Raw genomic sequence first — 57,671 nt, forward strand, 5'->3', positions numbered from 1 at the left:
ATTTCTGTAAATAGCTTCGAACTAGAGTTAAATCATCTGTATTTATACGCATAACAAAATATAAGATTTTGTCAACGAATTAGTTAACCTTTACAATTTCGAGCGATAGCGAGAAATCTGCTTAATTCTAGTTACGAATACCCTTTAAAATTCCTAAATCTCACCTATAAGAGTCACTTCTATTATTAAGCCCCCTTTACAAACAACAATAGATTATTTATATTTGAAACTCCTGTTTTTACAGGAATACAGTAACACCTATTAAAGTAGGTTGACTAAAATTTTAAAGCTGTCTTGCGATTGAAAAAGAGCATAATTTGTATCGAGAATTTAGGACTTTGACGCTGGAGTAGTTCTCGATAGCTCCGATGAAACTTGAGATTTCTCAGTCGTAACCTCCTTCGAAATGACGTATGTTTTGTCATTTCGACCAGAGGGAGAAACCGCAAGGTTCAGTGGGGCTAAATCTCACCAATAGGAGTAACTTCGATTATTAAGCCCCCTTTACAAACAGCAATAGATTATTTATATTTGAAACTCCTGTTTTTACAGGAATACAGTAACACCTATTAAAGTAGGTTGACTAAAATTTTAAAGCTGTCAATTCGAGTGAATTTTGCGATTGAAAAGAGCATAATTTGTATCGAGAATTTAGGACTTAGACGCTGGAATAGTTCTCGATAAAATTTTTATCTCGTTAGCACTTGATAAAAACCACTCGAACTGACATTGGAAGTTAATTCCGTTAATACATTCACAAACACTATGAACAAAGAACAACTTTTAAAAGAACTCAACTTTAAAGCCGTACGAAGCTCTGGTGCGGGCGGACAGCATGTAAACAAGGTATCCTCTAAAGTAGAATTAAGTTTTACGATTGAAGACTCGTTAGGACTCTCGGACAAAGAAAAAGCACTACTCCATAAAAACTTAGCCAACAGACTCTCTAAAGAAAACACACTCATACTAAGCTCTCAAGAAAGCCGCTCACAACACCGCAACAAAGAATTGGTTACCGAACGCTTTTTTAACCTCTTAGCACAAGCATTGGTAGTACCTAAAGTACGCAAAGCTACCAAACCTAAAAAAGCAGCGATTGCCAAACGTTTGGACGCTAAAAAACAACAGGCTGAAAAAAAAGAAAACCGAAAAAAGTTTCGGTTTTAGTTATATAAAATAATTTATTGTAGAATAAAGGAAGTTTAATGCTTACCAATAGTTCGTTTATGATTAATGATGTAGTTTAATACTTAGCTCATTAATTAAGCTCCAAACTGAAAATCCCAGAGAATTTTCGTAAGTAGTCTAGAAAAGGCAATGAATTATATACTGTGTTGTATGCCGTTTTTTATATTAATCCATCACTTTCACTTTTTACCCAATCTCTAATAATGAATTCTTCAAACTCTTTCTCTTTAGCGTGTTCTAATACTATAATTTGAGGTTTAACTTTTGTGTTTTTATATATCAACTGAATTTCCTCATTTAAAACAGTAAAGATGTTGATTACTTGTTTGATGTTATCATCATAATTTTCAACATCTTCAGAATCCTTTAATTCACTTTTTTTAGCTGTTCTTGGAAAATACACCTGACTTGGTTGGTCTATCATTAAAAATGACGGAATTATAGATTTAGAATTGCTACAAGATAAATGCAAGAAAGATAAAAATAAAGAAAGATGACAGGCTAACCAATTTGCTCCACTTCCCATTTCATATAATCTTATTTTATCTGATTTGTGTCTATGATAAAAACTAAAGTCATCAATATTAAAGTAAAAATCAATAGGTTTAAGTTCCTCTTCAAAATCTAGTTTACTTGCAATTCTATCCATTTGTTCTTTTATAAATAATTCCGTTTCTGCTTTGAATTGCTTGATACCCTTATATTTTAAAATTCTTTTATTGTACTCTTTTAATTGTTCTTTTAAAGCATTTAAATCACTGTTAAACTTAGATAAATCGTTAGATTCTAAAAGATGTTTGATTGTCGTTTCTAATACACCTTTTTGATGTATTATTGATTCTCTGTTTCCTTTTATTTTTTCTATATCAACATTTTCTTTTGTAAGTATTTCAATGTTCTTCGAAATTGATTTTATTTTAGCTTTTATAACTCTTAGATCTTTTCTGAACTTCTCGATTATCTGCGTACTATCTTTTGAAAATGTATTTACTTTAGTTAGTTCTTCAATTAGTTTGCTTTTTGATTCATTTAATTTATTAATATTTTCACTTATATCTGAAACTGAATTGTCACACAGTGGGCAAGCTAGTTCTTCAATTGAAGTATTGTAATTTTGTTTGGCTTTCGTTTGTCTTAGATGTTTTGCATAATCTAAACTATCTTCCGAATTTGATAGAAGACTGGAAATAGCACTTTCAATTTCATTTTTCTCAACATAGAGTACTTCTCTTTCATTTTCTAATTGAGCTATTTTAGAAAATGATTTTGTTTGGTCGGTAAGTATTTTTGGTGGAACAGGAAGATTAAGTCCTATTTTTTTTAATTCACGTAATGAAAGTCCTTCTTCAAGAGTAAGGTCTAACATTGTGTAATAAATTTGTATTTGGTCTCTAATATTATCAATTTGATTTGATTTTTTTCCTTGAATTCGAGCTAAAACTTTTTCTTCAGCTGTTATTTTCCTTTCAGTTTCTTTAATTAGTTTTACTAATTGATAATATTCGCTATCCACTATACCTAATAATACAGGTAAAGCTTGAATAACTCTTTTACGTTTCGCTATTTCATCAAACCTATAGAATAGTGAGTGTTTATTTGCAATTAAGTTTTGATGCTGAAAAAGGAAAGAAACAGTGTCTCTAATAGATAATTTACCGAAACTCTCGTAATCTGATTCCAAATTTTTTAATGACAGACCCAGTAACTCTTCAAATTCAGTTTGGACATCATTTTTAATGGGCTTTAAAGATATGTTATTAAAATAATCATATTTAATATCTTCAATTTTATTATAATCAGTTTCTATTTTTAAATATGCACTTCTCATTTTTCCTGTTTTTGGTGCTGGACGACCAATAACAATGAAATAATCATTTACTTTGTAAATGACTACAAATAATTTTGCAAAATCGGTTATTTTGCCCACAGGAACACTTGACCTTGATGAAAATAAACAATAATCAATTATTTCGATAAGTGCACTTTTGCCAGTTTTAGAATCGCCAGTTATGATGTTTAAACCATCTTTAAATGGAATGTGACGCTTATTCCCAGTATCATTAAAAATGGCTATTTGTTTTATAGTTGTACTCATATTTCTGTAATTCTTAGTTTTTTAAATACTGATAGATATTGCTCCTTTCCTAAAATAACACCTAAATTATAAGCCGCTTTATATATCGGTTTTAAGTAATTATCCTTTTCTTCTTTATAATGAATTTCAGTATTTGGAATCAAAAATTCATTTATATCTAAATCGATTTCATTAGCAAGAATAATAATAGCGGTGTTTGTAGTTTTTCGATAGTCATTTATTCTTTGATTTAGAGAGCTAATGAAAATATCAAAATCTGTATTGACAATAAAAGCATTGAATTTAGAATTTGTATTTAAATTTTTTAGTTTACTTTGAATTGGATTATTGTAAATAAAGGGTAATAAAAGATATACTAATTCTGTTTTTATGCATTTTGAGTTAACAGATTTAGCACCACTTAAAAAATAATGTAAAATCTTACTAGTATGAAATGGTGAAAATATTAACCTTTCTATATCACTTGCTTTCATCTCCTGATTTTAGATTAATGTTAATCGTTTTAATTTCCACGTTATGTAATAAACGTCCTTTAGGGTAATAAGGTCTTATGTTTCTAATTCCTTCTATTGTTGTTTTTGAAGAAATTTCACTAATGCTATCATCAAAAAAGCGTCTTGATTTTTCATTAGTGTCGCACTTATCAGTTAGTTGATCTAAGTGACTATCTTTAAGCTCTAGAACAACATCTTTGATATCTTCATCATAGTTGTCAAGATTTTCAGATAAGCTATATCTTGCTTCTATCATTTTTCTTTGACTCTCAGAAGCTTTTAAATAATTATCCATTGCTTTTCCAATTTTCTTTTGATATTGGATATTATTTAACTCGTTTACAAAATGAAAATTAATTTTTGTTGAATCGTCAGATGTAGCCTTTGAAATTGGAAAATTCAAATCATCAATTTTGTATCTATTAGCAAACGCTCTTGAATTTTCTCGGAAAGAGTCTATTACAATTTCCCAAATGTAATCTGTTGAATTAATTAGCTGAAGAGAAATATAACCAAATAGAAAACATATATATTCCTCTCTGTTTTTTGATTCTATATGACTTGTAACTGCTGGATGTTCTAATAAAATATCTTTATAATATTCTTTTGCTGATTCTTGATTTGCTTTTATTTCAAATTTGTTAAGAATATTTTCTAACTTTTTTTTATCAAACGCGTTTACATTGTCGTAATATGATTTTATTGTGTCATTTGATTTTATTGCTATAATTTTTTCGAGTTTTTCAGATTTGTTTAAATCATTCCATCCTTCAAATATTGAATCTTTTTTTACTTCTGCCGTAGTATGTATAATGAATCTATCATAAAAACGAAATGTATCATACTCTGTTATTATATTAGAAAGAGTTTTCCAGAAGTCAATATGTGTATCAATTAATTTTTTGTCACCTTTAATAGAGTGTTTAACTTCTGTAGATGTCTTTCCGTCTGAAACATCCCCCAAACACTCTAAATAAATTTTTGTTCCATCTTTTGCTTCAAAGCATTCTTTTAAAGCAACCATTTCTTGATATTTAAATCCTAATATTTTAGTAGAAGCATCAGTTTTTGAACTCATAGTTCGTTTTTTTAAATGACATACAACCCTTTTTTATATCAAACTTTAATTCTTTATCTCGAAAAAAACATGGAATATCATAAGGTTTAGCAATTTTTCACGCCATCAAATATATCAAAACCAATACTTTATCAAAAGTAAAGTTATCAACGAGTTATTGTTATTTGTTAATTAATTATAAAAAGCTAATTGCTCTTACAATTCTTGCGAACCTAATACAAAGCCTCTATCTATTCTTACGGAATCCCATAAACTCAGTTATTTAGGTTATAAAAGTTGTTTTTTAGAGTAGCAATGGTTCTTTATATCATTGTTTGGGTCGCTGATATCACGGCATCCTCCGTTAACACCACGGCATGGGTCGCTGATATCACGGCACGCTCCGTTGACACCACGGCACGGGTCGCTGATATTACGGCACGCTCCGTTGACACCACGGCACGGGTCGCTGATATCACGGCATGCTCCGTTAACATCACGGCATGGGTCGCTGATATCACGGCACGCTCCGTTAACACCACGGCATGGGTCGCTGATATCACGGCACGCTCCGTTAACACCACGGCATGGGTCGCTGATATCACGGCATGCTCCGTTAACACCGCGGCATGGGTCGCTGATACTACGGCTATCCTCCCACTCTCAAATCTGTATGAATTCAATCCAACGCTCTCGGTCTATGTAGTAACGGATTGTCACTTCGAGTAAAATTATTTGAAATGAAAATAATTTTGTATCGAGAAGTAATAGCCTAGTTCTCGATACAATTTTTAACTCATTATCATTCTTAAAAATCACTCGAACTGACAATACACAAAAAAAGTATTCGCAACTAGTATAAAAGATATACTTCTGATAGTCTGCCTGTTAAAAAAAAGCAAAAATTGACCATCGCATTTGTTTTTTATACCCCAACACTATAATTTAGAGCTGGTTAAGAAAAAGAAACTAACAAAATGCTATGATTGTATTGCTAAAACCATCTAATATTTTATGGTTTTTAACTAGTGGCAAGGGGCTCTCCTGCTATTATAATCTTGTTGTTTCTAAGAATTACCTAAGGGTAGCGTGTTTTACGCATCCCTAAAAACACACATGTAACTTAAATTAAATATTAATATGGAAACAAGAAGAAAATTCAAAGGTTCAGATGCTTTTTTAGCAGAAAGCGCACGTACAATTTACAACCTATTTACGCAAGATTTGGAGCGTTTTACCGCTTTCAATGCCCGATTTACGAGCGAGTATGCGGCGGCTTTTTTACATCAGATTGATGCGGCAGATACGGTAGTTACCGATGTAAGTACCTTGGCAAAACAAGGAGTGGAAACGCAAAAGGTGTTGATAGAGATGCAAGCAAGAATCAGCCTAAAATGTTGGTGTTTTTAGAAACCTTAGAAAAGGTGGTAACAAATTATTTAGATGATTTGACCGATGTAACGAAAGGCGGAATGCCTGCATCTATTGTGGAAGAGTTGGCAACAATTAAAGACGAATTAAAGAGCGCGAACACTCAGCAAGAGGTGTATAAAAAACAGCGTTTGGTAATTACCCAAGATCGTATTTCGGCATTGAACGATTGTTATACAACGCTTGTTCAAATTATAAACACGGCTCAGTTAGTATTTGCCAATGAGCCTGCAAAAAGAGCGCAGTATAGCTATCGTCCAACTACAGGAAGCAGCTCTATTACTGATTTTGTGGGACAGGTAGCGCCTAATGAAACCAAGGTGATTACTCAGGTATCGTATGACAAAGAGAGCTTTATTGGTTTTGAAAACAGAGGCGAAACCACACTACAGTTCGACATTAGTACCGACGAGGTTACTTTAAATGGCAATATGGTTGAATTGGAAAGTGGCGCTATTAACAATCAGCCAATGGAATGGTTACTAGCGGATGTTACCAACGGTACCAAGGTGAATGTTTTGGCGTACAATCCATCTACTACCTCAACGGGAAGTTATTGGGTGAGTACGGATGTGTAGTACATAGTTTATAAATGTTAAAAGCAATTCTCTGGTTGAGAATTGCTTTTTTATGTGTTTATCTATATTCACTTTAGTTCACGCACTTTTTATTTATTTTTAATAGGAGTTCATGAATCTCCGATTTCTTTGCTTGTCCAAAGAAAATGAACCAAAAGAAAGGACACTTTTACGAGGATTTTTTAATTAGAATTATTGGTATTGTTTATCCCCTCCAAGATGGTTTGCTATTACTAAAATTGTCCGCCAACAATCAGGAAGTGATGTATTGTTCCCTCTTACACATTTTACAAAACCAGAAGGTTGTGGAAGTCCAAATTCGGTTTCTTTATATTGCTGAACTTCTGAAGTAAGTATAATATCTTGTCCCTCTACCCAAGCCTTTACTCTAACATCATCAGAAAGAGCCCGTGTAGTATTAGTTACTAGGTAAGTACCATTGTTTTCAATAATAGTATACCCCATTTGATTAAGTCCATTAGGTAAAGACCCAAATGCAAATGCAGCATTTAATACTTTAATTTTAGTTGAATTTGAATTCGGTTGATTTGTCCAAATAAGCGTTTGATCAGTCTCTGTTTTAATAGTTGATACATCAGATGTTTGACTTGAAGTATCCTTAGCTACTGTCTTTTTATAACTTGTGCATGAAATACTTATTAATCCGAGAATTATTGTAAAAATATAAAGAGTTCTCATAATTGTTTTTTGGTAGTTTAATCAGCTTAAAATTAATCAATTGCCGATTTCTTTTTAAACAAGTTCAATATAGTAAATACTAGCTGAATAGAAAATCCTAGCGGATTTTCGTAAGTAGCTTGTACTAGCAATTAATTTTATATGGTGTTGGCAGTAGTTTTTTAAAATTTAAAAAGAGAATATCCTAATGCAAACCCTATCCAAGGCTCTTTATTATAATTCCATTTTTCAGCATCATCTCCAACACTGTAATCCCAACCAATAAATCCTCCAAGATTTATCTTGTTGTAACTAAAAGATAAACCTAATCCGATTGTTCCCAATCCTTTGACTATTTCTGTGTCTGAATCTAATGGTATATTTGCACTTGAAGTATTACTTGCATTTAAAGTAACAGTAGATGCGCCTATGAGTAAACCTCCAGTCCATTTATAAGTATTCGATATATTTCCAACGTCTTTTCGATGAAAAAAAGATGTTTTGCCATAAAAAGTTCTTCCAACAAATAAATTTGCATTAAAATCTGTTGTAAATTCCTCACTTATTCCTGCATCTTTATCTTTAAATCTGTATTTAAATGGTATTGTAAGGGCAGAAACTGTCCATTCTCTAAAATTTAATTTTATGGTTTGTCTATTTTTTAGTTCATAAAAATAGACATCTCGTTTTCCAAAATCTCCATTTTTATCTTTTGTCAAATAAGGGTTAACAATTAATTTATTTTTTTCAAATTTCACAAACCCTTTAATTCCATTTCTTGTAATGTTCTCTTTTTTTTCAATTACTTGTCTTGAGTAAAATTTTTCATCTATTGTTATAGTGTCAAAGACCTTTATTTTTTTTCCAAAAATATTTTTTTCTATCTCATAATTTAATTTTGAACCTAACGGATAAATTGCTCTGATATTATCTTGTTCTTCATCTGTTAAGTCTTTAAATTCTATTTTTGACACCTTCTTTAAAGTTATATTTGGTCCATTGCAATAGGTTATAGTGTTTGGTATTTCATATACTTTTTTAAAAGATTCTTGTCCAAATCCTAAAGCGCATATTGATATTAAAACTAATGTAGCTATATAATTTTTCATTGTTTTTTCTTGTTAATACTCTTAAAAATAAAAATTTAGTTCCTAATCTATTTAATAATAGATACTTTTTAAATTATTACCAGCTCGTTTTATCTCAAACTTTAGTTCTTTTATCCTAATAAAAGCATGGGATACTATAAAGTTTGGTAATTTTTATATCCTCATATTAGTTAAAACCTACTATGTTAGACTTTCATAAAATTATAAACGTTTATTTTTTACGTTTTGATGGTTTTAATGATGGCGTGTTTCCTGGTGTATCTTTATTATCTCTTTGTCTTTGATCTGGTTTTCCAGTTGATTTTGCTATCCTTTTTGGTCCTGGTTTAAGTGCCATAATTTTTTACTTTATTTAATGTTAGTTGATTTTACAATCTCCCATAAACCTAAAACATTAACACCACACATTCTTACGGAAATCCTCAAAACCAGATATTTAAATCATAGAAGTTAGTTTTTTTATCATTAATGTAGTGTTAAACTGAGTATAGAGTAGATTTATACTTAATAGTATTGCTCAATAAACTACTGTCTTCATTTTCTTTGCTTGTCCAAAGAAAACGAACCAAAAGAAAGGACACTTTTATGAGGAATTTTTAAACCTTGTTTAAAAACGTCTGAAAAACGATGCGAGGCAAAGCCTCTGAATCTCATCGCTTTTTTAGACTATTCTGCGTAAAAGAGTTTAGAGAAACTCCTTTTTAAAATTTAATTTTTATTAGCTAACGTCATTACGAAGAAGGTACGACTAAAGTAATCTGTTTATTTCGAACTATAAACTTAAAGATTACTTTTTTGTTTGGAATGATGTTTTATTTAAGTGGTTAATTTTCTAAGATGTGTAGTAGCTCAGTTTTTCTCTGGCAAAGTAGTTGTAAAATCTAAACTATATTTTTCTCCTATCTTATAGTTAAGAACTCCATCCTTTTGAAAGGGATCTAATCTCTTTAATTTTTGTTTTTCTAGAGGACAATCTTCTTTTCACATTTCGGACATTTCAACCGACTATTATCAAAATCTTTTCCAAATTTATTTCCCATTACAGCAAACAGACCAGCACCAACCAAAGCAGCAGGAATTGCAATTGGCGCCCCTAAAACAGCTCCAGCAATTCCTAAACCAGAAGCTAATGTATATCCTACTCCTCCTCCAATAGCAGTCCCAATAATCCTTCCTTTTTTATCCTTTTTAAACAAAATCTCTGTTTTACAATGTGGACAATATTTTTGTTTTTTCATCTATCTCTTCTTTATTACTTTATTATTTTCAGTTATTTAAATTTGAGTCGTCATTTAATTCCAAAATGCTTCTTATCTCTATATAACTCTCTGTTTTGTCTAGTTACTTTAATATTTTTATAAACGTAAAAGAACATCTTCACATATTTATACGGAATCCCATAAACTCAGTTATTTTATTAAAGTTTTATAAAAACAAAAAAGACGCTTCTAAAAAGAAGCGCCTCCAAAAAAATATTAATCTTTATTTGTTACAACGGTATATTTCCGTGTTTTCTATTTGGTCGTTCTACCTTTTTACCTTCTAACATGGCAAAAGCTTTGATTAGTTTTCTACGGGTGTCTTGTGGTAAAATTACCTCATCTACAAATCCGCGTTCTGCTGCTCGGTAAGGGTTGGCAAATTTATCAGCATACTCGGCTTCTTTCTCTGCTAGTTTCGCTTCGTGGTCGTCTGCTTCAGCAATTTCCTTTTTAAAGATAATTTCACTCGCTCCTTTGGCTCCCATTACCGCAATTTCTGCACTAGGCCATGCAAAATTCATATCTGCACCAATATGTTTTGAGTTCATTACGTCATACGCTCCACCATAGGCTTTACGGGTAATTACACTAACTCTTGGCACAGTAGCCTCACTCAACGCATACAATAATTTTGCTCCGTTGGTAATAATCGCATTCCACTCTTGGTCGGTTCCTGGTAAGAATCCTGGTACATCTACCAACACCAATAACGGAATATTAAAACAATCGCAAAAACGGGTGAATCGTGCTGCTTTTTTAGAACTGTTTACATCCAAACATCCTGCTAAACTCATCGGTTGATTGGCAACAATTCCAACACTTCTTCCTCCTAAACGCGCAAATCCAACCACAATATTATCGGCATACTCTTTATGAATTTCAAAGAACGAATCTGCATCAGCAATACCGTCAATTACAGCACGCATATCGTACGGCTTGTTGGCATTATCTGGAACGATGTTGGCTAATTCTTCTCTAATTTCATCTCCTAATTCAAACGGTAGCTTTGCTGTAGTTTCTTGATTGTTCTGTGGCATATAACTCAACAATGTTTTAATATCCTCTAAACATTGTACATCGTTCGCTGCCGTTAAATGCGTAACTCCCGATTTGGTTGCATGCGTACTTGCGCCTCCTAACTCTTCTGAAGTTACTTCTTCATTGGTTACTGTTTTTACTACGTTAGGTCCTGTAACAAACATATAACTTGAGTTTTCTACCATAACAGTAAAATCGGTCATGGCTGGTGAATATACTGCTCCACCCGCACAAGGTCCCATAATCGCTGAGATTTGCGGAATTACTCCCGAAGCTTGTACATTTCTGTAAAAAATATCGGCATAACCACCTAACGAACGTACTCCTTCTTGAATACGTGCTCCACCAGAATCATTCAACCCGATTAATGGCGCTCCTACTTTTACGGCTAAATCCATAATCTTACAGATTTTTTCGGCATGTGTTTCTGATAACGAACCTCCAAATACCGTAAAGTCTTGTGCAAACACATATACCAAGCGTCCGTTTACCGTTCCGTATCCTGTTACCACTCCATCACCATAAAACTTCTGATTTTCCATTCCAAAATCAGTCGTTCTATGGGTTACCAAAATGCCTACTTCTTCAAAAGAACCTTCATCTAAGAAATAATCGATACGCTCACGAGCGGTTAATTTTCCTTTTTGATGATGACGGTCGATGCGTTGTTGTCCACCTCCTAACTTTGCTTCGGTAACTTTATGTTGTAATTCTTCTATTTTAGATTTCATCTATATTCTTTTTTTGGGCGTTCCCCAAGGGTCGGGCTTTACGCTATATCTTTTGTTGGTTCTCGATACTTGCTTCGCAAACTCGAACTGACAACAAAAGGATGCTGCTGCAAATACTTTGCATTCAACGAAACACGTAAAATACAAATTATTGAGTTAATCCCTAACGCACATTATGTATTAACAAGTTTTTAAAATACGTTGCTCTTTTAAATACTGCTGTAAGGCTACTTGTGCAGCAATCTTCGCTTCCTTTTCATATTCTGCTTCTAACAACTCAGGCGTATAATATTTCTTTACAAAATGAGTATCGAAATTCCCTGAGGTGAAAGCTTCGTGTTCGCATACGAACTTTCCGAACGACAACGTAGTTTCTATTCCTTTTACCTTATAATTACTAATTGCTTGCTTCATTAGCTCGATAGCTTCTTCACGCGTATTTCCGTACGTAATCAATTTAGAAATCATCGGGTCGTAATAAATAGGAATTTCCATTCCTTCTTCAAAACCATCATCTACCCTGATATTTTCTCCTTCTGGATGTTGGTAGGTTTCTAACACTCCAATACTTGGTGCAAAATTATTTAACGGGTCTTCGGCATATACACGTAACTCTAGCGCATGTCCTTTAATTTGTAAATCGTCTTGGGTGAATGATAACTCCTCTCCTCTTGCTATTTTTATTTGCTGTTCTACTAAGTCTACTCCTGTGATAAGTTCCGTAACTGGGTGCTCTACTTGTAAACGTGTATTCATTTCTAGAAAGTAGAAGTTTTTGTTTTCATCTAATAAAAACTCCACAGTTCCTGCTCCTAAATAATCACAGGCTTTCGCAACTCTTACCGCTGCGGCTCCCATGGCTTCTCTAATTTCTGGAGTTAATACACTTGATGGTGCTTCTTCTACTACTTTTTGGTGACGACGTTGTACCGAACATTCACGTTCAAATAAATGTACTACGTTTCCGTGAGCGTCTGCCAATACTTGGATTTCAATATGACGTGGTGAGCCTACATATTTTTCTATAAATACAGAACCGTCTCCAAAAGCTGATTCTGCTTCTGAAATTGCACGCTGCATTTGTTCTTTTATATCTGCTTCTTTTTCCACCACACGCATTCCTTTTCCACCACCACCTGCTGAGGCTTTGATTAAGATTGGATAGCCAATTTCATTCGCTACTTTCGATGCATATTCTACATCGGTTACCGCTTCGTCAATACCTGGAACCATCGGAATATCATAGGCTTTCACTGCATCTTTTGCAGCCAATTTGCTTCCCATCACTTCAATAGCATGTGTTTTCGGCCCTATAAATACAATTCCTGATTTTGCTACGGCTTCCCCAAAGGCTGCATTTTCACTTAAAAATCCGTATCCTGGATGAATTCCATCTACATCTAACTCCTTCGCTACTTCAATAATTTTATCTCCTAATAAATACGATTGATTCGATGGTGCAGGACCAATACATACTGCTTCGTCTGCAAAAGTTACATGTGGTGAATTTCTGTCTGCTTCAGAAAAAACAGCTACGGTTTTAATCCCCATCTTTTTTGCAGTACGCATTACACGCAACGCAATTTCTCCTCTATTTGCTACTAATATCTTTTTCATATTACTCCATTTCTATTAAAACCGTATTCTTTTCTACTTTATCTCCTACTTGTATAGCAACCGATTTTACGACTCCGTCTCTTGGTGCTTGTAAGGTGTTCTCCATTTTCATGGCTTCTAACACTAAAATCCCATCTCCTTCTTTCACTTCTTGACCAATTTCTACTTCTACAGAAACAATTAACCCAGGCATTGGTGCCTTAATATCGTTTTCTTTTTTCTCTGCTGCAACTTCTAACCCTAACTCATCAATTAACATATCTAATTCATTAGAAATACTTACCTCATAAGTATTTCCATTGATTTGAATGGTGTATGTTTTTTGATTGAAATTTGTTTGAAATATGGTTGCTTGATACGATTGATTCCCCTCAAGTACGTGGTAGTTGTTTTTTGACTTTTCTACTATATCTAGCGCCTCAATTTGCGCTTCAGTAAAGTCAAAATCATGCGTTTTATTAACGCTCGTTTTAAAAGATTTACTCATAAATATCTGGTATTTTCACCACTAAAATATTAAAATTACGATGGAATACATGAGTTAAGTCTATAAATTGGCTAGAATGTTTTTTTACTTACTTGAGAACTTCCTGTTCATTTACTAACAACCCCAGAAAAACCTGCTATTTATCACTCTTAAGTCATATTTCATATTTACCTTTGCACCGTTCTCATAAAGGGGTGCCTTATTTGAATTACGAATTGTGGAATTACGAATTTTGATTATTAAAATAATTTGTAATTAATCATTTATAATTCATAATTAAATTCAGGCTGAGATCATACCCAACGAACCTGGAACAGGTAATGCTGTTTAGGGAAGCAAGCGTTAATAATAAGGTCTGGTAGACCTTTTTAGCGAGTGCAAAAAGTAAAGCTATGCTTTACGTTCACAATTATTCAATGTTTAACTAAAGAATAATTACCTCTTTTTATTCGATTTTGTTTTTTATAAAATGAGACCGATGTCTTTTATCAAGAAAGTGAAAATAGTAGCTTTTTTAACCGTATTATTTACAACGTTAACTGCCAGTGCACAAATGGTTACTTTATCAGGTAACGTGATTAATGGTAATCAAGAACCTTTAGTAGGTGCCACCGTAGCAGTTAGAGCTCAAAACAAAGGGACTTCTACCGACTTTGAAGGTAAATTCAAGTTAAACCTACCAAAAGGAACGCATATTATTGAGGTTTCTTATGTTGGTTTTAAAAGTATCTCACAAGAGGTTGAAATTACCAATAACCAACAGCTTACATTTCAATTAATTTCTAATGAAACTGTGTTAGATGAAGTGTTGGTGTCTGCTGTTCGTGTAAAAGCAGATGCGCCCGTAACACACTCTAACCTTGGAAAACAAGAAATTGAAAAACGTAATTTAGGACAGGATATTCCTGTGTTACTAAACTATTTACCTTCGGTAACATCCTCCTCTGATGCTGGTGCTGGTGTTGGTTATACCTATATTCGTGTACGTGGTTCGGATGCTTCTCGTGTTAACGTTACGATTAACGGAATTCCGTATAACGATGCCGAGAGTCAGGGTACTTTTTGGGTTAATATGGGAGATTTTGCTTCTTCTACCCAAAGTTTACAATTACAGCGTGGTGTAGGAACGTCTACCAATGGTTCTGGGGCTTTTGGTGCTAGTTTAAATATTTTAACCGATGCTATTTCGGAAGAAGCTAGTGGAGAAATTTCAAATGCTTTTGGTTCGTACGGAACAAGGAAACATACTGTTAAGTTTACGACAGGAAAATTAAACAACGGTTTTGAGTTTGCGGGTCGTTTGTCTAACATTTATTCTGATGGCTATGTTGACCGAGCTTTCACCGATTTAAAATCATATTTCTTACAAGGTAGCTATACAGATGACAATACGTTGATTAAAGCCTTAGCTTTTGGAGGTAAACAACAAACTTATCAAGCTTGGTATGGCTTAAGTGCTGAGCAATTACAAGAAAATCGTCGCCAGAATCCATATACGTACGATAATGAAACTGATAATTATTGGCAAGATCATTACCAATTACATTGGAATGAGAAACTTTCTGATAACTGGTCTACCAATATTGGGTTAAATTATACCAAAGGAGAAGGATATTTTGAACAGTTTAAAGAGGATAAAGATGCTGTTGATTACGGTAATGTAATTATTGACGGAAGCGATATTATCGTTCGCCGTTGGTTGGATAATGATTTTTACGTAGCTAATGCTAACGTTACTTATAAAACTGAAAATTTCGAATTAATTTCTGGTGCTTCTTATAGCAATTATAAAGGAGATCATTTTGGTGAAGTTATTTGGGCTACACAGTTTGCTGATGGTGCTAGCATTAGAGATCGTTATTATTTTAGTGATGCTAAAAAGGATGATATTAGCGTTTTTTCTAAAGCTACTTTTAATGTTTTTGATAACTTAAAAGCTTTTATTGATGTGCAAGGTAGGTTTATTGATTATACAACCGGAGGCTTTACTTCTGATTTAAATCCTTTAAATATTGATACTTCATACAGTTTTTTTAACCCTAAGTTAGGTTTTACTTACAGTATTAATAAAGAAAACAGTATTTATGCATCGTATGCTCGTGCGAACAGAGAACCTAATCGTGATGATTTTCAAAATGGCCCGAATGTACAACATGAAACCTTAGATGATTTTGAATTAGGATGGCGTTTGCACAATAAAACGGTTCAATTAAATACAAACATCTATTATATGTCGTACGACAATCAATTAATTCAAACTGGCGGATTAAATGATGTAGGTGAATATTTACGTGAAAATGTGAAAGACAGTTATCGTTTAGGAGTAGAAATTGATGCTAATATTAACATTTCAGACAAATTTAGCATTAACCAAAATCTTACAGTAAGTAGTAATAAAATTAACAATTTTATGTTAGACCGTAATGGTGTTCAACGCAATATTGGGACTACGAATATTGCTTTTTCTCCAAATATTATTGCTGGAAATGCATTGATTTACAAACCTACAAAAGGGTTACAACTATCTTTACTTTCTAAATTTGTTGGCGAGCAATACTTAAGTAATACCGATACTGAAGCTTCTAAATTAGATAGCTATTACGTGAGTGATTTTAATGTTAGTTATGAGCTTAAAATGAATAAAATTTTTAAATCTATTGTGTTTACAGGATTGGTAAACAATCTTTTTAATAAAGAATATGTTGATAGAGGATATACCTATTTAAATACTTGGGATACTCCTGGAACTTCTTTTGAAGTACAAGGATACTTTCCGCAAGCTACTAGAAACTTTTTAATAGGTGCGACGTTAAAATTTTAAAAGGGAAAAGAGTTAAGAAAAAGTAAAACCGAGACAATTGTCTCGGTTTTTTCATGAAGCTTCTTTTTACCTTTGACCATTCAATAAAAAAACAATCAAATTACTATGAAACTGAAAGAAGTCTTAATAATATTACTTTCATTAACAAGCATCGGACTTGGGGTTTATTCTTTTACATTAAATAAAGAAAACTCTCGTTTAACAGATAGTAAAAATTTTACTTTTGAATGGAAGAACAGTTATGAGGTACTTACGAGTTATTGGAAAGACAATAATAAAATATCTAGTCAATATTTTGATGTAAACTTTGATTACAATTATGAGATTGCTAGAGTTTTTACTACTTATGGAAAAGTATATCAAACTTGTTTTGACAGAAATGAAAATGGCGTTTATGAAAAAACTGATTGTTATAATTCAGCTGGAGATAAAGTTGGTTATTCTCTCGATAATGATGAGGATGGAGTGCCAGAAGAATTCGTTTTAATTTATGATTCAAAAAAAGAATTAAAATTTATTGATAGTGATTTTGACGGTAAGTTTGAAAAAATCATAATAATTAATAATAGCAATGAAACCGAATTATTAACTAAAACAATGTTTGAGGAATAATCAGATGAATAAAAGAAAATCCCGAGTACAATACTCGGGATTTTCTTTTATTCTTTATTTTTCTCTGTCCATTCTAGATACCCTCCTAAAATATTGTATACTTTAAAGCCTTTTTGAGCAAGTAACTCACTTGCCTTTAAACTTCTTCCCCCTGAACGACAATAAAGATATACTGGTTTTGTTTTATCTAATTTCTCTAAAGCTTTTCCTTCAAAATCGTCACCAGTAACGTCTATTTTAATTGGAGTTTCGATAACTCCTCCAGCCCACTCTTCCGGAGTTCTAACATCTAATAACTGTACGTTCTCTTCATTCTGTAAAACTACTTGTAAGTTATCTATAGTAATGTTATTTACCTCTGTGTTTTGTGGTTTACACGACAATATCACCGTTAAAAATAAACCTACTAAAAAAACACCTTTGTTCATTTTACTTATTTTAAGGTTGATGGACATACCGTTACTGTTCTTGGAATATCTGTTTCTTTAATAGCTTTATACCCTCCAGCAACATCAATGATGTTATGGAATCCTCTTGCTTTTAAAATAGATGCTGCAATTACTGAACGATATCCACCTGCACAGTGTACATAAAAATCTTCCTTTGCTGGAAACTCTTCCACATGTTCGTTTAAGAAATCTAACGGTGTACTTGGTACATCTACAATATGTTCATTTGCATATTCTCCTGGTTTTCTAACATCAAAAACAGGAGCTTTTTTCGTAACCGCTTCTGCTAAAACATCTGCAGAAACAGAACGCAATGTATCTACTTCCTTTCCTGCTTCTTTCCAAGCATTAAAGCTTCCCTCTAAATATCCTAATACATTGTCAAAACCAACACGAGATAAACGTGTAATAGTGGTTTCTTCTTCTCCTTCAGGAGTCACTAATAAAATTGGTTGTGTAACATCTTTAATCAATGCACCTACCCATGGAGCAAATGTTCCTCCTAAACCAATAAAAATTGATTGTGGTATAAATCCTTTAATAAACTCTGATTGATGACGTACATCTAAAATCAACGCATCTGTTTCGTTTGCTATTTTTTCAAAGTCTGCTACCGATAATGCTGTTGCTCCACTTTTGATAACTTCATCGATAGATTGATACCCTTCCTTATTCATTTTTACATTTAAAGGAAAATACTCAGGTGGAGGTAATAAACCGTCTGTAACTTCCTTCACAAACTCTTCTTTCGTCATGTCTGCACGAAGTGCATAATTGGTTTTCTTTTGATCACCAATAGTACCTACCGTTTCTTTGCTCAAGTTTTTACCACAAGCTGATCCTGCTCCATGTGCTGGATATACAATTACATCATCTTCAAGAATCATAATTTTTGTACGTAAACTATCGTATAACATTCCTGCTAACTCCTCTTGTGTTAAGTTTGCTGCTTTCTGTGCTAAATCTGGGCGCCCCACATCTCCTAAAAATAAAGTGTCTCCACTAAAAACTGCATGATTCTTACCATTTGCATCTTTCAATAAATATGAAGTGCTTTCCATAGTATGTCCTGGTGTATGTAGCACTGTTATGGTAATATCTCCTAATGTGAATACTTCTCCATCTGTGGCTATATGAGCCTCATAATTTGTTTTTGCTGTTGGCCCGTATACAATTGTTGCTCCTGTTTTTTCTGCTAGGGTAACATGACCACTTACAAAATCTGCATGAAAGTGAGTTTCAAAAATATATTTAATTTTAGCGCCATCTTTCTTAGCCCTATCTATATAAGGATTGACTTCACGTAACGGATCTATTATTGCCACTTCTCCATTACTCTCTATATAATAGGCTCCTTGTGCTAAACAACCTGTATAAATTTGCTCTATTCTCATGATATTATATATTATTTATACGCTTGATGTATATATTGTGCGTATTTCTTCTGATTTTGGTTATCTCCTGTTTTATAAAATTTTACGGCACCGTTGGCACGCATAAAAAAGTGATCTAGACTTACTACGTCTAATAAACCTCCCCTAAAAAAAGCATCTCTTACCGGACCTTTCACTCCTGCAAAATAAAATTGAATATTGTGTTTATTAAAATAAATAATACGTTCTTTTAATATCTCTATTCCTGTACTATCTACTCTATTAATGCTCTCTGCATCTAACACAATCAGTTTTAATGCCTTCCCTTTTTCTTCTGCCATTTCGTCCAGTTTATCTCGAAAATAGTTTGAGTTTGCATAAAACAACTGTGCATCAAAACGAAATACTAAGATTTCTTCGTCTAAAAGAACTTCCTTAAACCTATTTTTATTACGATAAAAATCTGAATTTGGTACTTTTCCTAACTCAGCTACATAAGGTCTAGAGGTTCTAAAAATTAAAACGATTAATGATAGCACTACTCCAATTAAAATTCCGTATTCAATTCCAAAGAAAATGGTAGCTAAAAAAGTAGCTAGGAGTAGCCAGAAATCTAAATTATTAGCTCTCCACAATCTTCTAGCTTCTCTTACATTTATCAAGTTAAAGACTGCGACGATAATTATTGCAGACAAAATAGTTTTTGGTAAGTGATAAAAAACGGGAGTTAAAAAAAGTAATGTAAACACTACTAAAATTGCGGAAACAATTGCAGAAACTCCTGTCGTTCCTCCTGATTCACTATTGATAGCAGAACGAGAAAAACTTGACGCTGACGGATACGATTGAAATAATGATCCTACCATATTACTTAAGCCCAAAGCAACCAGTTCTTGGTTTGGCCTTACTCTATACTCATCTTGTTTGGCTTCTAGCGTTTTTCCGATTGAAATCGTTTCTAAATACCCTACCATAACTAGTGTTGCGGCTATTGGCATTAATTCACGTATCAAAGCCACATCAATTACAGGCATTGAAAATTTTGGTAACCCTGAGGGAATATCTTTTACAATAGCGACATCAGAAAGTTGTGTTCCAAAAAAACGTATGGTTACTATTCCTAGTATAACAACAATTAATGCATTTGGTATTTTTTTATTAATCCTTCTAAAAATTATAATAATAGCACATGCTATTAAGCCTATAATTGTGGTATTTGTTTTAAAATATTGAAGCCTGAAAAGAATATCTTCCAACAGTACATGAATTTGATCGCTCTGTACAAACTCTACTCCAAATAAGTTTCTAAATTGATTTAACCCAATAATTAAAGCTACTGCGGATGTAAATCCGGTTATTACAGGTCTTGATAAAAAGTTAACTATAAACCCTAATCGGAAAATCCCCATTAAAAACTGAATGGTTCCTACCACTAATGCGAGGAGTATTGCTATAGCAATATAACTTTCAGAACCTGTTAACGCTAAGGTAGAAACTCCTGTTGCTACGATTAATGAATCCATAGCTACTGGTCCGATTGCTACCTGACGTGATGTACCAAATATAGCATACATCAACTGAGGCATTAAAGCTGCATACAATCCATAAATAGGTGGTAATCCTGCAATCAATGCGTAGGCAATACCTTGTGGAATTAATACAATAGCGACGGTTATACCTGCAACTATATCACCTCTTAACTGCGATTTTTTATAGTTGGGTAACCATTCTAGTATCGGTATGAGTTTTTTTAGTAGTTCCATTCTATTTAAAAGAGCTCTCCTTGACTAGTTCCTTTAATTTTTCCCAAATGTTTATATGCCAAATCAGTTACTTCTCTTCCTCTTGGCGTACGCATAATAAACCCTTGTTGGATTAAAAAAGGTTCATATACTTCTTCAATTGTTTCTGCGTTTTCAGCTACTGCTGTCGCTAAGGTTGTTATTCCTACTGGACCGCCCTTAAACTTATCGATAATGGTAGATAAAATTTTATTGTCCATTTCATCTAAACCATGTGCATCTACATTCAACGCTTTCAAGGCATATCTCGCTATTTCTATGGTAATGGTACCATCACCTTTAATTTGTGCAAAATCACGTACTCTACGTAATAATGCGTTAGCAATACGTGGGGTTCCTCTACTTCTACCAGCAATTTCTATTGCTGCTTCCATAGAAATAGGCATTTTTAAAATAAATGCACTTCGCTGTACGATGGTTGTTAGTAATTCTGTTGAATAGTAATGCAAACGGCTACTGATACCAAAACGTGCTCGCATAGGTGCTGTAAGCAATCCCGAACGCGTAGTAGCTCCAATTAATGTAAACGGTTCTAAATTAATCTGAACTGTACGTGCATTTGGACCAGATTCAATCATTATATCGATTTTATAATCTTCCATTGCTGAATACAAGTATTCTTCAACAATAGGACTTAATCGATGAATTTCATCTATAAACAGAACATCTCGTTCATCTAAATTGGTTAGTAGGCCTGCTAAATCTCCAGGCTTGTCTAATACAGGCCCTGAAGTAACCTTAATCCCCACTCCTAATTCACTCGCTAAAATATGCGCTAAGGTGGTTTTTCCTAAACCAGGAGGTCCATGAAACAAAGTATGATCAAGCGCTTCATCTCGTTGGTTGGCAGCCTCAACGAAAATTTTTAAATTATCAATTGCCTGCTCTTGACCAGTAAAATCTTCAAATGAGAGCGGGCGTAGTTTCTTTTCTACATCTAACTCTTCGCTTGAAAAATGAGTATTTTCAGGGTTTAGGTTTTCATTCATATTATTGCAAATATACTTGAAATAAAATGTTTGTTTTGTAATATATGTTACTTAGCTCTTTTCTATGCTAAAATACATATTATAAAATCTTGTAATAACCATAGAAACTTAAAAAGCCTTCCAAATTGGAAGGCTTTTTAAGTTTCTATGGTTATTTTAAGATGGTTCTTCGCCATCTAATAATGGTACATTTTGTGGTACGAAATCTTTTCCGTGTACATACTCACCATTTTCATCTGTTTTACTGTAATCGTAAGCCCATCTGTGAACTTCAGGAATTGCTCCTGGCCAGTTTCCGTGAATGTGTTCAACTGGAGTAGTCCACTCAAGTGTATTTGCATTCCATGGGTTTTGCGTTGCTTTTTGACCTCTGTACATAGAGATAAAGAAGTTTGCAATAAAGATTAACTGTGCGAAACCTCCAAGAATTGCCATGATAGTCATAAACACGTTAATGTCAGCTAAATCATCAAACATTGGAAAGTTTGTGTTTGTATAATAACGACGTGGTAAACCAGCTAACCCTATAAAGTGCATTGGGAAAAACACTCCGTAAGCACTAATAATTGTTAACCAAAAGTGCCAGTATCCTAATGTTTTGTTCATCATTCTACCGTACATTTTAGGGAACCAGTGATAAACACCAGCAAACATTCCTAATAATGCTGATACTCCCATTACTAAGTGGAAGTGTGCCACTACGAAATATGTATCGTGAACGTTAATATCTAATGCCGAATCTCCTAATACTAATCCTGTTAAACCTCCTGTTACGAATGTAGAAACTAATCCGATAGAGAACATCATTGCAGGATTTAACTGTAGGTTACCTTTCCATAAAGTAGTTACGTAGTTAAACGCTTTTACCGCTGATGGAATTGCAATTAATACTGTTGTAAAAGTAAATACTGAACCTAAGAATGGATTCATTCCAGATACGAACATGTGGTGACCCCATACAATCGTAGATAAGAATGCAATTGCCATGATAGAACCAACCATTGCGCGGTAACCAAAAATTGGTTTACGTGCGTTTGTTGAAATTACCTCTGAACTAATACCTAATGCTGGTAATAAAATAATATATACCTCTGGGTGACCTAAAAACCAAAATAAGTGTTCGAATAATACTGGCGACCCTCCTTGATAATGTAATACTTCACCAGAAATAAAGATATCTGATAAGTAGAAAGAAGTGCCAAAGCTTCTATCAAAAATTAATAATAATGCTGCTGATAATAATACCGGGAATGAAATTACACCAATAATTGCTGTAATAAAGAATGCCCACATTGTTAATGGCAATCTTGTCATTTTCAATCCTTTTGTACGTAAGTTTAAAACTGTTACAATATAGTTTAGCGACCCGATTAGCGATGATGCAATGAAAATTGCCATAGACACTAACCATAATGTCATTCCTGTACCAGAACCTGGAATTGCTTGTGGTAAAGCAGATAATGGAGGATAAATTGTCCACCCTGCTGATGCTGGCCCTGCTTCTACAAACAATGAAATAATCATTATTACTGATGATAAGAAAAACAACCAGTAAGATACCATGTTTAAGAATCCAGAAGCCATATCACGAGCTCCAATTTGTAACGGAATTAATAGGTTAGAGAATGTACCACTTAAACCTGCCGTTAATACAAAGAATACCATGATTGTACCGTGAATTGTAACTAACGCTAAGTACATATCTGGGTTCATAATTCCATCTGTTTGATGGTTTCCTAAGAATGCTTCAACGATTGAAAACGATGTCTCTGGCCATGCAATTTGTAAACGAAATAACATAGACATGAAACCTCCTATGATACCCATAAATATACCTGTAACAAGGAACTGTTTCGAGATCATTTTATGATCTTGACTAAAAATGTATTTAGTTACAAATGTTTCTTTGTGATGATGATCTGACATAATCTATATATACTTTAAAAAAATATCTTATTTAATAACTTGTGCTAATGTTTTTTGTTCTAACAACCACTTGTTGTATTCTTCTTCTTCTACAACTGTGATTTTCATTTGCATATTGTAGTGAGATGCTCCACAAATTTTATTACATAATAATAAGTAATCAAACTCGTATGGATCTTCTCCATTAGCTTTTCTAATTTTGTTAATTCCTTCTGTTTTTGCAATTACCTCAGAATTCTGGCGCATTTCTTCTGTAGTATACTTAGGTGTAAATGCAAATTGAGTAACCATACCTGGAACACAGTTCATTTGCGCTCTAAAGTGAGGCATATAAGCCGAGTGTAATACATCTTGCGAACGGAACTTGAATAATACTTTCTTCCCTTTTGGTAAGTATAATTCTGTCACTTGTTTATCATCCTGTGCACTTGGATCAGACATATCAACCCCCAGCGTGTTTATTCCTTTGATAAAGTTTACATTCCCTAAACCTAATTGATTGTCTTCACCTGCATAGCGTGCATCCCAGCGGAACTGTTGAGAGTATACTTCAATTACAATAGGGTTTTCATCATCTCCAACATACATAATGTTGTTCCAAGCCCATAAACCATATCCAATTAATAATACAATTGTTACTGCTGGAATAGTTGTCCAAATTAATTCTAACTTGTGACTATCTGCATAAAATAATGCCTTGTTGTTTTTGTTTCCTCTATACTTATATGTAAAAAAGAAGATTAAAAACTGCATTCCAAACTGAACGATTCCAATCAACCAAAAAGTAATATTGAAAAGGTTGTCATCATGCTCTCCTTCGAAAGAAGCAGCTTCTGGTAACATGATTACGTTCATGGCAATTAAGCAGTAAATCATCATTGCATATAGGAAAGCCAGAAATCCTAGAGCATATTTACCTTGTTTTTCGTTGTCTTCATCTGTAGCAATTATACCACGGAAATTCATTATACGAGTAATTTGCCAAAAACTTACTCCAATTGCAACTGCTATGAAAATATAAAATAAAGCGAGCATATTATCTAAACTATTTGTTTATTAATTCTTTTTATTAATGATGATTACTATCTTCTCCTCTGTGTTCGATATTATAGTAATGATATGTTTCACTCTCGTGTAAATATGGGTTACCTTTTGGTACTGGGTTTGCCTTAGCAAATGCACTGAAAGTAGCGAAGATGAATAATCCTATAAAGAATAACAATCCACTAACTTCACCTATTCCGAACCCCCATTGACCTCCAACTGTTCCTGGCATTACCATTACAAATAAATCCATATAGTGACCTGCTAAAATTACAACACCTCCTAATATAACAAACCAAGGTCTACTTTTAAAATCACTATTAATTAATAATAGTATTGGGAAAACAAAGTTCATAACTACCATTGCTAAAAATGGCACTTTATATTCATTAAAACGTAATAAGAAATATGTAGTTTCTTCTGGCATATCTGCATACCAGATTAACATAAACTGAGCAAACCATAAGTAGGTCCAGAATACTGAGAAACCAAACATAAACTTAGCTAAATCATGGATATGACTATCATTTACTAATGGTAATACACCTTTTGAACGTAAGTAAATAGTCACCATTGCTATTACTGTTAAAGCAGACACTAAGAATGTAGCTAATACATACCACCCAAATAATGTTGAGAACCAGTGAGGATCTATTGTCATAATCCAATCCCAAGAAGCCATACTTTCAGTAATCATAAAGAATACTAAAAAGATAACTGTTGCATTATAGTTTTTCTTGTGTTGTTTTAAATCTCCATTATCTTGTGCTAAAGACCACTTTCTGATAAGGAAACGATACACATTCCAACCTGCTAAGTATACAATACTTCTAATTAACCAACCTGGTGTATTTAAGTACCATTTCTTACCGTCTATGATAGCATCGTAATTTGGGCTTGTTGGATCAGTTACTCCTTCTCCCATCCATGTAAATAAATGGTTCATATGCATTGCCGTTGCAATTAAGAACACTAACATTAGTATACTTACATAGTGTAAGTTTGAAGAAATAGCTTCCATTACTCTATGTAATACTACAGACCATCCTGCTTGTGCTGCAATTTGTGAACCATAGAACGCTAACACCAATAATGTTATTCCTAAAGAGAATAATAAAGCAACATATAAAGCAGACCAAGGTCTGTTTTGCATTTGGTGTAAAGCATGTTCTGCGTGAGCATCTCCGTGATCTTCACCATGAGCTTCTGCTACTTCAGCATGCACTTCAGTTGTAGCTTCTTCATGAATATCTTCAGCTACGTGTACAGCTGAACTGTCTTGTGCTTGTGCATTTTCTGTAACTTCTTTTGAGTGCTCTTGCTCACCATTGTGTGCTGCTTCTTCAGTAGGTGTCGCAGTACTATCTGCAACATGCTCTTCTGTTGTTACCTCTTCTTCATGCTTTTCAACTTTAGCCTCCTCTGTATGCACATCTTCTGCATGATCTGCTTTCGCATCATGACTTCCATGGTGTGCATCTTGTTTTGCTAAAATTTCTTTTGCTTCTTCTAATGTTTTAGGTGCTGACATAAAATTATAGGCAGTACCTAAAGCTCCTAAAATCATAAGAGCAATAGCAAGCATTTTTAATTTTCCTGAAAACTGGTACATATCTTAACTATCTATTATAGACTTATTTTAATTCGCTTCTTAATTTTTCTACGTATTGTACAACTTGCCAACGCTCATCGTATCTTAACTGTGACGCATGAGAGCCCATTAAGTTTTTACCATACATAATTACATGATAAATGTTACCTGGAGTTAATTCTCTATCTGCGTAGTTTGGAATACCATTGAATTTATCTCTTTGAGATAATACTCCGTTTCCATCTCCTTTTGTACCATGACAAGACGCACAGTATATACCGTATAACTCTTTACCTTTTTCTAAGTTAGCCTCAGTTGTAGGTAATGGGTTTTTTAATTCAGCTTTTGCTTTTTCATATCCTTCATTAGTATCTGGAATATCATAAGCTACAACTCCGTTTCTACTTACAGTACCTGCTACTGGTAATTTATTTACCATTTCTTTATTTAACCCTTCAGCTCCATTTACATCATAAGGTACAGATACATACATATCTGGCATAAACTGTAATTGTGGTTTGCGTTTATCGTTACAAGAACTCAAGCTTGTTGCTACTACAGCTAAAGCGATAATTATTTTTAAACTCTTCATATCTCTTTATTAGTGCGTTTCTACTACGTTAATTTCTACAGCTCCCGTTGTTTCTAACAATGACACTAATTCTTCTTCACTTCCTTTAACAGGAATCTCCATTAAAAAGTGATCATCTGTAGTTCTTGGATCAGGATTTTCAGCTTCTTTGAATGGCCAAATCTTACTTCTCAAGTAAAAAGTAATTACCATTAAGTGTGCTGCAAAAAACACTGTTAATTCGAATAATATTGGTACGAAAGCTGGCATGTTCGCTGCCCAAGAAAAGTTTGGTTTTCCACCAATATCTTGAGGCCAATCAGCAATCATAGTATACCATGTTAACCAAACTGCTACTGATAAACCTGTAATACCATATAAAAAAGCAGTAATAGCCAAACGTGTTGGTGCTAAGCCCATTGCTTTGTCTAATCCGTGGACTGGAAATGGACAAAATACTTCTTCAATGTGATGATTCTCTGCTTTAACTTTCTTAACGGCATCCATTAAGATATCATCATCATTATATAATGCGTGAATTACTTTATTAGTGCTCATTGTTCTCTTCTCTTGATTTTTTAAAATTCTCACCTGATGATTTCAAAATAGTCTTAATCTCCGCCGTAGGAATTACTGGGAATGTTCTTGCGTATAGTAAGAATAATACAAAGAAGAATCCTATAGTTCCTACAAAGATACCTACGTCTACAAACGTTGGCTCAAAACGCCACCATGTAGATGGTAACTGTCCTTTACTTAATACAATTGCAATGATATCAAAACGCTCAAACCACATACCTATATTAATTACAATAGAGATAATAAAAGACCAGATAAAGCTTCTTCTGATTTTTTTGATCCATAATAACTGTGGTGTGAAAATGTTACAAATTAATAACGACCAAAATGCCCATCCATAAGCTCCTGCTTCTGCACCAAACGATAAGTATGTGTAGTTTTCGTAAGGAGAACCTGTATACCATGCAATAAAGAACTCTGTTGCATAAGCTACTGCTACGATACCTCCTGTTAAAATGATTACGATGTTCATATACTCTACGTGTAAACGTGTAATATATGCTTCCATATTTGTAACCTTACGCATAATACCTAATAAGGTTTGTACCATTGCAAATCCAGAGAAGATCGCCCCTGCTACGAAATAAGGAGGGAAAATTGTTGAGTGCCATCCTGGGTTGATAGAAGTTGCGAAGTCCATCGATACAATTGTATGTACAGAAAGTACTAATGGTGTTGCTAAACCTGCTAATACTAATGATACCTCTTCAAAACGTTGCCAATCTTTTGCTCTACCAGACCATCCGAAAGATAATAATGCATAAATTTTCTTTTGGAAAGGTTTTACTGCTCTATCACGAATCGTTGCAAAATCAGGTAATAAACCAGTCCACCAGAAAACTAATGATACCGATAAATACGTAGAAATTGCGAAAACATCCCATAATAATGGAGAGTTAAAGTTTACCCATAATGATCCGAATTGGTTAGGAATTGGTAATACCCAGTATCCATTCCATGGACGTCCCATGTGGATGATTGGGAACAATCCTGCTTGAAATACCGCAAAAATTGTCATCGCTTCTGCAGAACGGTTAATTGCCATTCTCCATTTTTGACGGAATAATAAAAGTACTGCAGAAATAAGTGTTCCTGCGTGACCAATACCTACCCACCATACGAAGTTGGTAATATCCCATGCCCAACCGATGTTTTTATTTAATCCCCAAACACCGATTCCTGTTCCTACGGTGTAAAAGATACATCCAAATCCCCATAACATTGCTGCTAAAGAAATATAGAATGCTATATACCAATTTTTGTTTGCTTTCCCTTCAATAGGTCTAGCAATATCTTCAGTAATATCATGGTAACTCTTGTCACCAAGTATTAAAGGTTCTCTATAAGATGATTCGTAATGAGACGACATAAATCTATATACTTATTAATTTTACTATTAGGCTTCGTTTGTATTTCTTACTTTCACTTGATACACTACGTTTGGTTTTGTACCAATATAATCTAACACGTGAAAAGCTCTTCTATCTTCTTTTAATGCTGCAACTGTATCTTCTGAGTTGTTTATATCTCCAAACACCATTGCTCCAGTAGAACAAGCAGATGAACATGCTGTTTCAAACTCATCTTTCTTAATAGCTCTTCCTTCTTTCTTAGCCTTTAAGATAGTAGCTTGCGTCATTTGGATACACATAGAACATTTTTCCATAACTCCACGAGAACGAACTACTACGTCTGGGTTTAACACCATTTTTCCGTACTCGTTATTCATGTTAAAATCAAACTCGTTGTTCTCAGCATAGTTAAACCAATTGAAACGACGAACTCTATATGGACAGTTGTTTGCACAGTAACGAGTACCTACACAACGGTTATACGCCATTTGATTTTGACCTTGACGACCGTGTGATGTTGCTGCTACCGGACATACTGTTTCACATGGTGCGTGATTACAGTGCTGACACATCATAGGTTGGAAAGCAACCTGTGGGTTTTCAGCTGGATTTTCTAAAGCATCAAATAAATCTCCTTTACTTAACTCTAATACTTTTTCAGTATAACGTCTTTCAACTTCTTGATTCGCTATGTTTGGATTTTGAGCTTTGAACTCTTCCAATGTCATTTTAGCTTCGTGTTGCTTATCTACAACGGTAGAAGAATAATAACGATCTATACGTAACCAAGCCATATCTCTACCAACTCTCACTTCATCTTTACCAACAACAGGAACGTTGTTTTCAGCGTGACATGCAATAACACATGCTCCACAACCTGTACAAGATGTTAAATCGATAGATAAATTAAAATGGTGTCCTAAAGTTCTATCATGTTCATCCCATAAGTCGATTTTACTTCCTTCAACTTCTTGATGATCATAAGAAACCATAAATGGTTTATTCCAAGTATGCTTAGGATCTAATTTTTTATTATTTACTTCTTTTAATGAAGCTTCTCTTAAGATATCGTGACGACCAGCTAAAGTACTTTGTACTTGCATACAAGCAAACTTGTGCCATCCTGAAGCTTTTTCAATAGAAACATTGTATTGAACATTGTTTCCGTTTTGGTAGAAAGGATATGCATTAATACCTACTTGCATTTCTGACTTTAATCCTTGAGTTCTACCATAACCTAATGCTAAACCAACTGATCCTTTTGCTTGACCTGGTTGTATAATCACTGGAATCTTGTTAACTGTAACTCCATTAACCGTTACATTAGCATAGTTACCATCAATAGCACCGTTATCTTTCACTGGATTTTCAAAACCTAATTCTTTAGCATCAGCCATAGAAACAGTTAAGTAGTTATCCCAAGAAGCACGTGTAATTGGATCTGGTAACTCTTGTAACCAAGGGTTGTTGGCTTGTTTACCGTCTCCTAACGCTGTTGATGAATATAGATTTAATTCGAATCCTGAAGCATTAGTAACATTTCTTACTAATTGAACTGCTGCTGCATTTACATCTACTGTTGATTCAAAAGCTATTTCTTCTTCTGTAGCAATGTTTTCAGCTTTAAAGAATCCATCATGTAATGCTTGATTCCATGAAGCTCCTCCTAATACATTTGTACTCCAAAATTCTTTTAAAGTATCGTAATAGTTTACTGAACTTCCTGACCATTTTAACAACACATCTTGTACTTGACGTGTATTGAATAATGGTTGAATGGTAGGTTGCATTAAACTATAAACACCTTGTTTTGCCATAACATCTCCCCAACTTTCTAAGTTATGAGGTGCTGGCAATGTATATTGTGTAGCATTAGCTGTAGCGTCATCTTGAGTAGACAATGCAACAGATAATTTTAAGTTCTTAATTCCTTCTGCTAAATCAGCTGCATTTGCTAATGCATATAAAGGGTTTACGTTGTAAGTAATTAAACCTTTTACTTTACCTCCTTTAACATCTGCTACTAATTGAGCTACTTGAGTATCGTTACCTTGACGTCTTAAGTTCAAAGTCTCTGTATCGATTACCTCACTATTTAATGCTTTATTAATTGCTAGTGCTATTAATTGTGCATTTTTATCATTTAAACCAGTAACCACAACTCCTTTTGAACCTGCTTTTTTAAGGTCTTTAGCTAATTGCTTAACCTCAGCATCAAAAGCTGTTGTTTTTGAAGGAAGGCTATTTCCTGTTACTTGGTTGTATAAGTTTATTAAAGCGTAAACTTGTTCAGATGGCTTAGCAACAATTCTTTTATCAGCATTTGCTCCTGCTAAAGACATGTTAGCTTCTATTTGAACATGGTAAGACATTTTACCTGTCTTTACTCTACGACCTTCTACATAAGATTTTTCATATCCTCCTTGCCAATCTCCTAAGAAATCTGCTCCAATAGATGCGATAACCTCTGCTTTAGTAAAATCGTAATCTGGTAAAGCTCTTTTACCGTACATAGCTTCAAAAGCATCAGCAGCTGCACTTTCTGAAATTGCATCATAAACTACATGCTTAACATTTGGATAAGCAGTGATAAAATCAGCAATTACTTTTTCAGTAGAAGGGCTTGCTAAAGTACCAGTTAAAAACACTACTGGTTCGTTAGCATCTTTTAACTCATTTAATTTAGCAATGATTTCTTTATCTGCATCTGCCCAAGAAATTTGAGTTTCCCCTTTTCTAGGTTCTTTTAAACGTAATTTCTCATCGTATAATGATAAAACTGATGCTTGGGTACGTGCGCTAGTTTCTCCCCATGCCTCTTTGTTTGGCATGATTTGAATTGGACGTCCTTCGCGTGTTTTTACTAATACGTTTGCAAAATCAAAACCATCTGCAATAGTAGTTGCGTACCAATCAGCAACACCTACTACGATATCATTTGGTTGCACTACATAAGGAATTGATTTTCTTACTGGACCTTCACAAGCTGCTAAAGAAGCTGCTGCGGTGGTAAATCCAACATATTTCAAGAAATCTCTACGTGATGTTGATGATGTTTCTAAGGTTTCTTTGTCGCCTAAAAATTCATCTGTAGGAATATCTTGTACAAACTCATTATTACGTAGCGTTTCAACAACAGAACTACCTTTTAGTTCTTCAACACTTTGCCAGTATTTTTTGTTTGAAGCCATTTATATATGTGTTTTTCTACTTTCTAATTTGATTAATAGTGGCACTTACCACACTCTTTTCCTCCTAATTGCGCAATAGTTACTTGCTCAACACCGTACTTTTCTGCTAATTCTTTATGAATTTTAGCATAGTACTCATTACCTTTTAAGTCAACTTTAGTCGCCTTGTGACAATCAATACACCAACCCATTGTTAATGGAGAATACTGATACACTTCTTCCATTTCCTCCACAGGTCCGTGACATTTTTGACAAGCTATGCCTCCAACCGTTACGTGTTGTGAGTGGTTAAAATATGCAAAATCTGGTAAATTATGAACTCTAACCCATTTAACTGGCTTAGTATTACCTGTATACTCTAATTTATCTGCATCCCAACCTGCCGCTTCATAAATCTTAGCGATTTCTTTATCTAAATCTGCTTTTACTAACGTATGATCATCCATTACGACTTTAGTATCATCAGCAACTTCTGAAATATTCTTATGACAGTTCATACAAACACTTACTGAAGGAATTCCAGATGTTTTACTATGTTTAGCAGATGAGTGACAATATTGACAATCTATCTTATTATCTCCTGCGTGAATTTTGTGTGAAAATGCAATTGGTTGAATTGGCTGATAACCTTCATCAACACCTATTTTAAACAACGTACCAAATAAAAAGTAAGCTGCTATTAAAGCTCCGAAAATTACTGTTAATACTTTTAAAAATGTGTTTTGCTTAATTCCTTCCCATAACTCAGCAGTTTGCCCCATTAAACCTGGAGTTTTTGGAGCTCCTTTTAACTCACTAATAGTTTTTAATAAACTACCAATAATTAAAAACGCTACAACGATTGCTGCAGCTAAAATATACAACAACCACTTTGGTGCCTGATCCCCTTGAGACTCGCCTGCAGCCTCAGCTCCTGCAACAGCAGGCTTCTTTATTTCACCAACAGTTGTATAATACAAAATATCATCAACGTTTTGGTCTGTTAACTGCGGAAATGCAGTCATATTAGAACCATTGTACTCCTCAAAGATTGCAATTGCATCTTTATCTCCAGAAGCTCTAAGTTCAGCATTGTTTTTAATCCAAGCCTTCAACCATTCGTTAGTTCTTTTTTCTTCAACCCCAGCTAAAGCAGGACCTACAAGTTTTTTATCTAACTTGTGACACGAAGCACAAAGAGACTTAAATAATTTCTTCCCTTCTTTTTGACGCGCTTCGTCAATATCTTGTGAAAACGCCGAAAAACTTACTAAGAAAACTAAAAAGAAAGCTAAACTCCTTACTAGAGTTTTGGTTAATCTACTGTGATGATTCACACTTTTCATACTATAAAATATAAGTTTTGTATCTATTTTGGTACAATTTTTTCTGTTACATCATTTTAAAAATAAGCACACAGAAAGTTGCACAAAAGTACTACTTCTGTCTAAATTGTGAAATGTTAAGAGAATCCTAATCTGTAATTTATACTAATTCTAAATAAACCACGTTAACAATGTATTAACTGACAAGTCATTACTTTTGTAAAAAGATTCAAAAAAATGAAAAAATACAGCATATTAATTACTTTTTTACTTATTATTTCTGGTAGCATTCTTAATGTTAAAGCCCAAGATAAACACACTGAAAATAAGGATATTATTTCCTTAATAGAAAAAAAACGAGCTTATAATAAGCAAAATGGAAGTGGGTATAGAATCCAATTATACAACGGATTAGAAAGACGCGCAAGAATCTTACGTAATAGATTTCGAATTGAATATCCTGATGTTTACACAAAGTTAACCTATAAAGCTCCTGAATGGAAAATACAAGTAGGAAATTATAAGACACGCTTGCATGCCGATAGAGCTCTGAATAAGATTCGTGAAAAGTTTTCAGGTGCAATTGTGGTTCCTATGTAAGAAAGCACATTTGTAATAAAAAAAGAGTAATCGAAAAACGATTACTCTTTTTTTATTTAGCAAGCTTACTAGCAATTAATAAGCTCTTTTATCACTTCCTTCGTAAAAATTAATGAATGCTTGATTCACCACTCTGTGACCTCCATCTGTAGGATAATCTCCTGTAAAGTACCAATCTCCTAAATTATCTGGACATGCTTTGTGCAAACCTCTTACTGGTTGGAAAATCACTTCTACTTCAGCTTTAATTTCGGCTGTTTTTAGCATCTGAGCAATCTTTGCTGAAACTTGTTCATCTGTAAAAGGTGCATAAATTTCTTTTACATAGTTTACAACATCTTTGTCTTCGCTATTTTCTTGCTTTTTACATTTTTGATACACTTCATCAATAATATGATATTGATCTGTCTCTTTCAATAATTCTAAAGCTGCTTTAAACGCTATAAAGTCGTTTATCTTAGCCATATCAATACCATAACAATCTGGATAGCGTATTTGAGGTGCCGAAGAAACCACTACTATTTTCTTAGGGTTTAATCGGTCTAAAATCTTAATGATACTTTTCTTTAAAGTAGTACCTCTTACTATACTATCATCAATAATCACCAAGTTATCTGTTGGCTTTACCACCCCGTAAGTCACATCGTAAACATGTGCTACTAAATCATCACGACTACTATCATCAGTAATAAAAGTACGCAACTTAGCATCTTTTATAGCTATTTTTTCGAAACGTGGTCTTTTTGAAAGAATTTCAATAACTCTGTCTTTTGAAAGCTTTCCTTCACCAGCTAAAATCGCATCTGTCTTTTGTTGATTTAACACATCTTCAGCAGCTTCCATCATTCCAAAAAATGATGTTTCCGCAGTATTAGGTATGTAAGAAAACACAGAATTTTCGATATCACTATCAATAGATTTTAAAACTTCAGGAAAAACATACTTCCCTAAATTTTTACGTTCTTCATAAATTGATGCATCGCTTCCTCTTGAAAAATAAATACGTTCAAAAGAACATGCTTTTTTAGGTTTCTTATCTAAAACAGGAGCCATTGTTGTTTGACCATCTTTCTTAATAATCAACGCATGACCTCTATCTATTTCCTTAATTGTATCAATCGGAACATTAAATACCGTTTGAATTACAGGACGTTCCGAAGCCACCACCACTACTTCTTCATCTTCGTAAAAAAATGCTGGACGAATCGCCGAAGGATCGCGTAACACAAACGCATCACCATGACCCAATAATCCTGCCATAGCATAACCACCATCCCAGTTTTTAGCAGATCGCTGTAAAATACGTTGAATATCTAAATGTTCTTCAATAAAAGGAGATGCATCTTTTTTACTAAAACCAGCATCTTTTGCTTTTAAGTATAAATCTGACACTTCAGATTCTAAAAAATGACCTATTTTTTCCATCACAGTTACTGTATCAGTAAACTCTTTTGGGTGTTGTCCTAAATCAATTAAATCATTTAATAATTGTTTAGAATTTGTCATATTAAAATTCCCTGCAACAATTAAACTTTGATGTTTCCAGTTGCTTTGACGTAAGAAAGGATGAACACTCTCTATAGAGTTTTTACCGAATGTACCATAACGAACGTGTCCTAAAAACAAGTTTCCAAGATATGGTACATTTTCTTCTTGCCATTTCACATCATCAACCTTATCTGGATTTTCTTCAAAAACTCCGTTAATTCTATGGTTAACTTTCCCAAAGATGTCTTGAATAGGTTGTGATTGATTGGAACGAACTCTACTAATATATCTTGTCCCAGGCTCTACATTAAATTTTATACTTGCTAATCCAGCACCATCTTGTCCTCTATTGTGCTGTTTCTCCATTAACAGGTACATTTTATTTACACCATAAAACGCGGTACCATATTTATCTTTATAGTACTGTAATGGTTTCTTTAAGCGAACCATTGCAATTCCGCATTCGTGTTTAATAGCGTCACTCATTTAATTTCAAGTATTTAGTTGTGTTGTAGTTTTTGTGTGTTGTATAAAAAAATCCGCAGCAAAAAGCGCGGATTTGTATTTTACGATAGTGCTATATCAAATTGTGTTAATTCTTTAAAAGCTTGTAAACGCGCTTGTACTTCTTCGCTCGTTAGCTCTTCCATACGTTGTGTTCCGAATTTTTCAACACAGAACGATGCTAAGTTGGATCCGTAGATAATTGCATTCTTCATGTTTTCGAATGAAATATCTTCTGTTTTAGCTAAATACCCGCAGAAACCTCCTGCAAAAGTATCTCCTGCCCCTGTTGGGTCAAACACTTCTGCTAATGGCAAAGCTGGTGCAAAGAACATGTTTCCTTCATTAAATAATAAAGCTCCGTGTTCTCCTTTTTTAATCACTACATATTTCGGCCCCATCTCATGGATTTTCTTAGCAGCATTTACTAATGAATATTCTCCACTTAGCTGACGTGCTTCTTCATCATTAATCGTAATAACATCTACACGCTTTAGCACTTCGTGTAAATCGTTTAATGCTATATCCATCCAAAAGTTCATAGTATCTAACACTACTAACTTAGGTCTTTCATTCATTTGATCTAATACAGATGCTTGTGTTAATGGGTGTAAATTTCCTAACATTACAATCGGTGCATCTTTAAATCCTTCTGGAACTACTGGTTCAAAATGTTCTAATACATTTAATTCAGTTACTAAAGTATCACGAGAGTTCATATCGTTATGATATTTTCCACTCCAAAAGAATGTTTTTCCTTCTTTTACGATTTCTATGCCATTCGTATTGATTCCTTTTTCGTTCATCATATCTAAGTATGATTGTGGAAAATCTCCTCCGACTACAGAAACCACTCCTGTTTGCACTCCAAATTGTGAAGCTGCTAATCCAACAAATGTTCCTGACCCTCCTAAGATTTTATCAGTTTTTCCAAATGGTGTTTCTATAGCATCAAACGCTACAGTTCCTACTGCTAATAATTTACTCATAACTCTACTTAATATTCCTTTACCTAAGGAAATGTATTTGTTTCATTAAGTCCTCTGTAAATCCCTAAGACTTAAAAATTTACTAATTCTACTCATTAAGGCTTAAACTCTCATGTCAACTGCCTTTTTTGTCGTAATTTTGCGTCTTTAATTAAAAACGGTCTTTTTGACTCTGCAAAAATAGTTTTAAAAAATGACTATCAAAGAAATACAAGAAGAAATTATTGACGAGTTTTCAATGTTTCAAGACTGGATGGAGCGTTATGAGTACATTATTGAGCTAGGTAAATCGCTGCCTTTAATAAATGAAACTTACAAATTAGATGAAAACCTGATTAAAGGTTGTCAATCGAAAGTATGGTTACATTCTGAATTAAAAGGTGACATCATTGAATTTACTGCCGACAGTGATGCTATATTAACCAAAGGAATTGTGGCGTTATTATTGAGGGTTTTTTCTGACCAAACACCTAAAGCAATTTTAGAAGCCGATACTAACTTTATTGATGAAATTGGTTTAAAAGAACACTTAAGCCCTACTCGTGCTAACGGATTAGTGTCTATGGTAAAGCAAATAAAAATGTATGCAATTGCGCAACAAAGTAAGTTAGCAAATTAAAGAAGTAAGAATTATGACTGAAGATAAATTAGAAGAATTAGGAGATAAAATCGTTCGTGTGTTAAAAACAATTTTCGACCCTGAAATACCTGTTGACATATATGAACTTGGATTAATTTATGATGTTTTTATATCAGAAGAGAATGATGCCAAAATATTAATGACATTAACTTCTCCAAATTGTCCTGTTGCTGAAACATTACCTGTTGAAGTAGAAGAAAAAGTAAAAACCTTGAAAGAAATTAACAATTGCGAGGTTGAAATTACTTTTGATCCTACTTGGACACAAGACATGATGAGCGAAGAAGCAAAATTAGAGTTAGGGATGCTGTAAGATTCTTAGTAAAACTACAAAAACACTAAACGCACAACTTTAAATCTTTTCAACAAAAATATGGCAGACGAAATTATAAATAGAGTTGCAAATAGTAAACTTACTACAGTAGATCTTGAGGATTTTTACCCTGAAGGTAAACGTATCGTGTTTGATATTAAGGATTGGTTATTTGAAGAATTGATTCTTCGTGAAAAGGACTTTAGAGAGTCTGTGAAAAATCACAATTGGTCTCAATATCAAAACAGTTATGTTTCTTTAACATGTTCTACTGACGCCATTATTCCTTCTTGGGCTTATCTTTTATTAACCTCTGAGCTTATCCCCTTCGCCAAAAAGGTTGTTGTTGGTGATTTAACAGTCTTAGAAACTGTAATATTTCAAGAGGTAATTCAACAGTTAGACACTTCTGAATATAAAGACAAGCCTATAATAATTAAAGGGTGTGCAAATAAGCCTATACCACCTTCTGCATACACTCTTTTAATTGAAAAAATTAAACCCGTAGCTAAAACCATCATGTTTGGCGAAGCTTGTTCAACTGTACCACTTTACAAGAGAAAAAATAATTAGTCTTATAGAATTCCTCAACTTAATTACAAATGAAAAAGCTGTTCTTAATCTTGTTTTCTTGTTACTCTTTTTCTGTAGTTTCTCAAGAAACTAAAAAAGATAGCATATTTACTCTAGGTTTAATAAACTCTCCTTTAGATACTAGTTTTGCATCTTATGTATTTAACAAACGAGTATTTGCAGAGCCTTTAGTTAAGAAAAACCCTCCAAAAAAATGGACTGTTACAGGAAAATATACTTTTCTTTTCAATCAGTCATCTTTTTCTAATTGGGCAGCTGGTGGAAATAATACCGTTGCTGGAAATATGACACTTGGTTATGATTTCAATTACAAGAAAAAAAAATGGAACTGGGATAATAAAATTATTTCTGCTTATGGATTAAGTTATGTAGATGGTCAAGGAGTTAGGAAAACAGAAGATCAATTTGAATACAACTCCTTATTAGGGTTAAAAACTTCGAAACTTTGGTTTTTTTCATTTTTTAGTAACTTTAAAACGCAGTACACCAAAGGTTATGATTATAAACAAGAACCTAAAGTAGCTGTTTCGGATTTCTTTTCTCCTGCATATTGGAGCTTCGGACCTGGTATGTTGTGGAAACGAAATGATGACGCTAGAATAAACATCGCTCCCGCAACTGCTCGTTATACTTTTGTTTCTGATCAATTTTCTGGAAAATATGGTGTGGATGAAGGTAAGAATACTAACTTTAGTTTAGGTTTTAACTTATCTGCTTACTTTAAAAGTGAAATAATGGAAGATGTGACCATGGAAAGTATAGTAGCTATATATTCAGATTATTTAAACAAACCTCAAAATATTGATATTGATTATCAGCTAAACATCATTGTTAAAATTAATAAAAACCTATCTACAAATCTCAGCTTGCACACCATTATTGACGATGATGCTTCAAGTAGAGTTCAATTTAAAGAGGTTTTTGGTCTTGGTTTGAATTATATTTTTCATAAAACGTGACTTTTGTCATAACAACATTGTCTAAACCTTGAGTTAAGCGTACTTTTACGCCCTCAAAAAATTAATTTAAAACTATTAAAATGAAAAAATTATTAGCTATTGCTGTTTTGTTTGGAACATTAACAGCTAACGCTCAAGAAGAGAAAAAAGAAGAGCCTAAAGAAGGATGGAAAAAAAGTGGTAACATCTCTTTTCTATTCAATCAATCCGCTTTCAATAATTGGTTAGCTGGTGGTACGAACAATATTTCTGGTACTCTTGGCTTAAACTATGATTTTAACTACACAAAAGGTGATTGGACATGGGACAATAAATTGATTGCTTCTTACGGTGTAACAAAATTAAAAGGAGAATCTCTACAAAAGACAGATGACCGTTTAGAATTAAACTCGTTAGCAGGAAAAAAAGCGGGTGGATACTGGTATTACTCTGCTTTTTTTAACTTTAAGACTCAGATTTCTTCTACCTATGTTTCTGGTGAACAAACATCTCACTTCTTTTCTCCTGCATACTTTCAACTTGGACCAGGTATGTTATGGAAAAAACACGATAATTTAAAAGTAAACATAGCTCCTGCAACCTCTAAGTTAATTTATGTACATAAACATTTGACCGATTTAGGACCTGCTTTTGGAGTTAAGCAAAATGAAACCACTCGTTATGAAATAGGTGCCTCAATTAACGCTTATTACAAATTAGAGGTAATGAAAAACGTATCTGTAGAGAACATCTTAAACCTTTACAGTAATTATTTGGAAGATTTTCAAAACGTTGATATTGATTACACCCTTAACGTAGTAATGAAAGTTAACAAATTTTTATCTGCGAACCTTTCAATGCAGACAATTTATGATGACAATGCCTTTAAAGGATTCCAAACTAGAGAGGTATTTGGTTTAGGAGTGAATTACGGTTTCTAAAAAACAAAACACAGTAGTAAAACCTCAAGAACATGTTCTTGAGGTTTTCTTTTTTATGTATTTTAGCTTAAAAATTTAACGAATGACATTATTAATTGTTTACGCCACATTATCTATATTTTTCTCTTTTTTATGTTCTATACTAGAAGCTGTTCTGCTAAGTGTTACCCCAACTTTTGTTAACCTTAAAAAGAAAGAAGAAAAAGCTTATGCAAACGATCTTGAAACGTTAAAAAAAGATGTAGACAAGCCTCTTATTGCTATCTTAACAGTAAACACCATTGCACATACCGTAGGGGCAATATTAGTTGGTGCCCAAGCGAAGAAAATATTCAATGATGAAGGAAATGGTGTTTTTATTGTTTCTGCTATAATGACAATTTTAATTTTAGTCGCTTCTGAAATTATTCCTAAAACTATTGGTGCTACTTACTGGAAATCTTTAGCTGGTTTTACAACCAAAGCTTTAAACATACTGATTTTCTTTTGTAAATACACAGGTATTATTTGGTTGTTACAGCTATTTACTAAGATGTTTGGGAAAGGAGCACACGGTGAAAGTGTTTTAAGTAGAGAAGACTTCTCTGCCATGACCGATATTGCTGAGCAAGAAGGTGTTTTTCATGAAAGTGAAGGTAAAGTAATTAGAAATATGTTAAACTTTAAAGAAGTTCAGGCCAAACACATTATGACACCTCGTACAGTACTTACTACTGCTAATGAAAACCAAAGCATTGAATCTTTTTTTAATGAAAATAGACCTTTACGTTTCTCCAGAATACCTGTATATGCTGAAAACCCAGATAATATAACCGGATATGTTTTAAAGGACCAGCTATTACTTTCTTTAGTTGATAATAAAGGAAATGAACCTCTAAAAACAATTAAAAGAGAAATTATTATAGCAAGTAGAGAATTGTCTATTCCTAATTTATTTGAAAAACTAATTGAACAAAGAGAACATTTAGCTTTAGTCGTAGATGAATATGGAGCTGTTAGCGGTTTAGTGACTCAAGAAGACGTTATAGAAACTCTTTTAGGCTACGAAATAATGGATGAGAGTGATAATGTAGCCAACCTACAAAGCTTAGCTAGAAAAAGCTGGGAACAACGTGCTAAACGACTAGGTATTATTAATGATACTGAAAACGAATAGCAAATTTAAAAAAGTTTGTAAAGCAAAAAAGAGGTATGAATAAAATCATACCTCTTTTTTTATTATATATCTTAACTATCTCTAGTCATTAATTGTCCAAGAAACATAGTACATAGAACCAATTAATCCAGATCCTGGTGCAACCATATACTCGTTACCTGTTAAGTTAGTTCCTCCTAGTTTAAACCTTGATTTAATAGCAGGTACTCTATAATTTATTTGCGCATCTAATACCGTTCTTGCGTCTACTGTATCATCTAAGAAGCTTGACTGCCAATAGAACTCATCTTGCCATCTTAAATTCACATTAAACCCAAAGTTTTTAAACAAGTTTGGATTTCCAAACATTACTTTTACTTGATGCTCTGGAGTATTAAATCCTGCTTTAAAAGTAGGATCATCGCTTTGATCAAAAACTAATTTTGAATATGTGTAGTTAGCACCTAAGTTAAACGTCTTAAATACTTTTGTATTTAACCCTATACCTACACCATATGAATCAACATTTGCTGCTGTATTTGTATTAAGCACAAACGATGTATAGTCTCCATTATCTATTGCTGCATTAGCCTGAGCATCTGGTGTTCCATCAGCCTCTAAACCTCCGTAATTAGACACAATAACATCTTTAAATGCCACAAAATCGTTATACTGGTTGTAATAACCATTAATATCTAATTCTAATATATTTCTACTATTTAAATCGATAATACTTCTGTATCCAACTTCATATGAAGTAACCTTTTCTGGTTTAATTGGATTCACATCAAGTTTAACTCTATTATCTCTTCCAACTAATGCATTTCCAAAAGCTTGTCTACCAGTAATTTCACTAGTAGTACCATCTTGATTAACTACAATAGTAGAAAAACGATCTAGGTTTTCTTCTGAAGTACCTAAAATATACTTACTTGGTCCTGAACGTAATCCAAAGTATTGCTCTAAAGTACTTGGATTTCTAAATCCTGTTTGATAAGAAGCTCTTAAAATATGGTTTTTTGATTCTCCTAAAGAATAGTTTAACGCTACCCTTGGTGAGAAGTTTCCTTCAAAGTTTTTAGATTTATCATAACGAACAGATCCTGTAAACTTTAATCTATCATCTAAGAATTTCTTTTGAATTTGAGAATAAACCCCTATCATATCAAACTCTATACTACTATTTTCATCAGTAAATAAAGTTCCGTTTGAATTAATATCAAATTTACGGTAAGAACCTCCTATTTGAATCTCTCCCCAACGGATAATATCTTTAAAGTTATAATTAGCATCAAAATGGTAAAAAGAAGTCTCATCTTTTAATCCTGCTCCTCCTTTGTTTATTGGAGTATTAATTACCTCTTCTAAAGCTGTTTTAAATTCAGATGATCCTGGTACAAGTCTATTTCTATTTGCAAATCTTCTTGCATCAGCATCGTTAAGAGGTGTATATCCAGGAACTGTTAATGCTCCACTATATATACCAGCGTATTCTTGATACCAATTTTGGGTTGGATTGTATTTTTCATTTAACGCAATAGCTGCGAATCGTAAATCGTGACTTTTTCCTGAGTCATTTCCTGTATAATATCCTCTTACAAAAAAGTTTCTTCCTTTAAGCTCTAATTTATACTGCTCGATAAAATATCCTTTTTGAGAAAATCTATTTGTTCCTTGATATGTATTATCTCCACGAGAAAAACGAGAGTTTACTATAATTTCTAAAGCATCGTTTGCCCAAGGCCTGATATGAATAGATCCATCAAATTTTAAGTTATAACCATTATAATTAGTTAAATCTTTTTCTTCGTACCCTGTTCTACTAACATTCATAGAAGGTAACGCTGGATCCAAATCATTTAAATTAAAATTAAAATCATCACCATATACATTTACACCATCATAATCAGTGTTTGCATCTCTATCTCCATCAATAGCTGTTCCTCCAATTCCTGTGGTGTTTCTGGTATCAACTGCATGCCATTCTTCAGCAGAAAAATAAGTTAAATTAGCTTTTGCTGCAACATAATTATTGAACTTATATGCCATACGAATTCCTGCATCATAAAACGGATTGTTTCCTGCAGCTTCTTGCGACATATTCCCAGTTTTGATATAAGTACTTATACCTGCATTATCAAAGGGGTTTTTACTAGTCATTAATAAAATACCGTTAAACGCATTTGCTCCATACAAAGCAGAAGAAGCTCCTGGAAGGATTTCAACATTTTTAACATCTAAATCTGAAAGTCCCATAATATTTCCTGCTGAGAAATTCAACGCTGGTATTGATGTTTCTACTCCATCGACTAGCTGTACAAATCGAGTATTATCGAAAGTAGAAAAACCACGAGAGTTTACAGATTTAAATCCGTAATTTGCTTCACGTGATTCAATTCCTTTTAAGTTTGCTAATCCGTCATAAAATGAAATTGATGTATTTCTTTTAACATCAATAACTCCCATTCTTTCAATAGTTACTGGAGATTCAATAACTCGTTCAGGAGATCGAGATGCTGAAATTACAACTTCATCCAGTGCTACACTTTCTTTTAAAATTACATTCACTTCTTGATCTAATGAAGTAATCTCAATTATTTCCGTTTTATACCCAAAAGCAGAAACTTGCATAGTTATAGGGTAAGTTGACTTAACTTGTAAGCTGAAATTTCCTTCAAAATCAGAGGTTGCCCTAGCTTCTCCAGAAAGAATTACTGCATTTGGAAAAGGCTCCAAGTATTCGTCGTAAACTTTTCCATTTACTGTAGTTTGTGCATAAATAGACATACTACACACTACCAAAACTAAGGATAGTAGTTTTTTAAACATAATGTTTATTTTTAATTGATTTGTATTAAGTTATTTGTGATTTATTTACTCATCAAGAGCAAACATAATAGGGAATCCGTATTTTACTGAAGTTTGATCTCCTGACTTTTTAGCAGGTATAAACTGTGGTAGTTGAGATACTACTCGAACAGCTTCATTGTTTAGTAATCCACCATTTTTAGGCCCTAAGGTTTTAATATTCTTAACCTGACCATTTTTGTCAATAATAAAGCGTACCCAAACTTCTCCTTGAATAGATTCTTTTACCGCTTGGCTAGGGTATCTGAAATGTTTTTGAATATGCTTTACCATTTCAACATTAAAACAATCTAACCTTTCATTTTTCTTTGCTTTTTTGCATGCAGAAAACAAAGGTATTCTATCAACTGTAGTAAATTTTTCAGCTTTTCTTACTTCTTCTGCTGATAGTTTACTTGTTATATCTTCAAGGTTGTTCTTTAAAGTTAACGATTGGTTTAATTCTGTTTGGTTAGTTGTACCCTCTACTGCTGCTGTTCCAGCTCCTGACAATTCAGCAGCATTTGAAACTGCCTTCTTTTTTGAGATTTCTCTCTTTTTTAAATACCTTCTATTAGCCGATACTTTTACAGAAATTTGTCGTGTCCCTTTGTTCTTTTTACTTTTTGGGGCTATAGTACATTTTGTAATACTGTTTAGGTCTAAAGACTCTTCTGGAGTTTCACATACTTCACGTTGTGATACAACATTCGTAGCATAAAAACAAACTAATGTTATTATTAAAATAATTTTTCTCATACCTAAGGGGTTTAACATTTTTCCAATAAACTAATTCTAAGTTTTTATTTGTGAAAAATATGGCGTGCAAAGGTATTCTTTTTTTTATAGAAATTAAATTATTTTAACACTCTAATCTTCAGAACTATTTAAGCTAAAATTCATGGGAAAACTATACGCTACTTTTGTATTTTTACCTTGCTGTTTTCCTGGAGTAAAATTAGGTAGTAATAACACAATTCTTTTAGCTTCTTCTTTTAAGAGTTCATGTACATCTACTCCTTCCGTTTTAATATCTGTTACCTTACCAGCTTCATCAATTACAAAGCTTACTAGCACTTCTCCCTCTATCCCCTTATCTAAAGCTTCATTTGGATATACCAATGTATTAATTATATGATTTTGCATTTCATAATTAAAACAATTCACCTTATCTATTAAAGAATTTGTACACGACAAAAACACAGGAATTTCATCAACTACATCAAAAGAAACAGCTTTTTTCTTTATTGTTTTTGTAATTGGAGTAATATTGTACAAACGGCACATCGCTAAATCATTAGTTATTTTCATCAACTTAACTTGATTTGCTTTTATATCATTAGCCAAGCTAATAACTTTTTCAAAGTAAACACGTTTTCTTAAGTGTCTTCTACTAGAGGTTGTAGTTACAACAGGAGTTCCCTCATCATTCTTATCTACTTTTTTTTCTATTAAACATTTATCAACGACGTTTACATCTACTGAATGAAGATTTTCAGATGTACACTTCTCTTGTGCTGTAGCAAATTGAAAACCACAACATATTAACAAGAGTATAATTATATTTTTCATCATGATCTATTCAGATTAACACATGGTAACTCAAAAAAGAGTAGACATTTGACTTAGCCTTAAAATTTTACACTTAAAACTTTATGAATACTTAGTAAGCTAGCTGGTTAAATAAGATTGAGTTACTAGAGTAACTGTTTAAGCTTTCTTATTAACTAAATGGTCTAATGAAAATCGTCTAGATTTTGTTTGCGAAGTTTTATTATTTTTCATTTTCAGGGGGATAAAATGGTTAAAAATATTAATTTACAATGCTTTATAGAACATAGAAAAAACTATGTTAGCGATTATAAATATAGCAAAAAAGAACTTAAAATTATAATTCTTTAAGTTCTTTTTAAGTTATCGTTCTGTTTTTATACTGTAAAAAACTAATACTCTTGATATAAGAAATCATTATAAGGAAAACGTTGAATATGTATTTTCTTTACTTCTTCATACGCTTTCTCTTTAAAATTTTCTAAATTATCTTTATTCAAGGCTGAAATAAAAATGCTTTCAGTTTCTAAATCATTCATCCACGTTCTTTTCCAATCTTCTAGTGTAGAATGTTCTTTTGTTTTTTCTGTAATTAAATCATCTTCATCAATAGTTTCATGGGTATACGCATCTATTTTATTAAACACCATAACCGTAGGCTTGTCTTTACTATCAATTTCATCCAAAATCTTATTTACAGAAGCTATATGATCTTCAAAATTTGGGTGTGATATATCTACTACGTGTAATAATAAATCAGCTTCACGAACTTCATCTAAGGTAGATTTAAATGACTCTACCAGCTGAGTTGGTAACTTTCTAATAAACCCAACAGTATCTGTCATTAAAAAAGGAATATTCTTTATAACTACTTTTCTAACTGTAGTATCAAGTGTTGCAAACAACTTGTTTTCTGCAAAAACCTCACTTTTACTTACTACATTCATCAAAGTAGATTTTCCAACATTCGTATACCCAACTAAAGCAACACGCACCATTTTTCCACGGTTTTTACGTTGTACTGACATTTGTTTGTCAATAGTTGTTAATTTCTTTTTTAACAAAGATATTTTATCACGAATAATACGACGGTCAGTTTCTATTTCTGTTTCCCCTGGACCACGCATACCTATCCCTCCTTTTTGCTTATCAAGGTGTGTCCACATTCGTGTTAATCGAGGTAATAAATATTGATATTGCGCTAACTCAACCTGTGCTTTTGCTGAACTTGTCTGTGCTCTACTAGCAAAAATATCAAGAATTAAGTTGGTTCTATCTAAAATTTTACAATCTAAAAAACGTTCAATATTTCTAAGTTGTGCTGGCGATAGTTCGTCATCAAAAATGGCTGTTCCTATTTCATTGGACTCTATATACGCTTTTACATCTTCTAGCTTCCCTGTTCCTATAAAAGTTTTTGGGTGTGGCTTATCTAGTTTTTGAACAAATCTTTTAACAGCTACTCCTCCTGCTGTAAGTGTCAAAAACTCTAGTTCATCCAAATATTCTTCTGATTGCTTTTCATCTTGATGTTGGGTTATAATACCTATTAAAACCGTTTTTTCTGATATGGCTTCTCGTGTTTCTATCATACCTTGCAAAAGTACAAATTTATCAACGTATGTGGTTTAAACTTTCTACGGTATTAAAATCACTATAACAGCTTTCCTACAGTCCTTTTCAATACAGGTAAAACGTCCTTTTCAAACCAAGGGTTCTTGGCTAACCAAAACCGGTTTCTTGGTGATGGATGTGGTAACACAAAATAGTTAGGCAAGTATTCCTCAAAAGTATTCACTGTCTCAGTAAGTGTTCTTTTCGCTTTTTCTTTTAAGTAATAGTTTTGAGCGTACATTCCTATTAAAATAATCAATTTAACTTCTGATATTTCTTCTAATAAAGGCTGATGCCATTGCGGTGCACACTCTTTTCTTGGTGGTAAGTCTCCCGTTTTTCCTTTTCCGGGATAACAAAAGCCCATTGGAATTATTCCAAAGTTGTTAGTATTATAAAACTCCTCATCAGTAACATTTAACCATTTTCGAAGTTGCTTTCCGCTAGCATCATCCCAAGGAATTCCTGACTGGTGTACTTTGGTTCCTGGTGCTTGACCTACAATAATAATTTTTGACTTTTTATTAGCAGAAACTACTGGGTTAGGCACTATGTGTTCCTCACAAATTTTACATTCCTTTATTTTTCGTAAAAGACTCTCCACACTGTAAAGTTACTATTTATGTATAAAAAAACACTCGATTACATTGTAAAACGAGTGTACTTTTTAACTTTGATTATTTTAAATCTTAATTATTGATTGCATAGCTTGCGCCATTGCCCAAATCTGATAAAAATTTAAAAAAAGTTTTCATTAGTTTTTTCCCTTTTTTGGCTAATTGTTGTTTTTCCATTCTTCTAGATATTTTTATTAATTCCCTTATGGTAAAAATAAAACACAACTACCTGGTAGCTTATAGGGTTTTTACCCTTTTCAACCTATTTAAACCACTCTTTTTCAGTCAGTTAAAAGGGGTAGTTAAAATTTCAGGAATTATAGAAAAAACCACCTCTACTACTATAAAAGGTGTTTTAATTTGGAAGAAAATCAAAGTAGATCTATTCCTTTTTTAGGAATATAGAATAGCTCTTTTTAAAACTTTATAAAATCATCGAAAGCAACATAGTAAGGTTTGTCTTTAAAAACAGGCAAATCAACACTTTCAGCATTTGCTATTCCTACACCTGCATACCAAACATTAGCGTTTTGTTTTTCGGCATGTTTTTTAAATGTTTCCATCCACAACACATCATATTCTTGTGGCGATTGTATATTATTTGTCGTTTTTACCAATACAAAAATGGTAGGCTCTCCTTTTTTATACAACACAAACTGTGGATGCTTTTTCAATTCACTATTAACTGCAATAAACTCATACCCCATTTCTTGTAGTTTTGTACCTACAATATTCATCCCTAAATTATGAAGTTCTTGTTCTGTAAGTGCTTGCATTATTTTTTCTTATTGCGTTTGTTATAGTTTTTATCACCTCTTGTTTTAGGCTTTTTATACTTCTTCGCAATTTCTCTTCGGTATGAACCTCCTTGATTTGTTTTTTTATTCTTTTCTTTTTTCTCGTGAAAAGCGGGCCCTGGAATATATTCTTGAGACGTTCTATTCTTATTAACTTCTCCACCTTCTTTTGGACGCTCTTCTTCTGTTAGCTCTTTTGAGATTTCAACCTGCTCTGGAATTTCTAACTTCGGAATCTCATAATCCATCAATCTCTCAACTCTTTGCTTAGCCTCCTGTTCTTTTTCTGTCGCAAATAAAATGGCTTTTCCTTCACGCTCAGCACGACCAGTACGACCTATTCTATGCATATAATTTTCAGGAAAATGCGGTGCATTAAAATTAATTACATGTGTAACTTCTTCTAAATCAAGCCCACGTGCTATAACATCAGTAGCAATTAAAATTCGTTTTTCTCCTTGATTAAACTGCTCAATAGAGCGTAAACGATAGTTCTGCGTTTTGTTTGAGTGAATAACACAAGCTTGAGACGGATATTCTTCTGCAACACAATCAAACAACCTATCTGCATTTCGTTTATTTGGCGCAAACACCAATACCTTACTAAACTCAGATTTATCAAATAATAAATAGTTTAACAGGTTAACTTTTGTATAAAAATTTGGAACATCGTAGCTTGTTTGCTGAATATTATCTAATGGTGTTCCACTCACTGCTATCGCTATTTTATGCGGCGCAATAAAAAAATCATCAATTAATGCCTCTACATCTTCTGTCATCGTTGCTGAAAACATGATATTTTGACGTCGTTGTGGCAATAAATCGAAAATGTTTAATAATTGAAAACGAAATCCTAAATCGAGCATCACATCTACTTCATCAATTACCAACTTCTGAATAGATTTTAGCTTCAACACTTTACTTAATGCTAGGTCATATAAACGCCCTGGTGTGGCAACAATAATATCTGAACCCTGCATTACTGCTTCTTTATGACGGTTTAAGTTTACACCTCCGTAAACTCCAATAGCTCGTAGTGTTATATATTTTGATAGCTTTTCAATTTCTTCAACAACTTGCACTACCAACTCACGGGTAGGTACTAAAATTAACACTCTTGGGTGTTGTTGTTTAGAAAACTTTAAGTCGCGTAATATTGGCAATAAGTATCCGAAGGTTTTACCAGTACCTGTTTGCGCAATTCCAACCACATCTTTTCCTGATCGGATTACAGGAAATGCTTGTTCTTGAATAGGTGTTGGGTGTACAAAACCTAATTCTTCAATTGAATTTCGTAGTGGATTTGATAAGTCTAAATCTTGAAAAGTTGTCATTAACAATAATTTGATGCAAAGGTACAACCAATATTTTGTATATTTAAAGGAGTTAATTCTTTTTGATTATGGAAATACCTAAACGACTAGAACAGGCGCTTATTAAGCTTTATAATGCTTTTCATAACGATGAATTGAATCCTGAATGTTGTTCGGCATGCGCAGTTGGTAATATTTTAGATAACCGAGATAGCTGGAAACATTTAACAAACGGTCATGGTTCATTGAAGTTAAGCTATGTGGGTAGGGTACATCAAAATTTGGGCAGAAAGTTTAATGGTTACACTCCGCTTGAATTACTACACATTGAGAAAGTATTTTTAGAAACATGTGGTTTTACTGTTCCATTATGTCACTACAATCCAAAACCTAAGAACCCTACCAATAAGGAAAGACTGTTTAATGGCTTATGTGCTGTTGTAGCACATTTATGTAAGCTTGAAGATATACCTAACGTTATGGACTATGCTAAAGTTTTTGAATATGAAAAAGATTGTCCTGTTTATACGTTTGATGTAATTTATCAATAGAACTCTTAACTGGGTTAGCACATTATTCTTTTCTTTTCAAAATATAAAAACCGATACAAATTTGTATCGGTTTTTTATATGATGTATTAAACACGAAGTGTCTATCCTCCAAAGTCATCAAAACGAATGTTTTCGTCATCTAGACCAAAATCTTCACCCATTTTTTGTACTGCTTTGTTCATTAATGGTGGCCCACAGAAATATAATTCTAAATCCTCAGGACTTTCATGCTTAGATAAATATTGGTCTATTACAACTTGGTGAATAAATCCAACAAAACCATCTCCGCTTTCATCATTAATATCTTTTTTAACCTTCCAGTTATCTTGTTCTAATGGCTCAGATAATGCCAAGTAGAATTTAAAGTTTGGAAAGTCTTTTTCTAACGCTCTAAAGTAGTGAATGTAGAATAATTCTGCTTTAGAACGACCTCCGTACCAGTATGTTACTTTTCTACCAGTCTTTAAAGTTCTAAATAAATGATAAATATGTGAACGCATTGGTGCCATACCTGCTCCACCACCTACATATAACATCTCTGCATCAGACTCGTTAATAAAGAATTCACCATAAGGTCCAGAAATAGTTACTTTATCTCCTGGCTTTTGATTGAAAATATACGAAGATGCTACCCCTGGATTTACATCCATCCATCCACCTTTAGCACGGTCGAAAGGAGGTGTTGCTACACGAACATTTAACATGATTTCTCTTCCTTCTGCTGGGTAAGAAGCCATAGAGTATGCTCTCTCTACAGTTTCTTCATTCTTCATTACTAATGGCCTTAGGTTAAATTTATCCCAATCAGCCTCAAATTTATCTGGTTCACCAGGATGATCTTGTGGATGTGCAGAAATATCCATATCAGCATATTTTACTTCACATGGTGGTATTTCAATTTGAATATACCCACCTGCTTTATAATCCATTTCTTCTGGAATCTCAACTACAAACTCCTTAATAAAGGTTGCTACGTTATAGTTACGTACTACAGTTGCTTCCCATTTCTTAATTCCAAAAATTTCTTCTGGAATAGAGATATCCATATCTTGCTTTACCTTTACCTGACATGCTAAACGAATACCATGTTGTAATTCTTTACGTGTAAAGTGAGGCGTTTCTGTTGGTAAAGCTTCACCTCCACCAGAGTTTACGTGACACTCACACTGTACACAAGAACCACCTCCACCACATGCTGATGGTAAGAAGATTTTTTCATTACCTAAGGTAGATAATAAAGTTCCTCCTGATGCTACTTCAATTGTTTTTTCACCATTGATTGTAATTTTTACTGGACCAGATGGTGCTAACTTTTGTTTTACAAATAATAATAAGGCTACTAAAACTAAAAGTACCGCTAAAAACGCTAATACTGTAATAGCAACTGTTCCTCCTGTGCTTACTTCTAAAAATACCATTATTCTGTAATTTCTTTAGTGTTATTAGCTAATTCTTCTACTTTTTTTTCAGTTGTCTCAACAGCCTTTTCTTCTACTTCTTTCTTTTCAACCTTAACTTCAGCAGTTTCTTCTTTTTTACCAGCATCATCACCTCCAGTTAACATTCCACCGAAACTCATAAATCCGATAGCCATTAAACCTGTAATGATAAATGTAATTCCTAATCCTCTTAACGCTGGTGGTACAGATGAATATCTGATTTTTTCGCGAATAGCTGCAATTGCTAAAATAGCTAAAAACCATCCAATACCAGAACCAACACCATAAGTTAATGATAAACCTAATGTTGGGATTTCACGAGATTGCATGAATAATGACCCTCCTAAAATTGCACAGTTAACAGCAATTAACGGTAAGAAAATTCCTAAAGAGTTATATAATGCTGGGGCAAATTTTTCTACAATGATCTCTACCAATTGTACCATGGTTGCAATTGTTGCAATAAACATGATGAATGATAAGAAACTTAAATCATAGTCTGCATACTCAGCTCCTAACCATTTTAAAGCTCCAGGCTGTAATAAGTATTGATCTAACAACCAGTTTACTGGTACTGTTACTGCTAATACAAAGATTACTGCAGCTCCTAAACCTACGGCTGTTGATACTTTTTTAGATACTGCAAGGTATGAACACATTCCTAAGAAGGTAGCAAATACCATGTTATCTATAAATATCGATTTAAAAAATAATTCTATATGTTCCATATTTTTATAGTATTGAGTATTGAGTAGTTAGTATTGAGTTTATTTATTGATAGCATCTCAATTCTCATCTAACGTCTCTTTACTATTTTAATCTTCTACTAGTGCTTTATTTCTTGTACGTTGTACCCAAATAATAATACCTACAACGATTAATGCCATTGGTGATAATAACATAAATCCGTTATTTTCATATCCTAAAGCATACAATCCTGTTTTTTCAATAGGATCTCCTAATACTTTAAATCCTAATAAAGTACCTGAACCTAATAATTCTCTAAAGAATCCTACAATAATTAAGATTACTGCGTACCCTAAAGCATTTCCTATTCCGTCTAAGAACGACCTCCATGGCCCGTTACCTAAAGCAAATGCTTCAAAACGTCCCATAATAATACAGTTGGTAATAATTAACCCAATAAATACTGATAAGGTTTTACTTAAATCGTATGCAAATGCTTTTAACACTTGGTCTACAATAATTACTAAGGTAGCTACTACGATTAACTGTACAATAATTCTAATTTTTGATGGAATAATATTTCTCATTAACGAGATTACTACATTTCCTACTCCTAATACAAATAACACCGATATAGACATTACAATAGAAGCTTTTAACTCTGCTGTAATTGCTAATGCAGAACAAATACCTAATACCTGAATAGTAATTGGGTTATTATCTGCTAATGGATCAGTAATTAATGCTGCGTCTTTTTTTGATAAAAGTCCCATATTTATTTTAATGTTTTAAAGTAAGGTACGTATAAACCTAGTTCAGATTTAATCATTGCAGCTACTCCGTCACCTGTAATAGTTGCTCCTGCAATTGCATCTACCTCGTTATCATTTTTATCTTCATTCTTTGGATCATTGTTCGATTTAGAAACTGTAATTCCTTTAAAAGAACCGTTGCTCATTAAATCTTCTCCAATAAAATCGTCCATAAAGTAACGTTGCTTAATATTAGCTCCTAAACCTGGGGTTTCTCCTTTATGATCAAAGAAAACTCCTTGAACTACCATATTTCTATCCATTGCAACATAACCCCAAATAGCATCCCAAAGACCTTTACCTCTAATTGGTGCGATATAGAAAGTTTTACCTTCTTTTTCTCCAACAAATAATGGTAATTTTCTTGTTTTACCTTCTTTAGCTGCTGTTTGTTGTTTCTTTACATCTATTAAATATGCTTTAGCATCTTCAGAAACATTAGCTCCTTCAATTACTAATTGCTTTTTGATGTACTTACCAAACTCTTCTGCTACTTTATCTTTTGAAACAAATTCAACACTTGTTTCATCATTTTCGTTAACTCCCATCGCGTACAAAATATTTTGTTGCTTCTCGATACGTTTATTAGCATCGATTGTTGGACGAAGTGATGACGCTGTAAAAGCTAACAACGCACCTACTACTAACACCATTCCTATGGCGAAAAGTACCGTATATAAATTACTATCTGTCTTCTTACTCATAATTAGGCAGTTTTAGCTTTTAAACGTTTTAATCTTTTCTTTACATTCCCTTGAACTACGTAATGGTCAATTGTTGGAGCAAATACATTCATTAATAAGATTGCTAACATTACTCCTTCTGGATATGCTGGGTTGAATACACGAATCATAATTGAAATAAAACCAATTAAGAATCCATAAATCCATTTTCCTTTGTTAGTTTGCGATGCGGTTACTGGATCAGTTGCCATGTATACTGCACCAAATGCAAAACCTCCAATTAATAAATGTTTCCAGAAATCTAAGCTCATTAATCCGTAAAACTTACTTGTTTCACCAATCCATCCCATATCAACTACCTGGTTAAAGATGAATCCCATTACTAAGGCTCCAATAACTGCAGACAACATAATTCTCCAGCTTCCAATCTTTGTAAAGATTAAGAATAAAGCTCCTAATAAAATTAATAATGTTGATGTTTCTCCTACTGAACCTGGAATAAATCCGAAGAACATATCAGAAACTGAATGGTTTAATGGTTGAGATTGTGCTAAACTTCCTAAAATAGTTTCACCTGAAATAGCATCTGCAGTTCCTGCAGCTTCTACAGCTCCTTGAACCCATACTTTATCTCCAGACATCCAAGTTGGATATGCGAAGAATAAGAATGCACGAATTGTTAAGGCTGGGTTTAAGATATTCATCCCAGTTCCTCCAAATACTTCTTTACCAATTACAACACCGAATGCTACTGCTACTGCTAGCATCCATAAAGGTAAGTCTACTGGTACAATTAACGGAACTAACATTCCTGTTACTAAGTACCCTTCTTCTATCTCATGTCCTTTGATTATACAAAAAACAAATTCTATTGCTAAACCAACTGCATATGAGACAATTACTAATGGTAATATTTTAACTAAACCGATTAGGAAGTTACTCATATTCCAAAATTCTCCAGAAAAGAAGCCTGTTGCGTTTGAAACAGCTTCTATTTGAAGGTTATGCTGATATCCTGCATTAAACATACCGAATATTAAACATGGCACTAATGCCATGATTACTGTATTCATTGTACGTTTAAGATCATCTGCCGACTTAATGTGAGTTCCTCCGTGAGTAGTCTCATTCGGCATATATAAGAACGTATGAAAACCATTAAATAGCGGAGCCATTTTAGTTCCTTCATACTTCTTTTTTAAATTATGTAAGTTTTGTTTTAAGCCCATATCTTATCCTAATTCTTCTCTCATTAAATCTAATCCTTCACGAATTATTTTTTGGTGAGGTTGTTTCGATACACAAATAAATTCTGTTAACGCAAAATCTTCTGGTGCAATTTCATAAGCTCCTAATCCTTCCATTTCGTCAAGATCTTTATACATACAAGCTTTTAATAATTGCATCGGATAGATATCTAATGGGAAAATCTCTTCATACGAACCAGTTACTACAAATGCTCTATGCTCTCCGTTAGTATTGGTATTTAAATCGTATGATTTTTTTGGATTTAACCAAGAAAATGTTAATGCTCTAGAAGTAGATATTTTATTAAAAACTGGTTTGTTCCAACCAAATAATTCATAATCATCTCCTTCAGGAATAGCTGTAATCAAGTTATCATAGTATCCTAAGAAACCATCTTCACCAACTTCTGAACCGCTTAACACGTTTCCGCTAATTACACGAGTATTATTAGCATCTAAATTTCCTTTAACAACATCAGCTATTTGAGCTCCTGCTTTTGCAGTTACATACTGTGGTTTGTTAAATTTAGATCCTGCTAATGCAATCGTACGAGTAATATTAAACTTACCTGTTAGTAGCAATTCTCCCATAACAACTAAGTCTTGAGGTGTAACCACCCATACAACTTCTCCTTTGTTAATAGGGTCTATTTGTGCTATTTGAGTACTTACATTTCCTACTGGATGTGGTCCTGAAACTTTATGTAGCTCAACTCCTTTCACATCTTTAAATGGTGATAGTGTTGAGTTTTTAGCTACAGAAACATGTACTTTACCTGCTGTTAATTTGGTTAATGCTGTTAAAGCAGCTTGTAATTCTGCTTCTTTGCCTTTTAACGCATAATCATAATCTGCTGCTAAAGGTGCACTTGCGTAGGCTGATACAAAGATTGCTTTTGGTGCTTGATTAGGGTTTGCAACCACGTCGTACGGACGTTGTTTTACAAACGGCCAACAACCTGAAGCAAACAAGTGGTTTTTAACCTCTTCTCCAGACATTGCGTCTACATCTTTTTTACCAAAATCTTTGTATGCCTGCTGTGCATCAGCAGTGATTTTAATTGCTAAAACTTTTCTTCGTGCTCCACGAACGATTTCTGTAACTTTACCACTAACAGGACTTGGGAATAAAATACGCTCATCACTTTTTGAATAAAAAAGTGCTTCACCTGCTTTTACTTCTGTACCTTCTCTTGCTAAAATTTTAGGAATAACGCCGTGAAAATCATCTGGCTTTACTGCAAACATACTACCTGATTGAAGTTCGGTAGTTATCTGTTCTGCCTCGCCAACTAGCTTGATATCCAAGCCTTTCTTAATACGGATGTCTTTTGACATAGGAACTGATTAATTTGATTTTCTTAAAAACACGCAAATTTAAAAATTTTGCCCCCCTTTGTAGAACAAAACCATTCTTATCTTTTAAAAACAACATTATTTATATTTATTCTAAATAAAAACCTTGTCTTTGGCTTATATTTTGATACTTTTGTTATATCATGATAAAAACAAAACTCTCTATAATTGCCTTTTTACTAGTTGTTTCAACCTTTGCTCAAAATGTAAAAACAGTACAACTACGTCCTAAAAATAACCCAGACTTTTATGCTCCAATTGTTCGCTTAGGTGATGTTTTAAAATTATCTTTTGATGATTTAGATGCTGATAGCAAACAGTACCAATACAAAGTTGAACACATGACTCATGATTGGAAACCTAGTTCAATGACTAGCAACCAATACATTGAAGGTTTTGAACAAAATGAGATCATTAATTTTACCAATTCTTTTAACACACTACAACCCTACACTCATTATTCAGTAGAAATCCCAAATCAAAACACAATTATCACCAAAAGCGGTAATTATTTAATTTCTGTTATTGATGAAAACTACGAAGTTGTTTTTACAAGGCGTTGTGTATTTTACGAAGACATTACCACAGTAGGTGTTGCCGTTTTTAGAAGTAGAAATGCTACAACAACTAACCAACAACAAACAGT

At 33.3% G+C, this 57,671-nt stretch carries 51 protein-coding genes (1 of these 51 running past the window's edge); 14 read left to right on the forward strand and 37 right to left on the reverse strand.

Features of this window, described 5'->3' with window-relative positions; translation table 11 throughout:
- The first annotated feature begins 765 nt into the window (after positions 1–765).
- The gene (arfB, locus tag C7448_RS00005; protein WP_115899325.1) at positions 766–1,167 is read left to right on the forward strand and encodes an alternative ribosome rescue aminoacyl-tRNA hydrolase ArfB; all 402 of its coding nucleotides are present in this window, start codon (positions 766–768) and stop codon (positions 1,165–1,167) included.
- A gap of 181 nt (positions 1,168–1,348) precedes the next feature.
- On the opposite strand, the gene C7448_RS00010 is transcribed toward arfB, so the two are convergent.
- From C7448_RS00010 to C7448_RS00020, 3 genes are read right to left on the reverse strand one after another with little or no spacing between them, the layout of a single operon-like run.
- Entirely contained in the window at positions 1,349–3,283 is a 1,935-nt protein-coding gene (locus tag C7448_RS00010) for a DUF3732 domain-containing protein (protein WP_115899326.1), read from the reverse strand.
- A complete protein-coding gene (locus C7448_RS00015; protein WP_115899327.1) occupies positions 3,280–3,756 on the reverse strand; it encodes a three component ABC system middle component in 477 nt (158 codons plus the stop codon). The genes C7448_RS00010 and C7448_RS00015 overlap by 4 nt, the downstream gene beginning before the upstream one ends.
- Positions 3,743–4,855 (reverse strand): hypothetical protein, encoded by a 1,113-nt coding sequence (locus tag C7448_RS00020; RefSeq protein WP_115899328.1) that lies wholly within the window; start codon positions 4,853–4,855, stop codon positions 3,743–3,745. Before C7448_RS00020 ends, C7448_RS00015 begins: the two co-directional genes overlap by 14 nt.
- Positions 4,856–5,974: 1,119 nt before the next feature.
- On the opposite strand from C7448_RS00020, the gene C7448_RS00030 reads away from it, so the two are divergent.
- Together C7448_RS00030 and C7448_RS00035 are read left to right on the forward strand one after the other, a co-directional pair.
- Positions 5,975–6,244 carry a hypothetical protein gene (locus tag C7448_RS00030; RefSeq protein WP_115899330.1) on the forward strand — a complete coding sequence of 90 codons (270 nt, stop codon included), beginning with the start codon at positions 5,975–5,977 and terminating at the stop codon, positions 6,242–6,244.
- Positions 6,229–6,843: a hypothetical protein gene (locus C7448_RS00035; RefSeq protein WP_115899331.1), complete on the forward strand. Its 615-nt coding sequence runs from the start codon at positions 6,229–6,231 to the stop codon at positions 6,841–6,843. The genes C7448_RS00030 and C7448_RS00035 overlap by 16 nt, the downstream gene beginning before the upstream one ends.
- 192 nt (positions 6,844–7,035) lie before the next feature.
- Here the strand turns inward: C7448_RS00035 and C7448_RS00040 are convergent, their stop codons facing one another.
- The 7 genes from C7448_RS00040 to C7448_RS00065 all read right to left on the reverse strand — a co-directional run bounded on the left by C7448_RS00040 (position 7,036) and on the right by C7448_RS00065 (position 13,765).
- Positions 7,036–7,542: a hypothetical protein gene (locus tag C7448_RS00040; RefSeq protein ID WP_115899332.1), complete on the reverse strand. Its 507-nt coding sequence runs from the start codon at positions 7,540–7,542 to the stop codon at positions 7,036–7,038.
- A gap of 161 nt (positions 7,543–7,703) precedes the next feature.
- A complete protein-coding gene (locus tag C7448_RS00045; protein ID WP_115899333.1) occupies positions 7,704–8,630 on the reverse strand; it encodes a hypothetical protein in 927 nt (308 codons plus the stop codon).
- 211 nt (positions 8,631–8,841) lie between these two features.
- Positions 8,842–8,967 (reverse strand): hypothetical protein, encoded by a 126-nt coding sequence (locus tag C7448_RS16060; protein WP_262510972.1) that lies wholly within the window; start codon positions 8,965–8,967, stop codon positions 8,842–8,844.
- A gap of 625 nt (positions 8,968–9,592) precedes the next feature.
- Positions 9,593–9,868, reverse strand: coding sequence for a hypothetical protein (locus C7448_RS00050; RefSeq protein ID WP_115899334.1), 276 nt, complete (start codon positions 9,866–9,868; stop codon positions 9,593–9,595).
- Positions 9,869–10,119: 251 nt separating this feature from the next.
- Complete coding sequence (locus C7448_RS00055) at positions 10,120–11,661, reverse strand: acyl-CoA carboxylase subunit beta (RefSeq protein ID WP_115899335.1); 1,542 nt, start codon at positions 11,659–11,661, stop codon at positions 10,120–10,122.
- A gap of 180 nt (positions 11,662–11,841) precedes the next feature.
- The gene (accC, locus tag C7448_RS00060; protein WP_115899336.1) at positions 11,842–13,278 is read right to left on the reverse strand and encodes an acetyl-CoA carboxylase biotin carboxylase subunit; all 1,437 of its coding nucleotides are present in this window, start codon (positions 13,276–13,278) and stop codon (positions 11,842–11,844) included.
- Position 13,279: 1 nt separating this feature from the next.
- Entirely contained in the window at positions 13,280–13,765 is a 486-nt protein-coding gene (locus C7448_RS00065; RefSeq protein WP_115899337.1) for an acetyl-CoA carboxylase biotin carboxyl carrier protein subunit, read from the reverse strand.
- A 478-nt stretch (positions 13,766–14,243) separates the two neighbouring features.
- On the opposite strand from C7448_RS00065, the gene C7448_RS00070 reads away from it, so the two are divergent.
- Positions 14,244–16,586, forward strand: coding sequence for a TonB-dependent receptor (locus C7448_RS00070; RefSeq protein WP_115899338.1), 2,343 nt, complete (start codon positions 14,244–14,246; stop codon positions 16,584–16,586).
- Between the two features lie 105 nt (positions 16,587–16,691).
- A complete protein-coding gene (locus C7448_RS00075) occupies positions 16,692–17,198 on the forward strand; it encodes a hypothetical protein (protein ID WP_115899339.1) in 507 nt (168 codons plus the stop codon).
- Between the two features lie 47 nt (positions 17,199–17,245).
- Here C7448_RS00075 and C7448_RS00080 read toward each other — a convergent pair whose 3' ends face one another.
- From C7448_RS00080 to C7448_RS00135, 12 genes are all read right to left on the reverse strand, one after another.
- Positions 17,246–17,626 (reverse strand): rhodanese-like domain-containing protein, encoded by a 381-nt coding sequence (locus C7448_RS00080; RefSeq protein WP_170136978.1) that lies wholly within the window; start codon positions 17,624–17,626, stop codon positions 17,246–17,248.
- Positions 17,627–17,631: 5 nt separating this feature from the next.
- Positions 17,632–19,041: an MBL fold metallo-hydrolase gene (locus C7448_RS00085; protein ID WP_115899341.1), complete on the reverse strand. Its 1,410-nt coding sequence runs from the start codon at positions 19,039–19,041 to the stop codon at positions 17,632–17,634.
- Positions 19,042–19,052: 11 nt separating this feature from the next.
- Entirely contained in the window at positions 19,053–20,783 is a 1,731-nt protein-coding gene (locus C7448_RS00090) for a SulP family inorganic anion transporter (protein WP_115899342.1), read from the reverse strand.
- 5 nt (positions 20,784–20,788) lie between these two features.
- The gene (gene ruvB / locus C7448_RS00095) at positions 20,789–21,811 is read right to left on the reverse strand and encodes a Holliday junction branch migration DNA helicase RuvB (RefSeq protein ID WP_115899343.1); all 1,023 of its coding nucleotides are present in this window, start codon (positions 21,809–21,811) and stop codon (positions 20,789–20,791) included.
- A 156-nt stretch (positions 21,812–21,967) separates the two neighbouring features.
- Positions 21,968–23,737: a cytochrome c oxidase subunit I gene (locus tag C7448_RS00100; protein ID WP_115899344.1), complete on the reverse strand. Its 1,770-nt coding sequence runs from the start codon at positions 23,735–23,737 to the stop codon at positions 21,968–21,970.
- Between the two features lie 27 nt (positions 23,738–23,764).
- On the reverse strand, positions 23,765–24,772 hold the full coding sequence (locus tag C7448_RS00105; RefSeq protein ID WP_115899345.1) for a cytochrome c oxidase subunit II: 1,008 nt from the start codon (positions 24,770–24,772) through the stop codon (positions 23,765–23,767).
- 34 nt (positions 24,773–24,806) lie between these two features.
- Positions 24,807–26,393, reverse strand: coding sequence for a quinol:cytochrome C oxidoreductase (locus C7448_RS00110; protein WP_115899346.1), 1,587 nt, complete (start codon positions 26,391–26,393; stop codon positions 24,807–24,809).
- A 22-nt stretch (positions 26,394–26,415) separates the two neighbouring features.
- On the reverse strand, positions 26,416–26,964 hold the full coding sequence (locus C7448_RS00115; RefSeq protein ID WP_211321870.1) for a c-type cytochrome: 549 nt from the start codon (positions 26,962–26,964) through the stop codon (positions 26,416–26,418).
- Between the two features lie 9 nt (positions 26,965–26,973).
- Entirely contained in the window at positions 26,974–27,501 is a 528-nt protein-coding gene (locus tag C7448_RS00120) for a DUF3341 domain-containing protein (protein WP_115899347.1), read from the reverse strand.
- Complete coding sequence (gene nrfD / locus C7448_RS00125; protein WP_115899348.1) at positions 27,491–28,891, reverse strand: NrfD/PsrC family molybdoenzyme membrane anchor subunit; 1,401 nt, start codon at positions 28,889–28,891, stop codon at positions 27,491–27,493. Before nrfD ends, C7448_RS00120 begins: the two co-directional genes overlap by 11 nt.
- Before the next feature lie 27 nt (positions 28,892–28,918).
- The gene (locus C7448_RS00130; protein WP_115899349.1) at positions 28,919–32,065 is read right to left on the reverse strand and encodes a TAT-variant-translocated molybdopterin oxidoreductase; all 3,147 of its coding nucleotides are present in this window, start codon (positions 32,063–32,065) and stop codon (positions 28,919–28,921) included.
- A gap of 32 nt (positions 32,066–32,097) precedes the next feature.
- The gene (locus C7448_RS00135) at positions 32,098–33,390 is read right to left on the reverse strand and encodes a c-type cytochrome (protein WP_115899350.1); all 1,293 of its coding nucleotides are present in this window, start codon (positions 33,388–33,390) and stop codon (positions 32,098–32,100) included.
- Positions 33,391–33,606: 216 nt separating this feature from the next.
- Between C7448_RS00135 and C7448_RS00140 the strand changes: the two genes are divergently transcribed.
- Positions 33,607–33,969: an SPOR domain-containing protein gene (locus C7448_RS00140; protein ID WP_115899351.1), complete on the forward strand. Its 363-nt coding sequence runs from the start codon at positions 33,607–33,609 to the stop codon at positions 33,967–33,969.
- Positions 33,970–34,044: 75 nt separating this feature from the next.
- Here the strand turns inward: C7448_RS00140 and C7448_RS00145 are convergent, their stop codons facing one another.
- A complete protein-coding gene (locus tag C7448_RS00145) occupies positions 34,045–35,943 on the reverse strand; it encodes an amidophosphoribosyltransferase (protein WP_115899352.1) in 1,899 nt (632 codons plus the stop codon).
- A gap of 80 nt (positions 35,944–36,023) precedes the next feature.
- Entirely contained in the window at positions 36,024–36,950 is a 927-nt protein-coding gene (locus C7448_RS00150; protein ID WP_115899353.1) for a PfkB family carbohydrate kinase, read from the reverse strand.
- A 193-nt stretch (positions 36,951–37,143) separates the two neighbouring features.
- Between C7448_RS00150 and C7448_RS00155 the strand changes: the two genes are divergently transcribed.
- The 6 genes from C7448_RS00155 (at position 37,144) to C7448_RS00180 (ending at position 41,532) form a co-directional block, all read left to right on the forward strand.
- Positions 37,144–37,569 carry a SufE family protein gene (locus C7448_RS00155; RefSeq protein ID WP_115899354.1) on the forward strand — a complete coding sequence of 142 codons (426 nt, stop codon included), beginning with the start codon at positions 37,144–37,146 and terminating at the stop codon, positions 37,567–37,569.
- A gap of 13 nt (positions 37,570–37,582) precedes the next feature.
- Positions 37,583–37,903 (forward strand): DUF59 domain-containing protein, encoded by a 321-nt coding sequence (locus tag C7448_RS00160; RefSeq protein ID WP_115899355.1) that lies wholly within the window; start codon positions 37,583–37,585, stop codon positions 37,901–37,903.
- 60 nt (positions 37,904–37,963) lie between these two features.
- The gene (locus tag C7448_RS00165; protein ID WP_115899356.1) at positions 37,964–38,476 is read left to right on the forward strand and encodes a DUF2480 family protein; all 513 of its coding nucleotides are present in this window, start codon (positions 37,964–37,966) and stop codon (positions 38,474–38,476) included.
- A gap of 29 nt (positions 38,477–38,505) precedes the next feature.
- The gene (locus C7448_RS16210; RefSeq protein ID WP_115899357.1) at positions 38,506–39,456 is read left to right on the forward strand and encodes a DUF3078 domain-containing protein; all 951 of its coding nucleotides are present in this window, start codon (positions 38,506–38,508) and stop codon (positions 39,454–39,456) included.
- 80 nt (positions 39,457–39,536) lie between these two features.
- A complete protein-coding gene (locus C7448_RS00175) occupies positions 39,537–40,376 on the forward strand; it encodes a DUF3078 domain-containing protein (RefSeq protein WP_115899358.1) in 840 nt (279 codons plus the stop codon).
- Positions 40,377–40,458: 82 nt separating this feature from the next.
- Positions 40,459–41,532 (forward strand): CNNM domain-containing protein, encoded by a 1,074-nt coding sequence (locus C7448_RS00180; RefSeq protein WP_115899359.1) that lies wholly within the window; start codon positions 40,459–40,461, stop codon positions 41,530–41,532.
- Positions 41,533–41,613: 81 nt separating this feature from the next.
- On the opposite strand, the gene C7448_RS00185 is transcribed toward C7448_RS00180, so the two are convergent.
- The 7 genes from C7448_RS00185 to C7448_RS00220 form a co-directional block, all read right to left on the reverse strand.
- Positions 41,614–44,340 (reverse strand): TonB-dependent receptor, encoded by a 2,727-nt coding sequence (locus C7448_RS00185; RefSeq protein WP_115899360.1) that lies wholly within the window; start codon positions 44,338–44,340, stop codon positions 41,614–41,616.
- 45 nt (positions 44,341–44,385) lie between these two features.
- Complete coding sequence (locus C7448_RS00190; protein WP_170136979.1) at positions 44,386–45,117, reverse strand: energy transducer TonB; 732 nt, start codon at positions 45,115–45,117, stop codon at positions 44,386–44,388.
- Positions 45,118–45,228: 111 nt separating this feature from the next.
- Positions 45,229–45,933 carry an energy transducer TonB gene (locus C7448_RS00195; RefSeq protein WP_115899362.1) on the reverse strand — a complete coding sequence of 235 codons (705 nt, stop codon included), beginning with the start codon at positions 45,931–45,933 and terminating at the stop codon, positions 45,229–45,231.
- A 368-nt stretch (positions 45,934–46,301) separates the two neighbouring features.
- Positions 46,302–47,501, reverse strand: a complete 1,200-nt coding sequence (hflX, locus tag C7448_RS00200; RefSeq protein ID WP_115899363.1) for a GTPase HflX — start codon at positions 47,499–47,501, stop codon at positions 46,302–46,304.
- A gap of 62 nt (positions 47,502–47,563) precedes the next feature.
- Positions 47,564–48,127, reverse strand: coding sequence for a uracil-DNA glycosylase family protein (locus C7448_RS00205; RefSeq protein WP_115899364.1), 564 nt, complete (start codon positions 48,125–48,127; stop codon positions 47,564–47,566).
- Between the two features lie 429 nt (positions 48,128–48,556).
- Complete coding sequence (locus tag C7448_RS00215) at positions 48,557–48,916, reverse strand: Na(+)-translocating NADH-quinone reductase subunit F (protein WP_115899366.1); 360 nt, start codon at positions 48,914–48,916, stop codon at positions 48,557–48,559.
- The gene (locus C7448_RS00220; protein ID WP_115899367.1) at positions 48,916–50,271 is read right to left on the reverse strand and encodes a DEAD/DEAH box helicase; all 1,356 of its coding nucleotides are present in this window, start codon (positions 50,269–50,271) and stop codon (positions 48,916–48,918) included. Before C7448_RS00220 ends, C7448_RS00215 begins: the two co-directional genes overlap by 1 nt.
- A 68-nt stretch (positions 50,272–50,339) precedes the next feature.
- Between C7448_RS00220 and C7448_RS00225 the strand changes: the two genes are divergently transcribed.
- Positions 50,340–50,801 (forward strand): Na(+)-translocating NADH-quinone reductase subunit F, encoded by a 462-nt coding sequence (locus C7448_RS00225; protein WP_115899368.1) that lies wholly within the window; start codon positions 50,340–50,342, stop codon positions 50,799–50,801.
- A 101-nt stretch (positions 50,802–50,902) separates the two neighbouring features.
- On the opposite strand, the gene nqrF is transcribed toward C7448_RS00225, so the two are convergent.
- From nqrF to C7448_RS00255, 6 genes are all read right to left on the reverse strand, one after another.
- On the reverse strand, positions 50,903–52,219 hold the full coding sequence (gene nqrF, locus C7448_RS00230) for an NADH:ubiquinone reductase (Na(+)-transporting) subunit F (RefSeq protein ID WP_115899369.1): 1,317 nt from the start codon (positions 52,217–52,219) through the stop codon (positions 50,903–50,905).
- Positions 52,219–52,968 (reverse strand): NADH:ubiquinone reductase (Na(+)-transporting) subunit E, encoded by a 750-nt coding sequence (gene nqrE, locus C7448_RS00235; RefSeq protein WP_115899370.1) that lies wholly within the window; start codon positions 52,966–52,968, stop codon positions 52,219–52,221. Before nqrE ends, nqrF begins: the two co-directional genes overlap by 1 nt.
- An 87-nt stretch (positions 52,969–53,055) precedes the next feature.
- Complete coding sequence (locus C7448_RS00240) at positions 53,056–53,700, reverse strand: NADH:ubiquinone reductase (Na(+)-transporting) subunit D (RefSeq protein WP_047788329.1); 645 nt, start codon at positions 53,698–53,700, stop codon at positions 53,056–53,058.
- Between the two features lie 2 nt (positions 53,701–53,702).
- Positions 53,703–54,443: a Na(+)-translocating NADH-quinone reductase subunit C gene (locus tag C7448_RS00245; RefSeq protein WP_115899371.1), complete on the reverse strand. Its 741-nt coding sequence runs from the start codon at positions 54,441–54,443 to the stop codon at positions 53,703–53,705.
- A gap of 2 nt (positions 54,444–54,445) precedes the next feature.
- Positions 54,446–55,651 (reverse strand): NADH:ubiquinone reductase (Na(+)-transporting) subunit B, encoded by a 1,206-nt coding sequence (locus C7448_RS00250; protein WP_115899372.1) that lies wholly within the window; start codon positions 55,649–55,651, stop codon positions 54,446–54,448.
- 3 nt (positions 55,652–55,654) lie between these two features.
- Positions 55,655–57,007: a Na(+)-translocating NADH-quinone reductase subunit A gene (locus tag C7448_RS00255; RefSeq protein ID WP_115899373.1), complete on the reverse strand. Its 1,353-nt coding sequence runs from the start codon at positions 57,005–57,007 to the stop codon at positions 55,655–55,657.
- A 161-nt stretch (positions 57,008–57,168) separates the two neighbouring features.
- Between C7448_RS00255 and C7448_RS00260 the strand changes: the two genes are divergently transcribed.
- Positions 57,169–57,671, forward strand: partial view of a type IX secretion system plug protein gene (locus C7448_RS00260; RefSeq protein ID WP_115899374.1) — the start only. It continues 730 nt past the right edge of the window; 503 of the gene's 1,233 nt are visible here — the first part of the coding sequence; its start codon is at positions 57,169–57,171; its stop codon lies beyond the right edge, outside the window.

It is taken from the genome of Tenacibaculum gallaicum, assembly GCF_003387615.1.
GTDB lineage: Bacteria > Bacteroidota > Bacteroidia > Flavobacteriales > Flavobacteriaceae > Polaribacter > Polaribacter gallaicus.

Bases quoted from the DNA above. Each gene is read 5' to 3' on its own strand.
- arfB (WP_115899325.1), top strand. From the start codon at position 766: ATGAACAAAGAACAACTTTTAAAAGAACTCAACTTTAAAGCCGTACGA.
- C7448_RS00010 (WP_115899326.1), bottom strand. From the start codon at position 3,283: ATGAGTACAACTATAAAACAAATAGCCATTTTTAATGATACTGGGAAT.
- C7448_RS00015 (WP_115899327.1), bottom strand. From the start codon at position 3,756: ATGAAAGCAAGTGATATAGAAAGGTTAATATTTTCACCATTTCATACT.
- C7448_RS00020 (WP_115899328.1), bottom strand. From the start codon at position 4,855: ATGAGTTCAAAAACTGATGCTTCTACTAAAATATTAGGATTTAAATAT.
- C7448_RS00030 (WP_115899330.1), top strand. From the start codon at position 5,975: ATGGAAACAAGAAGAAAATTCAAAGGTTCAGATGCTTTTTTAGCAGAA.
- C7448_RS00035 (WP_115899331.1), top strand. From the start codon at position 6,229: ATGTTGGTGTTTTTAGAAACCTTAGAAAAGGTGGTAACAAATTATTTA.
- C7448_RS00040 (WP_115899332.1), bottom strand. From the start codon at position 7,542: ATGAGAACTCTTTATATTTTTACAATAATTCTCGGATTAATAAGTATT.
- C7448_RS00045 (WP_115899333.1), bottom strand. From the start codon at position 8,630: ATGAAAAATTATATAGCTACATTAGTTTTAATATCAATATGCGCTTTA.
- C7448_RS16060 (WP_262510972.1), bottom strand. From the start codon at position 8,967: ATGGCACTTAAACCAGGACCAAAAAGGATAGCAAAATCAACTGGAAAA.
- C7448_RS00050 (WP_115899334.1), bottom strand. From the start codon at position 9,868: ATGAAAAAACAAAAATATTGTCCACATTGTAAAACAGAGATTTTGTTT.
- C7448_RS00055 (WP_115899335.1), bottom strand. From the start codon at position 11,661: ATGAAATCTAAAATAGAAGAATTACAACATAAAGTTACCGAAGCAAAG.
- accC (WP_115899336.1), bottom strand. From the start codon at position 13,278: ATGAAAAAGATATTAGTAGCAAATAGAGGAGAAATTGCGTTGCGTGTA.
- C7448_RS00065 (WP_115899337.1), bottom strand. From the start codon at position 13,765: ATGAGTAAATCTTTTAAAACGAGCGTTAATAAAACGCATGATTTTGAC.
- C7448_RS00070 (WP_115899338.1), top strand. From the start codon at position 14,244: ATGTCTTTTATCAAGAAAGTGAAAATAGTAGCTTTTTTAACCGTATTA.
- C7448_RS00075 (WP_115899339.1), top strand. From the start codon at position 16,692: ATGAAACTGAAAGAAGTCTTAATAATATTACTTTCATTAACAAGCATC.
- C7448_RS00080 (WP_170136978.1), bottom strand. From the start codon at position 17,626: ATGAACAAAGGTGTTTTTTTAGTAGGTTTATTTTTAACGGTGATATTG.
- C7448_RS00085 (WP_115899341.1), bottom strand. From the start codon at position 19,041: ATGAGAATAGAGCAAATTTATACAGGTTGTTTAGCACAAGGAGCCTAT.
- C7448_RS00090 (WP_115899342.1), bottom strand. From the start codon at position 20,783: ATGGAACTACTAAAAAAACTCATACCGATACTAGAATGGTTACCCAAC.
- ruvB (WP_115899343.1), bottom strand. From the start codon at position 21,811: ATGAATGAAAACCTAAACCCTGAAAATACTCATTTTTCAAGCGAAGAG.
- C7448_RS00100 (WP_115899344.1), bottom strand. From the start codon at position 23,737: ATGTCAGATCATCATCACAAAGAAACATTTGTAACTAAATACATTTTT.
- C7448_RS00105 (WP_115899345.1), bottom strand. From the start codon at position 24,772: ATGCTCGCTTTATTTTATATTTTCATAGCAGTTGCAATTGGAGTAAGT.
- C7448_RS00110 (WP_115899346.1), bottom strand. From the start codon at position 26,393: ATGTACCAGTTTTCAGGAAAATTAAAAATGCTTGCTATTGCTCTTATG.
- C7448_RS00115 (WP_211321870.1), bottom strand. From the start codon at position 26,964: ATGAAGAGTTTAAAAATAATTATCGCTTTAGCTGTAGTAGCAACAAGC.
- C7448_RS00120 (WP_115899347.1), bottom strand. From the start codon at position 27,501: ATGAGCACTAATAAAGTAATTCACGCATTATATAATGATGATGATATC.
- nrfD (WP_115899348.1), bottom strand. From the start codon at position 28,891: ATGTCGTCTCATTACGAATCATCTTATAGAGAACCTTTAATACTTGGT.
- C7448_RS00130 (WP_115899349.1), bottom strand. From the start codon at position 32,065: ATGGCTTCAAACAAAAAATACTGGCAAAGTGTTGAAGAACTAAAAGGT.
- C7448_RS00135 (WP_115899350.1), bottom strand. From the start codon at position 33,390: ATGAAAAGTGTGAATCATCACAGTAGATTAACCAAAACTCTAGTAAGG.
- C7448_RS00140 (WP_115899351.1), top strand. From the start codon at position 33,607: ATGAAAAAATACAGCATATTAATTACTTTTTTACTTATTATTTCTGGT.
- C7448_RS00145 (WP_115899352.1), bottom strand. From the start codon at position 35,943: ATGAGTGACGCTATTAAACACGAATGCGGAATTGCAATGGTTCGCTTA.
- C7448_RS00150 (WP_115899353.1), bottom strand. From the start codon at position 36,950: ATGAGTAAATTATTAGCAGTAGGAACTGTAGCGTTTGATGCTATAGAA.
- C7448_RS00155 (WP_115899354.1), top strand. From the start codon at position 37,144: ATGACTATCAAAGAAATACAAGAAGAAATTATTGACGAGTTTTCAATG.
- C7448_RS00160 (WP_115899355.1), top strand. From the start codon at position 37,583: ATGACTGAAGATAAATTAGAAGAATTAGGAGATAAAATCGTTCGTGTG.
- C7448_RS00165 (WP_115899356.1), top strand. From the start codon at position 37,964: ATGGCAGACGAAATTATAAATAGAGTTGCAAATAGTAAACTTACTACA.
- C7448_RS16210 (WP_115899357.1), top strand. From the start codon at position 38,506: ATGAAAAAGCTGTTCTTAATCTTGTTTTCTTGTTACTCTTTTTCTGTA.
- C7448_RS00175 (WP_115899358.1), top strand. From the start codon at position 39,537: ATGAAAAAATTATTAGCTATTGCTGTTTTGTTTGGAACATTAACAGCT.
- C7448_RS00180 (WP_115899359.1), top strand. From the start codon at position 40,459: ATGACATTATTAATTGTTTACGCCACATTATCTATATTTTTCTCTTTT.
- C7448_RS00185 (WP_115899360.1), bottom strand. From the start codon at position 44,340: ATGTTTAAAAAACTACTATCCTTAGTTTTGGTAGTGTGTAGTATGTCT.
- C7448_RS00190 (WP_170136979.1), bottom strand. From the start codon at position 45,117: ATGAGAAAAATTATTTTAATAATAACATTAGTTTGTTTTTATGCTACG.
- C7448_RS00195 (WP_115899362.1), bottom strand. From the start codon at position 45,933: ATGATGAAAAATATAATTATACTCTTGTTAATATGTTGTGGTTTTCAA.
- hflX (WP_115899363.1), bottom strand. From the start codon at position 47,501: ATGATAGAAACACGAGAAGCCATATCAGAAAAAACGGTTTTAATAGGT.
- C7448_RS00215 (WP_115899366.1), bottom strand. From the start codon at position 48,916: ATGCAAGCACTTACAGAACAAGAACTTCATAATTTAGGGATGAATATT.
- C7448_RS00220 (WP_115899367.1), bottom strand. From the start codon at position 50,271: ATGACAACTTTTCAAGATTTAGACTTATCAAATCCACTACGAAATTCA.
- C7448_RS00225 (WP_115899368.1), top strand. From the start codon at position 50,340: ATGGAAATACCTAAACGACTAGAACAGGCGCTTATTAAGCTTTATAAT.
- nqrF (WP_115899369.1), bottom strand. From the start codon at position 52,219: ATGGTATTTTTAGAAGTAAGCACAGGAGGAACAGTTGCTATTACAGTA.
- nqrE (WP_115899370.1), bottom strand. From the start codon at position 52,968: ATGGAACATATAGAATTATTTTTTAAATCGATATTTATAGATAACATG.
- C7448_RS00240 (WP_047788329.1), bottom strand. From the start codon at position 53,700: ATGGGACTTTTATCAAAAAAAGACGCAGCATTAATTACTGATCCATTA.
- C7448_RS00245 (WP_115899371.1), bottom strand. From the start codon at position 54,443: ATGAGTAAGAAGACAGATAGTAATTTATATACGGTACTTTTCGCCATA.
- C7448_RS00250 (WP_115899372.1), bottom strand. From the start codon at position 55,651: ATGGGCTTAAAACAAAACTTACATAATTTAAAAAAGAAGTATGAAGGA.
- C7448_RS00255 (WP_115899373.1), bottom strand. From the start codon at position 57,007: ATGTCAAAAGACATCCGTATTAAGAAAGGCTTGGATATCAAGCTAGTT.